Annotated in this window: 50 protein-coding genes and 2 pseudogenes (1 of these 52 only partly in view); 22 read left to right on the top strand and 30 right to left on the bottom strand. The window is 62.2% G+C overall.

Going from position 1 to position 57,267, the window contains the following annotated elements:
- A pseudogene (locus CO667_RS21955) lies at positions 1-312 on the bottom strand (hypothetical protein); the annotation flags it as partial.
- Positions 313-379: 67 nt separating this feature from the next.
- Entirely contained in the window at positions 380-754 is a 375-nt protein-coding gene (locus CO667_RS34935) for a hypothetical protein (protein WP_143540734.1), read from the bottom strand.
- Between the two features lie 226 nt (positions 755-980).
- On the opposite strand from CO667_RS34935, the gene CO667_RS21965 reads away from it, so the two are divergent.
- Positions 981-1,256, top strand: a complete 276-nt coding sequence (locus tag CO667_RS21965) for a DUF1153 domain-containing protein (protein WP_007533628.1) — start codon at positions 981-983, stop codon at positions 1,254-1,256.
- 23 nt (positions 1,257-1,279) lie between these two features.
- Here CO667_RS21965 and CO667_RS21970 read toward each other — a convergent pair.
- Positions 1,280-1,767: pseudogene (locus CO667_RS21970) on the bottom strand (paraquat-inducible protein A).
- 134 nt (positions 1,768-1,901) lie between these two features.
- Between CO667_RS21970 and CO667_RS21975 the strand changes: the two are divergent.
- Positions 1,902-2,180: a GNAT family N-acetyltransferase gene (locus CO667_RS21975; protein ID WP_097620374.1), complete on the top strand. Its 279-nt coding sequence runs from the start codon at positions 1,902-1,904 to the stop codon at positions 2,178-2,180.
- Between the two features lie 147 nt (positions 2,181-2,327).
- Here the strand turns inward: CO667_RS21975 and CO667_RS21980 are convergent, their stop codons facing one another.
- Complete coding sequence (locus tag CO667_RS21980; RefSeq protein WP_097620375.1) at positions 2,328-2,678, bottom strand: flagellar export protein FliJ; 351 nt, start codon at positions 2,676-2,678, stop codon at positions 2,328-2,330.
- Positions 2,679-3,115: 437 nt separating this feature from the next.
- Between CO667_RS21980 and ctrA the strand changes: the two genes are divergently transcribed.
- Positions 3,116-3,817, top strand: coding sequence for a cell cycle two-component system response regulator CtrA (ctrA, locus tag CO667_RS21985; protein WP_003542362.1), 702 nt, complete (start codon positions 3,116-3,118; stop codon positions 3,815-3,817).
- 313 nt (positions 3,818-4,130) lie between these two features.
- Here the strand turns inward: ctrA and CO667_RS21990 are convergent, their stop codons facing one another.
- Positions 4,131-4,493: a response regulator gene (locus CO667_RS21990; RefSeq protein ID WP_010069020.1), complete on the bottom strand. Its 363-nt coding sequence runs from the start codon at positions 4,491-4,493 to the stop codon at positions 4,131-4,133.
- Between the two features lie 121 nt (positions 4,494-4,614).
- Positions 4,615-5,262 (bottom strand): histidine phosphotransferase family protein, encoded by a 648-nt coding sequence (locus CO667_RS21995; RefSeq protein ID WP_097620508.1) that lies wholly within the window; start codon positions 5,260-5,262, stop codon positions 4,615-4,617.
- Positions 5,263-5,456: 194 nt separating this feature from the next.
- On the opposite strand from CO667_RS21995, the gene CO667_RS22000 reads away from it, so the two are divergent.
- Both CO667_RS22000 and CO667_RS22005 read left to right on the top strand, forming a co-directional pair.
- Positions 5,457-6,044, top strand: a complete 588-nt coding sequence (locus tag CO667_RS22000) for an EipA family protein (RefSeq protein ID WP_097620376.1) — start codon at positions 5,457-5,459, stop codon at positions 6,042-6,044.
- Positions 6,045-6,158: 114 nt separating this feature from the next.
- Positions 6,159-7,322, top strand: a complete 1,164-nt coding sequence (locus CO667_RS22005) for a hypothetical protein (protein WP_097620377.1) — start codon at positions 6,159-6,161, stop codon at positions 7,320-7,322.
- Between the two features lie 170 nt (positions 7,323-7,492).
- Here CO667_RS22005 and CO667_RS22010 read toward each other — a convergent pair whose 3' ends face one another.
- Together CO667_RS22010 and CO667_RS22015 are read right to left on the bottom strand one after the other, a co-directional pair.
- Positions 7,493-8,317, bottom strand: a complete 825-nt coding sequence (locus CO667_RS22010) for an RNA methyltransferase (protein WP_097620378.1) — start codon at positions 8,315-8,317, stop codon at positions 7,493-7,495.
- Positions 8,318-8,324: 7 nt separating this feature from the next.
- On the bottom strand, positions 8,325-8,711 hold the full coding sequence (locus CO667_RS22015) for a hypothetical protein (protein WP_097620379.1): 387 nt from the start codon (positions 8,709-8,711) through the stop codon (positions 8,325-8,327).
- Between the two features lie 42 nt (positions 8,712-8,753).
- Between CO667_RS22015 and CO667_RS22020 the strand changes: the two genes are divergently transcribed.
- Both CO667_RS22020 and rpoH read left to right on the top strand, forming a co-directional pair.
- Positions 8,754-9,779, top strand: coding sequence for an RluA family pseudouridine synthase (locus CO667_RS22020; RefSeq protein ID WP_097620380.1), 1,026 nt, complete (start codon positions 8,754-8,756; stop codon positions 9,777-9,779).
- Between the two features lie 262 nt (positions 9,780-10,041).
- Positions 10,042-10,950: an RNA polymerase sigma factor RpoH gene (gene rpoH / locus CO667_RS22025; protein WP_003566040.1), complete on the top strand. Its 909-nt coding sequence runs from the start codon at positions 10,042-10,044 to the stop codon at positions 10,948-10,950.
- Between the two features lie 337 nt (positions 10,951-11,287).
- On the opposite strand, the gene CO667_RS22030 is transcribed toward rpoH, so the two are convergent.
- Both CO667_RS22030 and CO667_RS22035 read right to left on the bottom strand, forming a co-directional pair.
- On the bottom strand, positions 11,288-13,795 hold the full coding sequence (locus tag CO667_RS22030; RefSeq protein WP_097620381.1) for a hypothetical protein: 2,508 nt from the start codon (positions 13,793-13,795) through the stop codon (positions 11,288-11,290).
- Between the two features lie 60 nt (positions 13,796-13,855).
- Complete coding sequence (locus CO667_RS22035; RefSeq protein WP_097613755.1) at positions 13,856-15,154, bottom strand: adenylosuccinate synthase; 1,299 nt, start codon at positions 15,152-15,154, stop codon at positions 13,856-13,858.
- Between the two features lie 191 nt (positions 15,155-15,345).
- Here CO667_RS22035 and CO667_RS22040 point away from each other — a divergent pair, with 191 nt between their 5' ends.
- Positions 15,346-16,263 carry a DMT family transporter gene (locus CO667_RS22040; RefSeq protein WP_097620382.1) on the top strand — a complete coding sequence of 306 codons (918 nt, stop codon included), beginning with the start codon at positions 15,346-15,348 and terminating at the stop codon, positions 16,261-16,263.
- A 72-nt stretch (positions 16,264-16,335) separates the two neighbouring features.
- On the opposite strand, the gene CO667_RS22045 is transcribed toward CO667_RS22040, so the two are convergent.
- The 7 genes from CO667_RS22045 to CO667_RS22075 form a co-directional block, all read right to left on the bottom strand.
- Positions 16,336-17,184: a GNAT family N-acetyltransferase gene (locus CO667_RS22045; protein WP_097620383.1), complete on the bottom strand. Its 849-nt coding sequence runs from the start codon at positions 17,182-17,184 to the stop codon at positions 16,336-16,338.
- Between the two features lie 369 nt (positions 17,185-17,553).
- Positions 17,554-19,353 carry a GGDEF domain-containing phosphodiesterase gene (locus CO667_RS22050; protein WP_097620384.1) on the bottom strand — a complete coding sequence of 600 codons (1,800 nt, stop codon included), beginning with the start codon at positions 19,351-19,353 and terminating at the stop codon, positions 17,554-17,556.
- Between the two features lie 157 nt (positions 19,354-19,510).
- On the bottom strand, positions 19,511-21,295 hold the full coding sequence (locus CO667_RS22055; protein ID WP_097620385.1) for an IlvD/Edd family dehydratase: 1,785 nt from the start codon (positions 21,293-21,295) through the stop codon (positions 19,511-19,513).
- Positions 21,292-22,200, bottom strand: a complete 909-nt coding sequence (locus CO667_RS22060) for an NAD(P)-dependent oxidoreductase (protein ID WP_097620386.1) — start codon at positions 22,198-22,200, stop codon at positions 21,292-21,294. Before CO667_RS22060 ends, CO667_RS22055 begins: the two co-directional genes overlap by 4 nt.
- A 216-nt stretch (positions 22,201-22,416) precedes the next feature.
- Complete coding sequence (locus CO667_RS22065; protein WP_097620387.1) at positions 22,417-25,617, bottom strand: multidrug efflux RND transporter permease subunit; 3,201 nt, start codon at positions 25,615-25,617, stop codon at positions 22,417-22,419.
- Between the two features lie 118 nt (positions 25,618-25,735).
- Complete coding sequence (locus CO667_RS22070) at positions 25,736-26,926, bottom strand: efflux RND transporter periplasmic adaptor subunit (RefSeq protein ID WP_097620388.1); 1,191 nt, start codon at positions 26,924-26,926, stop codon at positions 25,736-25,738.
- A 48-nt stretch (positions 26,927-26,974) separates the two neighbouring features.
- Positions 26,975-27,787, bottom strand: a complete 813-nt coding sequence (locus CO667_RS22075; RefSeq protein ID WP_097620509.1) for an alpha/beta hydrolase — start codon at positions 27,785-27,787, stop codon at positions 26,975-26,977.
- Between the two features lie 153 nt (positions 27,788-27,940).
- Here CO667_RS22075 and CO667_RS22080 point away from each other — a divergent pair, with 153 nt between their 5' ends.
- Complete coding sequence (locus tag CO667_RS22080) at positions 27,941-28,852, top strand: LysR family transcriptional regulator (RefSeq protein WP_097620389.1); 912 nt, start codon at positions 27,941-27,943, stop codon at positions 28,850-28,852.
- 253 nt (positions 28,853-29,105) lie between these two features.
- Here the strand turns inward: CO667_RS22080 and CO667_RS22085 are convergent, their stop codons facing one another.
- Complete coding sequence (locus CO667_RS22085) at positions 29,106-29,849, bottom strand: SDR family oxidoreductase (protein WP_097620390.1); 744 nt, start codon at positions 29,847-29,849, stop codon at positions 29,106-29,108.
- Positions 29,850-29,968: 119 nt separating this feature from the next.
- Between CO667_RS22085 and CO667_RS22090 the strand changes: the two genes are divergently transcribed.
- The 3 genes from CO667_RS22090 to CO667_RS22100 are packed head-to-tail and all read left to right on the top strand — an operon-like array spanning position 29,969 to position 31,899.
- A complete protein-coding gene (locus CO667_RS22090; RefSeq protein WP_097620511.1) occupies positions 29,969-30,892 on the top strand; it encodes a LysR family transcriptional regulator in 924 nt (307 codons plus the stop codon).
- Positions 30,893-30,914: 22 nt separating this feature from the next.
- Positions 30,915-31,229, top strand: a complete 315-nt coding sequence (locus tag CO667_RS22095; RefSeq protein ID WP_097620391.1) for a hypothetical protein — start codon at positions 30,915-30,917, stop codon at positions 31,227-31,229.
- 52 nt (positions 31,230-31,281) lie between these two features.
- Positions 31,282-31,899, top strand: a complete 618-nt coding sequence (locus tag CO667_RS22100) for a DNA-3-methyladenine glycosylase (RefSeq protein WP_097620512.1) — start codon at positions 31,282-31,284, stop codon at positions 31,897-31,899.
- Here the strand turns inward: CO667_RS22100 and CO667_RS22105 are convergent, their stop codons facing one another.
- The 3 genes from CO667_RS22105 to CO667_RS22115 are packed head-to-tail and all read right to left on the bottom strand — an operon-like array spanning position 31,900 to position 35,114.
- A complete protein-coding gene (locus CO667_RS22105) occupies positions 31,900-33,441 on the bottom strand; it encodes a DHA2 family efflux MFS transporter permease subunit (protein ID WP_097620392.1) in 1,542 nt (513 codons plus the stop codon).
- Positions 33,434-34,657 carry an HlyD family secretion protein gene (locus CO667_RS22110; protein WP_097620393.1) on the bottom strand — a complete coding sequence of 408 codons (1,224 nt, stop codon included), beginning with the start codon at positions 34,655-34,657 and terminating at the stop codon, positions 33,434-33,436. Before CO667_RS22110 ends, CO667_RS22105 begins: the two co-directional genes overlap by 8 nt.
- Positions 34,650-35,114: a MarR family transcriptional regulator gene (locus tag CO667_RS22115; protein ID WP_097620394.1), complete on the bottom strand. Its 465-nt coding sequence runs from the start codon at positions 35,112-35,114 to the stop codon at positions 34,650-34,652. Before CO667_RS22115 ends, CO667_RS22110 begins: the two co-directional genes overlap by 8 nt.
- 246 nt (positions 35,115-35,360) lie before the next feature.
- Here CO667_RS22115 and CO667_RS22120 point away from each other — a divergent pair, with 246 nt between their 5' ends.
- The 3 genes from CO667_RS22120 to CO667_RS22130 all read left to right on the top strand — a co-directional run bounded on the left by CO667_RS22120 (position 35,361) and on the right by CO667_RS22130 (position 41,525).
- Positions 35,361-36,905: a cation:proton antiporter gene (locus tag CO667_RS22120; protein WP_097620395.1), complete on the top strand. Its 1,545-nt coding sequence runs from the start codon at positions 35,361-35,363 to the stop codon at positions 36,903-36,905.
- Positions 36,906-37,164: 259 nt separating this feature from the next.
- On the top strand, positions 37,165-38,343 hold the full coding sequence (locus CO667_RS22125) for an efflux RND transporter periplasmic adaptor subunit (RefSeq protein WP_097620396.1): 1,179 nt from the start codon (positions 37,165-37,167) through the stop codon (positions 38,341-38,343).
- Positions 38,340-41,525 carry a multidrug efflux RND transporter permease subunit gene (locus CO667_RS22130; RefSeq protein ID WP_097620397.1) on the top strand — a complete coding sequence of 1,062 codons (3,186 nt, stop codon included), beginning with the start codon at positions 38,340-38,342 and terminating at the stop codon, positions 41,523-41,525. The genes CO667_RS22125 and CO667_RS22130 overlap by 4 nt, the downstream gene beginning before the upstream one ends.
- Positions 41,526-41,535: 10 nt before the next feature.
- Here CO667_RS22130 and CO667_RS22135 read toward each other — a convergent pair whose 3' ends face one another.
- Positions 41,536-42,273: a metallophosphoesterase gene (locus CO667_RS22135; protein WP_097620514.1), complete on the bottom strand. Its 738-nt coding sequence runs from the start codon at positions 42,271-42,273 to the stop codon at positions 41,536-41,538.
- A gap of 170 nt (positions 42,274-42,443) precedes the next feature.
- Here CO667_RS22135 and CO667_RS22140 point away from each other — a divergent pair, with 170 nt between their 5' ends.
- Positions 42,444-43,568: an acyl-CoA dehydrogenase family protein gene (locus CO667_RS22140; RefSeq protein ID WP_097620398.1), complete on the top strand. Its 1,125-nt coding sequence runs from the start codon at positions 42,444-42,446 to the stop codon at positions 43,566-43,568.
- Positions 43,569-43,672: 104 nt separating this feature from the next.
- On the opposite strand, the gene CO667_RS22145 is transcribed toward CO667_RS22140, so the two are convergent.
- Complete coding sequence (locus tag CO667_RS22145; protein WP_097620399.1) at positions 43,673-44,137, bottom strand: Rrf2 family transcriptional regulator; 465 nt, start codon at positions 44,135-44,137, stop codon at positions 43,673-43,675.
- Positions 44,138-44,310: 173 nt separating this feature from the next.
- Positions 44,311-45,099: an SDR family oxidoreductase gene (locus tag CO667_RS22150; RefSeq protein ID WP_097620400.1), complete on the bottom strand. Its 789-nt coding sequence runs from the start codon at positions 45,097-45,099 to the stop codon at positions 44,311-44,313.
- Between the two features lie 141 nt (positions 45,100-45,240).
- Here CO667_RS22150 and CO667_RS22155 point away from each other — a divergent pair, with 141 nt between their 5' ends.
- On the top strand, positions 45,241-46,011 hold the full coding sequence (locus tag CO667_RS22155) for a TIM barrel protein (RefSeq protein ID WP_097620401.1): 771 nt from the start codon (positions 45,241-45,243) through the stop codon (positions 46,009-46,011).
- Here CO667_RS22155 and CO667_RS22160 read toward each other — a convergent pair.
- Entirely contained in the window at positions 46,008-46,544 is a 537-nt protein-coding gene (locus tag CO667_RS22160; protein ID WP_097620402.1) for a hypothetical protein, read from the bottom strand. The two genes, CO667_RS22155 and CO667_RS22160, sit on opposite strands and share 4 nt — an antisense overlap.
- A 130-nt stretch (positions 46,545-46,674) precedes the next feature.
- On the opposite strand from CO667_RS22160, the gene CO667_RS22165 reads away from it, so the two are divergent.
- Positions 46,675-47,148, top strand: a complete 474-nt coding sequence (locus CO667_RS22165) for a cupin domain-containing protein (protein ID WP_097620403.1) — start codon at positions 46,675-46,677, stop codon at positions 47,146-47,148.
- Between the two features lie 39 nt (positions 47,149-47,187).
- Here CO667_RS22165 and CO667_RS22170 read toward each other — a convergent pair whose 3' ends face one another.
- From CO667_RS22170 to CO667_RS22190, 5 genes are all read right to left on the bottom strand, one after another.
- The gene (locus tag CO667_RS22170; protein WP_097620404.1) at positions 47,188-48,297 is read right to left on the bottom strand and encodes a sn-glycerol-3-phosphate import ATP-binding protein UgpC; all 1,110 of its coding nucleotides are present in this window, start codon (positions 48,295-48,297) and stop codon (positions 47,188-47,190) included.
- A gap of 12 nt (positions 48,298-48,309) precedes the next feature.
- Positions 48,310-49,224 carry an ABC transporter permease subunit gene (locus tag CO667_RS22175; protein WP_097620405.1) on the bottom strand — a complete coding sequence of 305 codons (915 nt, stop codon included), beginning with the start codon at positions 49,222-49,224 and terminating at the stop codon, positions 48,310-48,312.
- 10 nt (positions 49,225-49,234) lie between these two features.
- Positions 49,235-50,119 carry a sugar ABC transporter permease gene (locus CO667_RS22180; RefSeq protein ID WP_097620406.1) on the bottom strand — a complete coding sequence of 295 codons (885 nt, stop codon included), beginning with the start codon at positions 50,117-50,119 and terminating at the stop codon, positions 49,235-49,237.
- A gap of 125 nt (positions 50,120-50,244) precedes the next feature.
- Positions 50,245-51,600 carry an extracellular solute-binding protein gene (locus CO667_RS22185; RefSeq protein WP_097620407.1) on the bottom strand — a complete coding sequence of 452 codons (1,356 nt, stop codon included), beginning with the start codon at positions 51,598-51,600 and terminating at the stop codon, positions 50,245-50,247.
- Positions 51,601-51,963: 363 nt separating this feature from the next.
- A complete protein-coding gene (locus tag CO667_RS22190; protein WP_097620408.1) occupies positions 51,964-53,169 on the bottom strand; it encodes an ROK family transcriptional regulator in 1,206 nt (401 codons plus the stop codon).
- 222 nt (positions 53,170-53,391) lie between these two features.
- Between CO667_RS22190 and CO667_RS22195 the strand changes: the two genes are divergently transcribed.
- The 4 genes from CO667_RS22195 to CO667_RS22210 all read left to right on the top strand — a co-directional run.
- Positions 53,392-54,630, top strand: coding sequence for an extracellular solute-binding protein (locus CO667_RS22195; RefSeq protein ID WP_097620409.1), 1,239 nt, complete (start codon positions 53,392-53,394; stop codon positions 54,628-54,630).
- Positions 54,631-54,703: 73 nt separating this feature from the next.
- Positions 54,704-55,588, top strand: a complete 885-nt coding sequence (locus CO667_RS22200; protein WP_097620410.1) for a sugar ABC transporter permease — start codon at positions 54,704-54,706, stop codon at positions 55,586-55,588.
- Positions 55,588-56,433, top strand: a complete 846-nt coding sequence (locus tag CO667_RS22205) for a carbohydrate ABC transporter permease (RefSeq protein WP_097620411.1) — start codon at positions 55,588-55,590, stop codon at positions 56,431-56,433. Before CO667_RS22200 ends, CO667_RS22205 begins: the two co-directional genes overlap by 1 nt.
- Positions 56,430-57,267 carry the 5' portion of an SIS domain-containing protein gene (locus tag CO667_RS22210; RefSeq protein WP_097620412.1) on the top strand. The gene runs 185 nt beyond the window's last position, so 838 of the gene's 1,023 nt are visible here — the first part of the coding sequence; its start codon is at positions 56,430-56,432; its stop codon lies off the right edge, out of view. Before CO667_RS22205 ends, CO667_RS22210 begins: the two co-directional genes overlap by 4 nt.

The raw sequence follows: 57,267 nt of genomic DNA on the forward strand, positions 1-57,267 counted from the left end.
CTGGCAACAGTTCCAGGCCGCTAAGCGCGGCGTATCCCTCCTCCTCTCAGCTTTCGATGATGTGTGAATCTGATAGCTCCTCCGGCCGGTGCTGCGCGAGACCTCGTCCAAAAGCTCTACACAGCCATAGAGCAGCACCATCGCCTTTCCTTGCATGGGACAGTTGCCCGAGAAGGTGAAGATGTATCGTTTCAGGGCAGCGTCGTGCAACGCTAGGCGAAGCCATTCTTCAGCCCGGCGGCTTTCCTGATTGGTGACGCTGCCCGCAAATGGCTCCTCCTTCCAGAAGATCGGCACGATCGTCCGCTTCATCGCGATGACCAGGCTGCCGCAACAGAAGAGATCAGCGGCGGCGTACTCGACGAAATTCTGTGGCCAGTTACTGATCGACAGGTTTCGATGAAAGCCGCGCGGTCGCGCCCCGCAGGAAAGCCGAGAACAGATAGATATCGAAGCTCGCAAGCATCGCCATCTCGCCGAACCGCTCCATGGCATCGACAGAAATCCCGATGACCTCGGTCTGCGAAGGCAGAAATGCAGCATTCTCAGCGCAGTCATCGACTGCCCGCTCCCACCTTTTCATCCTTAACCTCATATCGTCGACTTCGGCTTGGCTGCGCTGGCGGCAACGAGAAGCTCGCGCCGAAACGGGAAAGACGGCTTTTGCCCGCATCCCAAGGACACGAAGCGTCAAAGGCACGAACTGGATTGGATCGATACAGTGGGAAGAACAGAGACGACGTTTTGCGCTCATTCTCATTTTGCGGCGCTTAGAAAATTGTCCCGGCAAACCGGGTCTTATTCACTCCGCATCGCTCCCATGCAGCCGCGACAAATTCACGTGGCGGCAGTCGCCTACCCCCAATCCGGGGCCGGACGGCGTCTAAATTTGTTATCAAAGTCTTACGATGGGTTTAGGCAAATTTTAAATGTGGCAGGCTAGAGTGACGTCCGTGGTCTTGCGTTGTGTAGAGAGTCCAATGACCGAAATGATACGTCCTCGAGTGAAATATGTCATCGGCCCCGATGGCAGCCCCCTGACGATCGCGGATCTGCCGCCGCCCAATACGCGGCGCTGGGTGATTCGCCGGAAGGCAGAGGTTGTCGCGGCGGTTCGCGGTGGCCTGTTGAGCTTGGAAGAGGCCTGCGAGCGTTACACGCTGACGGTCGAAGAGTTCCTCTCCTGGCAGTCGTCGATCAACAGCCATGGCCTTGCCGGCCTGCGCACCACGCGCATCCAGCAATATCGCCACTGATTGCACGCCAGCATCGATGAAATTTATTTCGGGCCGGACGCATCTCCCATCAGGGAATGAAGAAGGCCCGAAATCATTGACGAGGCCGCGTAGCACCAGAGGCCGGGCTGCGTGAAGGCATCCGCCAGCCCCGTCGTCTTTGCCGCCGCAATGACGATCGCGACCAGCAGCACGTCCATCATTGACCACTTGGACAGATGCGGCACGACGCGACGATAAAACAGGCTGCCGGCCCCGCCGCCGGCACCCGTCGCTTCCGCGGTAATCCCCATCGCCTCCACGGTGATGCCGATCATCTTCAGAAACGGGAGCACGACCGAAACCAGCGCGACGATCGCCGCCAGCAGTCCATCCCCGCCCTGCCAAAGCGAACGATGATTTCGATAAGCGATGGCGTCTTATCGAAAAAATACAGCGTCTCGAAACGAACCAGCGGCAAGACGAGGCCGAGCGCCAGAAAGAACGGCGCTGCCACGAGCAGAATCGGACGGATCAACAAAACCCTGCTCATCGCCCTGCACCTTGCATCGATCCGACATTTTGCATGAACACTGCGTCTCCTTCGCGCACCACCCCTGTGGCTTGGCATGACCGCCCCGTCATGTCACGGTCTGCGGCGACAATATCCGACCACGAGGAAAGACAATGGAGATTCGAAACGAGGAAGGCGCCTCCGGCGGCCGTTATACGGCCGAGGTCGAGGGACACGAGGCAGAGATGACCTATTCACGCACATCGCCAAAGCTGGTCATCATCGATCACACCGCCGTTCCCGATGCGCTGCGCGGCAAGGGCGTCGGCCAGGCATTGGCGTTCCACGCCGTGGAGGCGGCGCGCGGCGGCGGCTGGAAGATCATCCCGCTCTGCCCCTTCTTCAAGGCGCAGGCACAGCGTCATCCGGAATGGCAGGATGTCGTAAACTGATTGTCGCGGCATGCCGCCCGCAACCGTGCAGTTCCGGGATAACCACATGCAAACACCAAAAGCCATGTATGAAGGACAGCGCGCCCGTCATACATGGCTTCTCTGAGGCGATCCCCGGGGCGCCGAAGCCGGCGCCCGCCGTTTCTCTTACGCCCTAGCCCGGGCGCTGGTGTCACGCTCTTCCAGCGCCGTCGCCCTTGCATATTCCGCCTGCATTTCCTCGAGCGCCAATTCCAGCGTCTCTTCCTGCATCTTCAGTTCCTTGATCGAAACCTGCAGGTTGTCGGCCCGCTGACGCGCGGCCTTGGCGAAGGTCGGATAAGCAAAGTGATTCGGGTCTGATATACCGGACTTCTTTTCCTCGACGACGATCTGGCTCTCCAGATCCTTCGTCATCCGTTCAAATTCGGACATCATCATCTGCAACTGCTGCAATTGACGTCGTTTTTCGTTCACCTGAAATTCCTTCAGGCGAACGAGACTCTCTCGCGACTTCATACGCATTACTCCCGTGATGCGAGACCCCGGCTCAACTTGAAACCGCCCTGCGCGCCGCTTTGACACGGTTTGCTAAAAAATTTCCGGCGATATTAACAAATACCTACCGCTGGTAACCTTTCGTTTACGGGCATCGTTAATGATAGGCCCGATGATTTAAGGGTCGGTAAATGCCGCGGCATGAAATTCGAACCTTTTCATTGGCGAGTCGGATGAATCACTTAGCGTCTTTTCCTAATGTAAAAGTTGAGGAGAGCCTTTTTGAGATTCCTATTGGAAAACAGAGAAATGGAAAAATTATTTAATAAATTCGATACTCCTTGCCAGAGTGAATTAGAATTTGTTAACCATTTCGTGGCAGCTTCCAAATCACGTAGCGTGTTCGGTATCGTGAGTGGGGGCCAGACCACCTTTCGGCGGCGGTAAAGGGGATAATTATGCGGGTACTTCTCATCGAGGATGATAGCGCTACAGCGCAGAGCATCGAGTTGATGCTGAAATCAGAAAGTTTTAATGTTTATACCACCGATCTCGGTGAAGAAGGCGTCGATCTGGGCAAGCTGTATGATTATGATATCATCCTTCTCGATCTGAACCTGCCCGACATGTCCGGATATGAAGTGCTGCGCACGCTCCGGCTGTCCAAGGTCAAGACACCGATCCTCATTCTCTCGGGCATGGCCGGCATCGAAGACAAGGTTCGCGGCCTCGGCTTCGGCGCCGACGACTATATGACCAAGCCCTTCCACAAGGATGAGCTCGTCGCCCGTATCCACGCCATCGTCCGCCGCTCCAAGGGCCACGCCCAGTCGGTCATCATGACCGGCGAGCTGATCGTCAACCTCGACGCCAAGACTGTCGAAGTCGGCGGCCAGCGTGTCCACCTGACGGGCAAGGAATACCAGATGCTGGAGCTGCTTTCGCTCCGCAAGGGCACCACCCTCACCAAGGAAATGTTCCTCAACCACCTTTACGGCGGCATGGACGAGCCGGAACTGAAGATCATCGACGTCTTCATCTGCAAGCTCCGCAAGAAGCTCGCCAACGCCGCCGGCGGTGCCAACTACATCGAGACCGTCTGGGGCCGTGGCTACGTTCTGCGCGAGCCGGATGGTGCCGAATACGCCGAAACCGCCTGATTTTTCCGATCCCCCTTATCGGATGACGAAGATCCCGCCCTTCCGGCGGGATTTTTTTGGTTTCTGCCTGGCAATGAGACGCCGCCAGATACGGAGGATCTCAGGCCAAAGCACGTCGCATCAAATTTGATTGAGGCGACGCGCTTTCGCGCTTTGTTTTTATGCATGTCGTTATCCCAGAACCGCTGCACACTTCCGGGCGACATGCATTAGACCGGTTCAAAATCCTCAAGATCTCGATCAAGGAACCGAAATGTCGGCGGCCGAAAGCGCTTGCACTTTCGACATCATGGCGCATGGAAAAGATATGCCGTCAGGCAGCGATCGCGCGGTTTCCGAAGACGGCGGTCAGGATCTTGCGATCGAAGGGCTTCAGCAGGAAGTCGGTGGCACCGGCGCGTTTGCCCGCCATCAGCTTCTTCAGATCCGCCTCAACGACGCAGTAGTAGATCTTGACCTCTTTGCCACCGTCCATGGCGCGGATGGCGGCGATCAGGTCGAGCGCGCCTTCCATGCCGGAATCGACGATCAGATATTCCGGCAGCTCCGCCTGGCAGCGCTGCAGCGCCTCGCCGGCGTTGGAAGCCTCGCTGACGAGAAAGTCGAGTTCGGAGAGAATGCGCTTGCCGACCTTGCGGACGATGTCCGAATTATCGGTGATCATGAATCTCTGCATGGCGACTCCTTTACCCCTGCATCTGTCCTTGCAAGGGCCTCTAAACAACAGCCAAGCATAGGTCGATCAGGCTAAGGAATCGTTACCGCGCGAACACCGATACTCGTTTTACGCGCAGGAATCAGGTGGCCACAGCCACCGCGGTGAACACCAGTTCTTCGGCGCTGGCGCTGTGATCGAGCGTCATTCCGCACTCCTGCGCCAAAAGAACGGTATAATAGGGCTGGATCGAATGGGCGTCGATCGCCTCCTCGATCGCGCCGGTCGATATCTCGACGAATTTCGGCGGCAAGCGCATCAGTTTGCCTTTGGCCGTAAGCTTGAACCTGGCATCGAACTCGGGATTTTCCAGCGTCACCTCGAGCACGCCGCCGCGCGGAATCGCGGAATAGGCGACGAGGAAGAGGTTGAGCAGCAGCTTGACGCGGTTCTTGGCGACGATGGCGCGCGGGCCGTTCCAGATCACCTCGGTCTTCTTCTCGGCGACGGCGAAATCCTTGGCGGCACGCTCGGCCTCGCCGGTGTCGATCGAGGCGCCGACGGAACCCGAAGCGCCGAAGGCGAGGCGTGCGAATTTCAGGCGGACGGAAGCGTTGAGCGCGCTGGTGCGAATCAGATCCATCGCATCGGCATCGGCACCGCCCTCATCGAGGAGTTCCAGCCCATTATTGATCGCACCGACCGGTGAGATGACATCGTGGCAAACGCGGCTGCAAAGAAGCGCGGCCAGATCCGGGCCGGACAAGGTGAGATTGGGGTTCTTGGACATCATCGTCTCCTGAGGGGCGGCAATTTCATCGCGCCCGGGAATATGCTTCATCAAAATTGCGCGAAGTTTGCGGTCGTATTCGGTGCCATAATGACACCATATTTGGTAAACCGATTGTTAAGATCATCGGCGCAAAATGCACCAATCGCCGCGAGCGGTTGCCCGCTCCAGCCAAACGACGAACGGATGACACCATGCGCCCTCGATTTCCGCACCGATTGATCGGCTTCTGCAGGTTGCTTTCGGCCCTCGTTTTTTCCTCGCTGATGGTTGCCGGACCCGCCTCCGCCCAGGACAACGGCCAGTACACGATGCAGGAAATCGTCGATGCCGGCCATTCCTTCTTCGGCTCCGCCAGCGGCGGACTTGCCAAAGTCGTCGAGAGTGCCTTCCAGAAATACGGCCTCCCGAATGGCTATATCCTCGGACAGGAAGGCGGCGGCGCCTTCATCGCCGGTCTTACCTATGGCGAAGGCCAGTTGAACACCAAAAACGCCGGCGAACATAATCTTTACTGGCAAGGCCCCTCGCTTGGCCTCGACTACGGCGGCCAGGGCTCGCGGGTGATGATGCTGGTCTACGACCTGCCCTCCGTCAACGGCATCTATGCCCGCTTCGGCGGCGTCAGCGGCTCGGCCTATGTGATCGCCGGCTTCGGCATGACACTGCTCAAGAACAATGACGTACTGGTGGTGCCGATCCGCACCGGCGTCGGCGCTCGCCTGGGTGTCAATGTCGGCTATCTCAAGATTACCCAGGCGCCGACCTGGAACCCCTTCTGAGGCCGCAAACCGCTGGAATCCGCCACCGCCCGCATCGGTGGCCTTGCCATGCGTGTCCTGCGTGCTTAATCATCGCGGCCAACCCGTATCAACCTTCTTACCGATGGCCGCGCCGTGATCGAATATGCTCTCTTGTTCGGATTGGGCTTCCTGACCGCGGCCTTCCTCGTCTTTCTGGTCTCGCCGGCCGTGCACCGCCGCATCGTCTGGTATACCGAGAACCGCTTGAAGGCGACGATGCCGCTGAGCCCGCAGGAGGTTCGCGCCCAGAAGGATATGGTGCGCGCGCTCTATGCCGCTGAAAATGCCCGGACCACCCAGGACCTTCTGCGTGAACGCGAAAAATCCCTGTCGCTCCAGCTCCGCCACGACGCGCTCGCCGTCGATGCCGGCAGGCTTGCCGCCGAAATCAGCGACTTGCAGGCCCAGATCGGCGAGATGCATGTCGAGGCCGCCGAGCAGCGCTCGCACCTGCGCAAGGACGAGAATTATATCAGCCAGTTGAAGACCAATCTGCATATTGCCGAACAGTCCGCTGCCAACAAGGAGAGTGAACTGGCGACGATGAGGACGCGGCTGAGCAAACTCGGCGAACAGACCGATGGGCTGAGGATCGACCTGGCCGCACGCGAAACCGAGGCGGAAAGCCTGAAATTCCGCGCCAACGCGCTGCGTGATGAACGCGATACGTTACGCCAGGACGTCACCCTTTTGCAGAAGCGCGCAAGGGATGCCGAACAGAAACTGACGCAGCAGCAGCATATGGTGATCCGCCTCGAGGATAAGGCAGCGCGCGAGAGCGCTTCCGCCGCCGAAAAGGAGGCCCTGGTCGCCCGCCGCCTGCAGGAGGTCGCCAGGTTGAAGGAACAGTTGAAGGCCGCCAATGCCGAGATCCGCAAGGTCAATCGGGTGTTGCGCGACGCCGGCCTTGCCGGGATGGTCGCGGAGCTGCCGGCGGAATTGACGGCCGAAGACACGACACCATCGACGCTCGACACCGCCGCCGTCACGGCGGAGATCGGCGAGGATGTCCGCAAGCGCAGCGCCGCCCTTGCCGAACGCCTGCAAAAGGCGAAGGCCGTCAGCGGCCGCGACGGCGCGATCCGCGAGGAGATCGCCTCGATCGCCGCCAACATGGTGGCGCTGACCGCACTCAACGAGGGTCCCTCCTCGCCGATCCGAACGCTTCTCCCGGAAGGTGCGGAAAAGAACCCGAACGATCGCGTCAGCCTTGCCGACAGGGCAGCCGCGATCATCGCCAATCCCCCGCACATCTGAAAGATGCGCAGCGCGCGCTCATTCTGATTTGGCGCATAACCCGGGAAAATCAGTCCCGATTGTCGCGGTTAGAGCGGTTCAGCTTTTCATGGAATTGGAGAACCGCTCTAAGTTTTTGTTTTTACGCAATTCCGGACGGAAAACCGCTGCGCACTTTTCCTGGAATTGCTCTAGATCCGCCCCATCGCGGAAGCCATGGAAAACAGCGCGATCCCCGTCGCCGTCGCGGCATTGAGGCTGTCGAGTTCCTCCGACTGCGGAATGCGCGCGCTCTGAAAGCGCGCAAGCAGCGCCTCCGGCAACCCCTCGCCCTCGGTGCCGACGACGAGCGCCATGCGTGTCGAGGCCGGAATGGCGCGGATATCGGTCTTGCCATGCGGCGAAAGCGTCCAGATGGCAAAACCCCGTTCGGCAAGCGCCAGCAGCACATCCAGCGCCTTGCCGCCGCGCCGGTGCGGAACGCTCAGCACCGAACCGACCGAGACACGCAGCGCCTTGCGGTAGAGCGGATCACAAGAGGTTTCGTCGAGCAGCACCGCATCCGCCCGGAAGGCCGCCGCATTGCGGAACATCGAACCGGCATTGTCGTGATTGGAAATGCCGCAGCCGACGAGCACCAGCGCCTGCTCCGGCAGTGCGTCGAGAAGGGCCGCCTCCCCGCGATCCTCCCGCCGGCCGAGCGCGAGGACACCGCGATGCAGATGGAAACCGACGACGCCGGTGAGAACATCGGCCTCGGCGACATAGACCGGTACATCGGCCGGCAGCCGCTTCAGGATCGGCAAAACGCCGTCGACGCGGTTGCGCAGCAGCAGGATCTTCTCGGCGGAAAAGCCGCGGCCTGCCGCATGTGCCTCGGCCAGCATGCGCAGCACGACGGTGCCTTCGGCGATGAAGCGGTTCTCCCGGCCCGTCAGGTCGCGCTCTCTTATATCGCGGAATTCCGCGACGCGCGGATCGTCGGCACTGTCGATGTCGATCGGGACGGCGGCCATGCCGGCCTCAATTGCCCGTAACAGTGACGTCCGCGACGGTGCGACCGGTCCTGAGATCGTAAACCAGTGCCTTGTTCTTGCCCTCGGCCGTTTCGCCGTAGAACAGGAGCTGTCCAGCCGAAAGCGATGTGGACTGCACCTTGAAGCCGAGCGGCAGGGAAACGGTCGCCGCAAGCGGCGCATCCGAGGGCACGCCGGAGGCGGCAACAGCGGACGCCGTCTCCTTCGGTTCGCTGTGCATCACCTTGTAGACAACCGCGCCGAAGACCGCCATAAGGCTCACGAACATGATGGCGCCGGAAACGATCTGCAGGCGGACCATCTTGCGCCGGACACTTTCCATCGCCGGATCAAGGGGCTTCTCTTCCTGGTCGTCTGGCTCGATTGCTGTCATCTGTGCGTCCCGTTCTAAAAAATACGTCGGAGAAGAAGCGTCTTGAGCGACCCCTTTAAACAAGCAGCCGGCAATAGAAAAGTCCTGACCGCCGATGAAAGCGCCGAAGGCCGGCTCGACGCCTGGCTGACGGCCCAGGTCGGCGAGGAATTTTCGCGCAGCCGCATCAAGGCGCTGATCAAGGACGGCCAGGTTTTTCTGCGCGGCGAACCCATCACCGACCCGCAGCGCAAGGTGCGCACCGGCGATAGTTTCGAACTCACGCTGCCCGAGCCGGAAGATCCGACGCCGCAGGGCGAGGACATCCCGCTCGATATCCTCCATGAGGATGACGACGTCATCGTCATCTCCAAGCCTTCCGGTCTCGTCGTCCATCCCGGCGCCGGCAACTGGACAGGGACGCTTGTTAACGCGCTGATTCACCATTGCGGCGATACGCTCTCCGGCATCGGCGGCGTGCGCCGTCCCGGCATCGTCCACCGTCTCGACAAGGACACGACAGGGGTCATGGTCGTCGCCAAGAACGACATTGCCCATCGCCACCTCTCGCTCCAATTTGCCGACCATGGCCGCACCATGCCGCTGGAGCGGGCCTATCAGGCCGTCGTCTGGGGCCGGCCTCGCGCGCTGACGGGCACGGTCGACGCGCCGCTCGGCCGCGCCACCGGCGATCGCACGCGCCGCGCCGTCAAGCGCCCCGACAGTCATGACGCCGACGAGGCGATCACGCATTTCGAGGTGATCGAGCGCTTCCAGGAAAAGCCGGATGCGACGGCGCTTGCCTCGCTGGTCGAGTGCCACCTGGAAACCGGCCGCACCCACCAGATCCGTGTCCATATGGCCCATATCGGCCATCCGCTGCTCGGCGATACGGTTTACGGCGCCGGCTTCAAGACCAAGGTCAATCTCCTGCCCGAAGACATCCGCAAGATCGTCAACGGTTTCGGCCGCCAGGCGCTGCATGCCTTCATGCTGCAGTTCGAGCATCCCCGCACCGGCGAAATCATGCATTTCGAAGTGCCTCTGCCGGATGATATGGTGGAACTGATCGAAGCATTGCGCGGTTGATGCCTGTCACCGGGATAACGACATGCAGAAAAACAAAGAGCTAAAGCGAGTCGCCTGAATCAAAGGTGATGCGATGCACTTGAGAGGCGTCTCCGCCCCTCTCACACTCGCGTGAGCGGCACCTTGAACCGCCGTTTTGCCACACTTATCTGTATATTGACTTAGTGCGGGCTCGCAGTAGAGCCGCATGTCCCGGTTTGCCTTTTTTAACGCGAGGACGCGTTTCCAACGGGAATCGGAATCCACTTTAGGAGGGTGCACTATGGCCCGAAATACCTTGCCGTCCATTACCGCCGGCGAAGCCGGTCTCAATCGTTACCTCGACGAAATCCGCAAGTTCCCGATGCTCGAGCCGCAGCAGGAATACATGCTCGCCAAGCGTTATGCTGAGCACGGAGATCGCGACGCCGCCCACAAGCTGGTCACCAGCCATCTTCGTCTCGTCGCAAAAATCGCGATGGGTTATCGCGGCTACGGCCTGCCGATCGGCGAAGTCGTCTCCGAGGGCAATGTCGGCCTGATGCAAGCCGTCAAGAAGTTCGATGCCGAGCGCGGCTTCCGCCTTGCCACCTACGCCATGTGGTGGATCAAGGCCTCGATCCAGGAATATATCCTGCGGTCGTGGTCGCTGGTGAAGATGGGCACGACGGCCAACCAGAAGCGTCTGTTCTTCAACCTGCGCCGGCTGAAAGGCCGCATCCAGGCGATCGATGACGGCGACCTGAAGCCGGAGCACGTCTCCGAAATCGCCACCAAGCTGAAAGTCTCGGAGGAGGAGGTCATTTCGATGAACCGCCGTCTGTCCGGCGACGCCTCGCTGAACGCGCCGATCAAGGCGGCCGAAGGCGACAGCGGCCAGTGGCAGGATTGGCTGGTGGACGACCATGACAGCCAAGAAGACGTGCTGATCGAACAGGACGAACTCGACACCCGCCGGCGCATGCTGGCGAAAGCGATGAGCGTGCTGAACGAGCGCGAACGCCGCATCTTCGAGGCTCGCCGCCTCGCCGAGGATCCGGTGACCCTGGAAGACCTTTCGACAGAATTCGACATCAGCCGCGAACGCGTCCGCCAGATCGAGGTCCGCGCCTTCGAAAAGGTGCAGGACGCTGTCCGCAAGGAAGCCCAGGAACGCGCCAAGGCCGTCCGCGTCGTCGAAGCCACCGCCTGATCGCCTGAACTTACAATTGGAAACGCCACCTCCCCGACGCGGGAGGTGGCGTTTTTGTTTTGTCAGTTGGAGGACGTGCCTTCGGCCTGACCTGCTGCAGCCGCTCTTTAGGGACCGAGGCGCTGCCGGATATCCCTTCTCCCCAGCGGGGAGAAGATGCCGGCAGGCAGATGAGGGGGCGAGCGACGACAGGAGCGAGGCGCTGAGCGCAAGCGAAGGGCAATGAAGGGCGTGTCGTGTGTCCCCCTCATCCGACCCTGCGGGCCATCTTCTCCCCGCTGGGGAGAAGATGGAGCAAGACGCCGCCGCTCATACGAAGGGCAATGAGGCATACGCCTCACTGGCTCGTCGAAACATCCCCGAGTGCCGTCCATTCCTTGATCGCGGTATTGAAGGCTTCGGTTCCCGTGTCGCCCTTTTCCATGGTCAGCAGCGCGCGGCGGCCGTTGCGGTAGGTGACCGGGATATCGATCCAGCTGCGGGTCGACATCAGGTCCAGATTGGCCTTGCGTGCATCGGGATAGTCGTTGAGCGCGATCATGTGGAAATCGTCGGTGATCTTGGCCGGAACCGCGATCAGCGCGTCGCCGCGGTCCTGCTCGGTGCGCTTCATCGAGATGCGCTGGACGCTGTCGATGCTGCCGCCTTCGAAATTCGGCGGCACCGAGAACACGATCTCGACGAGATGGCTTGCCGGCAGCGACGGATCGGAGTTGCGCTTGAAGGTGACAAGAGCCGAGAGATTGCGCTCCGGCACGGTGACGTTGCCCTGCACCGTAGCCTCCTGCCTTCCGCCCTGGCCGGCCTCGTGCTGCACGCTCCAGACGACGGATCCCTCGATCGCCGTCGGCGAGCTTTGGCCGATGCGCTCCTCATAGAGGAACATCTTTTGCGCCGAACCGACGGGAGCGGTCTGCTGCGGCGATGCCGCCGGGCCGTTCGGCGTCAGCGTTTCGGCCGGTGCCGCATCGCCCTGCGCGCTGGCAGGCGGCGGCGTATCCGCGGCCGCGACATTCTGTTCGGCGACCGATTTTCCTTCCGCAGTCAGCGTTCCCGGCACTGTCGCCGGTCCGCTGTCGACCTCGGTCCCATCCGTCAGCAGCCGCTGGGTGAATTTCGAATTGGCCACGGCGCCGTCATTGTTCACTGACGCCACCTGCGGGTTCGGCTGCGCCGGCGCCGCGGGCGTATTCTGAGCTCCTGGTGTGGTCGGCTGGGCTGGAGTCACCGCACCAGGCTCGGCAGGCGTCGCGGAGCCGGCCGGCGGTGTCGCCGCCTCGTTCCTGGTCGCCTGCGACGGTGCCGAGCTCACGAGCCCGTCGACCATCGCCACCAGCGCCTCTCTGTTCATCCAGCCGGCATAGGCGCCGCCACCGATCAGGATGAGCGCGAAGATGAGGGTGATTACCGTGCCGATGCCGAAGCGACGGCGCTTCGGCTCCATCCGGAAACTCTTGCCTTGCAGCTTGGAAGCGACGATCTGATCGATATCCATTCCCGGATTGGCATCATCGTCGTCAGCGGCGACCGAACCGCGGCGGTCGTAGCCGCGCAGCGCCTTCGCCTCGCGCCAGTCCTCGCTCGGCGCGCCGCTTGCAGCCGCCGGCTTGCCGTTGTGCACTTCCGCAAAGATATCGACATCGTCGAAATGCGAGGCGACCGGCGTCTTCTTGGTGCTGCCGGCCTCGATCGGCGGCAGATCGTCGAAGGCTGCAGTCTCCCAGGAGAAACTTTCCTTGGCCGCCGGCATGACGGCCGCAGGTGCCGCCTTTTCGAGGCTCGAGATCACCTCCTCAAAGGCGCGCGCCGAGGTATCCGGGGTGATCGGCGCCGTCTGCGAATACTGCCGGAGTTCCTCTTCCGCCCATTCGGTCTCCGCTTCCTTTGGCGCCGGAGCCGGCGTTTCGGCGGCAGGCTCGGCCCAGACGGGATCGAAATGCGCCGCAGCGTCAGCCTGCAGCGGCTCCTCGCGGCTGTGCTCGACGAATTCCTGCGGACGATCGAAATTGGCGACCGGCTCCACCAGCCGGTTCGATGCATGATCTATGCCGCGCGTAACCGGCTGAAGCGGCTCGGCGGGCTCGTAAGCCTCCTCGGCCTCCGGCTCCTCATCTTCCACCGGCGCCGGTGCAGCCGCAACCTCATCTTTCGCCGCAACCTCTTCGGCTTCCACGGGATGCTGCTCTTCAGCATGATATTCGGCGGCTTGTTCGTCGTGATCCCCGACGGGCTGCTTCCAGCCGTCATGTTCGGCCGGCACATCCTCGGCAGCGACGTCGCGCGCCTCGCTGGCATGCCATTCCTCGGCCGGCGCTTCCTCCTCCTGCGAGGGATGCCAGTATGTCTCGGCGGAAACGGGAGTTTCCGCGGGAACAGGCGTTTCCGCGAGAACGGATGCTTCCGCGGAAAGGGGTTCTTCGGCGGCGATCTCTTCCTCAGCTTCCTCAGCCGGGGCGGCTTCCAGGTGATCGGGCTCGTCGGCGGCCTCGGCCGCCTGCGGCTCGGCATAGGCTTCGTCAGCCGGCTCCTCGACAGCAGTCTCCGGCGCAGGCGCCGGTTCGCTTTCGTCGTGAACCGCTTGTTCTTCTGCGGATTCCAGCGCCGCGGCGGCAACCGGCTCGTCGATCAGCAGCGCCTCGGAGTGTTCGCCTTCCACTTCGCGGATGGCGGCCTCGAGCTTTTCGAGCTGGCGTTGCAGCATGGCTTCCGGCGGACGCGGCTTCATGTTCTCGAGCTGCCGCTGCACTGCGCCGCGAGCACGTTCGTAGACCTTCACCCGCATTTCGGGGGTATTTTCAGCCAGGCCGTCGACGGCCCGCCGAATAACTGCAATAAAATCCGCCATCAGTACTTTCTCAAGAAGTCCGGTACCCTACCGAACCATCCTCCACAGTGACCCGTGAGCTTAATCCTCAAACGGATCGGTCACAAGTATCGTGTCATCCCGCTCCGGGCTGGTGGAAAGCAGCGCGACAGGCGCCCCGATCAGCTCTTCGACCTGGCGAACATATTTGATCGCCTGCGCCGGAAGATCCGCCCAACTGCGGGCGCCGACGGTCGATTCCTTCCACCCTTCCAGCGTGATGTAGATCGGTTCGACCCTAGCTTGCGCTCCCTGGCTTGCGGGAAGATGATCAATCTGTTCGCCGTCGAGCATGTAACCGACGCAGATCTTCAATTCTTCCAGGCCGTCGAGCACGTCGAGCTTGGTGAGCGCAATGCCGGTGATGCCGTTGGTGGCGATCGATTGGCGCACCAGTGCGGCATCGAACCAGCCGCAGCGCCGCTTACGCCCGGTCACCACGCCGAACTCATGACCTTTTTCGCCCAGGAACTCGCCGATCGCGTCCTTCAGCTCGGTCGGGAACGGGCCTTCGCCGACGCGCGTCGTATAGGCTTTGGTGATGCCGAGGATGTAACCGAGCGAGCCGGGGCCCATGCCGGAACCGGCCGCGGCCTGACCGGCCACGGTGTTCGACGAGGTCACGAAAGGATAGGTGCCGTGATCGATATCGAGCAGGCTGCCCTGCGCACCTTCGAAGAGGATGCGGGAGCCCTTGCGGCGCTCCTTGTCGAGGAAGAGCCAGACGGTATCACGGAACGGCAGCACCCGATCGGCGATCGAGGTCAGCTCTTCCATGATCGCCTCATGGCTGACTTCGGCAACGCCGAGGCCGCGGCGAAGCGCATTGTGGTGCGTCAGAATACGGTCGACCTTGCCGGAAAGGCTGTCGAGATCGGCAAGATCCATGACGCGGATGGCACGGCGGCCGACCTTGTCTTCATAGGCCGGGCCGATACCGCGGCGTGTCGTGCCTATCTTGGTGCCGCTGTTCGACGCAGCATCCTCGCGCATCGCGTCGAGCTCGCGATGCAGGGAAAGAATGAGCGTCGCATTGTCCGCGATGCGCAGATTGTCAGGCGTAACCGTCACGCCCTGCGCCTCCAGCCGGCCGATTTCGGCGATCAGCGCATGCGGATCGACGACGACGCCGTTGCCGATGACGGCCATCTTGCCCGGGCGCACGACGCCGGACGGCAGCAGCGAGAGCTTGTAGCTCGTGCCGTCGATGACGAGCGTATGGCCGGCATTGTGTCCGCCCTGATAGCGCACAACGATATCCGCACGCTCCGAAAGCCAGTCGACAATCTTGCCCTTGCCTTCGTCACCCCATTGCGAACCGACCACGACTACGTTCGTCATCCAACTCTTCCTGTTACCGGCGCAGAACCGCGCACCTGCTCAAACCCGCGCATCTATAAAGCTTTGTTTTTGGGAAAGCGACCCTGTTGTCACAGTAGATTGGGCTTTTTACGTGACAAATCAGCAGCCGGCAGGTTATTGCCCGTCACAAAACTCCGGACGGCGATCGCAGAAAGACGGGAAGAACGCTCTTGCAAGCCACGGCCTATATCTGCCTCGTCATCGCCACCCTCTGCTGGGGCGGCAATTCCGTCGCGGGAAAGCTGGCGATCGGGCATATCAGCCCGATGACGCTGACCTTCCTGCGTTGGTTCCTCGCCGTCGCGCTGATCGCCGTGATTTCCGTTCCCCAGCTGAAGAAGGACTGGCCGGTGGCGAGGAAGAACCTGCCGCTGCTCCTTTGCTACGGTGCCATCGGTTATACCCTCTTCAACGCCATGCTCTACTCGGCCGTGCAATATACGACGGCCATCAATGTCGCCATCGAGCAGGCCGGCATTCCGATGCTGATCTTCCTGCTGAATTTCGTATTTTTCCGCACCGGCGTCTCGCTGGCGCAATGCCTCGGTTTCGGCATGACGCTGGTCGGCGTGACGCTGACGGCAGCCCATGGTGACCTCGCCACGCTGTGGCAGCTGCAGCTCAATCGCGGCGACGGGCTGATGCTGATCGCCATCGCTGCCTATTCGCTCTACACGATCTTGCTGCGCTGGAAACCGCCGGTCGACTGGCGCACGCTGATGGCCTTCCCGGCCTTCGCCGCCATGCTGACGTCGGTGCCGCTGCTCCTCTGGGAGCTTGGCCGAGGTGCGGCGCAATGGCCGGACCGGGCCGGCTGGGGCATCACCCTTTACACGGCGATCTTCCCGTCGCTGCTGGCGCAGATCTTCTACATCAAGGGCGTCGAGGCAATCGGCGCCAACCGGGCCGGCCTCTTCATCAACCTGGTGCCGGTGTTCGGCACGCTGCTTTCCGTCGCCCTGATCGGCGAGACACTTCAGTCCTTTCATGCAATCGCGCTGGCGCTGACGCTCGGCGGCATCGCGATCGCCGAAAAGGGCCGGCCGAAAGCTTCCGCCTCGACCGTGCCGGCCTCACCGGTGGATTAGAGCAGTCGCGCAAAAATGTGCAGCCGTTTTGCGGCAACGACGAGCGAATCTGAAGATCGCGACGCGCTTGGACTAACCGAGCTCCAGCGTCGTCACGCCGAAGACGTGCTTCAGCGGGATGGCCGGCGCCGGCCCGCGATACATGCGCGTCGTCTCGAACACCGGTTGAAGGCCGAGGCCTTCGGCAAGCGCGACCGCCTCATGATTCTCGGCGGGGATATCGATGAAAACAGCAGCCCCCTTCGCCTCGGGGATCAATTCGGCAAGCAGCGCTGCGGCGCTGTCGGCATCGTTGGCAAAAAGCGGGCCGATCTTGTAGCCCTCATAGCAGCGGCGGATCGTACCGTAACCGCGAATTTTGTGGCTTTTGCGCACCACGGCCGTACGACGCCCCTTGCGGCCGGTGCACCAGGCGGCGAGGAAGGCATCGCGCGGCTGCGGAAAAATTGCCGAATCATAACGCTGCAGGCCTTCGAGGCGCGAATCCAACACCGGCTGCGCAGCAAGCGTCGAGACAGGCAAGGAGGCGGCAACGCCGCCGTAGCGAATGGTGGAATAGGCGGGTTCGAAGCCGGCCTTGCGGTAGTTGTCCTGTTGAGCGGCGACGCTGTCGAGGCCGATCGTGCGGTCTTGCACGCTGGCGATACCCACCTCCCAGATCGCCTTGCCGTAACCCTTGCCGCGGAAATCGGGATGGACGATGTAGAGACCGAGGAAGGCGAAGCAATCGCCATATTTGACCACCGAGATCGAACCGACCGGGACTTCACCGATGGCGCCGACGAAGAATCCGGACGAATCGGCCTCGAGGAATGCAAGCGAATCGTCGAGGCCCGGGTTCCAGCCCTCCTGACGCGCCCATTCGAGCACGAGCTCCAGTTCGCCGGGCCGCATCGAACGAACGGCAAATTCCGAATTCATGCGATCTTCCCAGATTGAATGTCCCGCAAGTCCATCCCGGCAACGGCAAAGCAATTGTCAGGCCCCAGCTCCCCGATTGCACCTGCGAATGATGGAGAACCGCGCTCATGGACTTGACGACGCGTATAATCATTTTTCGATGCAATGCAGAAAGCTTTGTTTCCGGATTACCATGAAACAATGCCGTTGCAAGCTCAAGAAGATTAGTTGCGCGCCAATTGTCTTCCTGCCGCTGCAATAAAACGCCGCGCCGAATAGATACGCCTGCCCGATCCGAAAAGCGGATAAAGCATTTCGGCCGAAATCACTTCCGCAAGCCGGCAAAAACGCTGTTGAAACCGGGGGCAGCGGCGGTCGCCCGCTGACGGATCATCGGGCCGTTCCGCCCATCGCGGTCTTCTGCTTTTCGAGCCCGCTCGCCATCGGTGAGAAAAGAACAGCGGTCTCCGCCGCCGGTGCGGGATAACCGAACGCGTAACCCTGCAGGCCATCGCAGCCAAGCTCGGCCAGCACGGCGGCATGCGCCTCGGTCTCGATGCCCTCGGCGATCACCTCAACGTCGAGCGCCTTGGCGATTTCTACGATCGAGCCCACCACGCGCCGCTGCTCGGCGGAGCTGACGACCTCGGCGATGAGCTGCCGGTCGATCTTCAGCCGCTTCGGCCGCAGCTTGACCAGACCGATGAGCGAGGCGTGGCCGGATCCGAAATCATCGATCTCGATGTCGATGCCCATCTGTTTGATATCGCCGATATGATCGAGCAGTTTGTCGTCGCTGTCGTCGAGGAAAATCGTCTCGACCAGTTCGAAGACGATCACGCCGGGCGGGATGTCGAGTTTCCTCAGCTTGCCGAGCAACGTCGGATCGGCAAGGCGGGACGCCGAGATATTGACGGCGATGCGCGGGACCGCAAGACCGCGCGACGACCAGAACAGCCGGTCTTCCAGAACGCCTTTGAGGATCGCCGCGTCGATCTCCGCCGCAAGCCCGTGCTCGTCGGCGATCTTCAGGAATATCCCCGGGGCGAGCACACCCTTCTCGGGATGTTTCCAGCGCGCCAGCGCCTCGAAGCCGATGACTTCCCGCGTCCGGGCGTCGAGCTGCACCTGATAATAGGGAACGATCTCGCCGCGCTCCAGCCCGAGCTTCAGCTCTTCGGCGAGGCGACGCTTGGCGCGCAGATCCTCCTGCAGCTGCCGAGTGAAGAATTCGACGCGGTTGCGCCCGAGCTTCTTGGCCTGGTAGAGCGCCAGATCGGATTCGGCCAGCAGGTTGCGCGCCCGCCGATCGCCGCTCCAGGAAACGCCGATCGAGGCGCCGGATTGCAGCATCTCCTGACCGAAGCGGATCTTCTTGCGCAGCCGGCGCTGGAGATCCTCGGTAATCAGCTTCAGCTCGGTGAGATCGCTGAAATTGACCAGCACGATGACGAACTCGTCGCCGCCGACGCGGGCGACCATGCCATCGGCAGGAATGGCGGCGGTGATGCGAAGCGCTGCGGCCCTGAGCACGGCGTCGCCTGCCGCATGACCGTGGCTGTCGTTGATCTGCTTGAACAGGTCGAGATCGAGATGCAGCACGCCAAGCGTCGTGATGCTCCTGTCAGAAGGCAGCTCGGTGAGCCGCTTGTCGAGAAGACGTCGGTTCGGCAAGCCGGTGAGATAATCGTGATCAGCGACATGCTCGATGCGTGCATTGCTTTCCTCGAGCGCCAGCGCCCTCGCCTCGGCCACCACCTTCTGCCGCGCCAGCTCCGCGTTGAGCAGAACGTCGGCGGTCACATCCCATTCGGCGCCGATGAAGGAGGGCAGCCCCTCCGCATCCACGTAGAAATGCGCGCGTGAGCGCAGATGGCGGATTTCGCCGCTCGGCAGCACGATCCGAAATTGCGAATTATAGGCGCCCCGTGTGGCAATCGCCTCATCGAAGTCACGTTCGGCCTGCTCGCGATCGTCGGGATGGATCGCGTTCGACCAAAGCAATGCCGGCACCAGACGGCAAGTCTCCCCAGTCTGGTAAAGACGATGCATCTGAGCATCCCACAAGATCCCGTCCTGCTCGATGCTGTGCTCCCAGACACCGATCTGGGATGCATCGAGAGCGAGTTCGAGCCGACGCAGAAGATCCTGAAACTCCCGTTCGGATCGTGTGGCTTTGTTCTCTGGCAACGCGGTCTCAGCCTTAGAAGCTTTGCATAACGGCAATATGGTCTCAAGCCGGCATTAATGAAGCCTTGTTCCGATGACCGAACTAGTGACTAGGTGAACCGTTCGTTACGGCTTCCTCTTTTGGATCAAGGGACTTGCAGTCTCCGGCACCTCAAGATCAGTGGTTATGCCGTGGCGGGTTTTTGGCGATCCGGCGGAATTCCGTCGCCCCCTCCAGCACCGCGCCGTCGGACAATTGCGTGACCGAGCGGCGGTAGATCTGCTGCCACGGCGTCGCATCCGCCGGCACCGGCGGAATACCCTCGCCCTTGCGCCGTTCGATCTCCGTCTCGTCGACCAGCATGTCGCAGCGCCCGTCGTTGAAGTCGATGCGGATGATATCTCCGGTGCGAAGCCAGGCAAGACCGCCGCCGGCCGCACTTTCCGGCGAAGCGTTGAGGATCGAGGGGCTGTCCGCCGTGCCCGATTGACGTCCGTCGCCGATCGTCGGCAGGCTGCTTATGCCGCGTTTCAAGAGATGATCCGGCGGCTGCATGTTGACGACCTCGGCCGAACCCGGCCAGCCGAGCGGCCCGGCGCCGCGGATGACGAGGATGGTATTTTCGTCGATGCCGAGTTCAGGATCGTTGATGCGCCGGTGATAATCCTCCGACCCGTCAAAGACCACCGCCCGGCCCTCGAAGATGCCTTCGCGCCCCGGCTCCTGCAGGTAACGTCGGCGGAAATCTTCCGAGACGACGCTCATCTTCATGATCGCGAAATCGAAGAGATTGCCCTTGAGAACAAGGAAGCCGGCCCGTTCCTTCAGCGGCGTCTGGAATGGCCGGATGACCTCTCGATCAGTGGCCTCGCGCCCTTCGAGGTTCTCGGCCATCGTCCTGCCCGTGATCGTGCGACAGCCGCCGTCGAGCTTTCCCACTTGCAGCAATTCCCACATGATCGCCGGCGTGCCGCCGGCGCGATGGAACCGCTCGCCGAGATAGGCGCCCGCCGGCTGAACATTGGCCAGCAGCGGAATATCGAAGCCGTGCACCTGCCAGTCGTCGGGATAGAGCTCGACGCCGGCGTGTTTTGCCATCGCCGCCAGATGCGGCTGGGCGTTGGTCGAGCCACCGATCGCCGAATTGGTGCGGATGGCGTTGAGGAACGCCGCGCGGGTCAGGATATCCGACGGCTTCAGATCCTCGAAGACGATCTCGACGGCGCGTCGCCCGGTGCGGTAGGCCATCTGGCCGCGTTCGCGGTAAGCGGCCGGAATGGCGCCACAGCCGGTCAACGAAAGGCCGAGCGCCTCGGCCAGCGCATTCATCGTCGAAGCAGTGCCCATCGTATTGCAGTGGCCGACGGAAGGCGCCGAATCGAGCGCAGCCTGCAGGAACTCTTCCCGATCGATCTCGCCTGCCGCATATTTCCGCCGCATCCGCCAGATCACCGTGCCGGAGCCGGCCAGCTCCCCCTCATGCCAGCCGTCGAGCATCGGGCCGCCGGAGAGCACGATCGCCGGGATATCGACCGTCGAAGCAGCCATGATCGCCGAAGGCGTGGTCTTATCGCAGCCGGTGGTCAGCACCACGCCGTCGAGCGGATAGCCGTAGAGGATTTCGACGAGGCCGAGATAGGCGAGATTGCGGTCGAGTGCCGCCGTCGGGCGCTTGCAATTCTCGAAGATCGGATGTGTCGGAAACTCGATCGGAATGCCGCCGGCATCGCGAATGCCGTCGCGCACGCGTTTGGCCAGCTCGATATGCACCCTGTTGCAAGGTGTCAGGTCGCTGCCGCTCTGGGCAATCCCGATGATCGGCTTGCCGGAACGCAGTTCCTCCGGCGTGATGCCGTAATTCATGAACCGCTCGAGATAGAGCGCTGCCATGTCGATATGATCGGGATTGTCGAACCAGTCCTGCGAACGTAGGCGCCGCTTCGGCGAATGGCTGTCCGTCACTGCTTTCCTCCCGGCCGGGCATTCTTCTCTTCGAGATGGAGGAGCAGGCCGCTGTGGTCCTTTTCGCCATTGCCATTGGCGACGAATTCGCTGAATTCGGCATGCACCGCCGCAGTCAGCGGCAGCCTCAGCGACAGGCTGTCGGCCGTCTCCATGGCGGCGTTCAGATCCTTCAGCTGGTTGCTGGACGAACCGCCCGGGGTGAACTGCCGCTCGACCATGCGCTTGCCGTGAAGTTCCAGGATGCGGCTCTCGGCAAAGCCGCCGCGAATGGCGTCGCGGAAGGCTGCCGGCGAGCCGCCGCCCGCTTCGATCAGCATCATCGCTTCGGCAACGGCGCCGATCGTCACCGCGACGATCTGCTGGTTGGCGAGCTTGGCAAGCTGGCCCGCCCCGCTCGGACCGACGCGGGTCACGCGCCCCATCGGCGCAAAGACATCAGCAAGCCCGTCGATCACCTCCTTGTCGCCGCCCGCCATGATCGCCAGCGTACCGGCTTCCGCCCCGACGACACCGCCGGATACCGGCGCATCGACATGAGCGATGCCGCGTTCGGCAAGTCTCACAGAATGGTCGCGGGCAAAATGCGGGGCGATCGAACTCATGTCGATGACGGTAGCGCCAGGCGCCATTGCACCGGCTGCGCCACGGTCGAACAGCACGTCCTTCACCGCCTCGGCATTGGTCAGCATGGTGATGACGACGTCGGCGCCTGAAACGGCATCGATGGGCGTTTCCGCAAGGACCGCGCCGTCTCCCGCCAGTGCTTCGGCCTTGCTCTGATCGCGATTCCAGACGGTAACGGCAAAGCCCGCACCCAGCAGCCGGCGGGCCATCGGCGCTCCCATCAGGCCGGTGCCGAGAAAGGCAATCCGCCTGCCGTCATGACCTCTACTCCCTGTCATTCAGTCCTCCCAACTGTTGTCCGTCTTTGATAGTCCCCTCGCCCCCGGTTGCAAACCGTTTTGACTGGCGCAAAGCACTTTTGTGGCGTGTCCTCAGACAGAGCATGATGTCGTCCGAAAACGGCGCACAGTTTTCGGCATCATGCTCTGAAAACGATACGGGCGAGAACCGAAGTTCCCGCCCGATTTACTCGACAAAGGAAGGTTGAATTCCGTTTATTCCGCCGCGAGCCGGATGACCTCCGCCTCTTCTTCCTTGTGTTCGTCCGGCTTGTGCTGGACGAGCGGACGGTTGCCCGCCAGCCGTCGCAAGAGCACGTAGAAGACGGGCGTCATGAAGATGCCGAAGAAAGTCACCCCGATCATGCCCGAGAAGACCGCGACACCCATGGCCGCGCGCATCTCAGCGCCGGCGCCGGTGGAGACGACGAGCGGCACGACACCCATGATGAAGGCGAGCGAGGTCATCAGGATCGGGCGAAGACGAAGGCGGCTGGCTTCGATCGCGGCCTCCCGCGGCGTCCTGCCCTCGAACTCCAGTTCGCGGGCGAATTCCACGATCAGGATCGCGTTCTTCGCGGATAGGCCGACCAGCACCACCAGACCGATCTGAGTGAAGATATTGTTGTCTCCACCGGTGAGCCAGACGCCGGTCAGTGCGGCCAGCACGCCCATCGGCACGATCATGATGATCGCAAGCGGCAGCGTCAGGCTTTCATACTGGGCGGCCAGCACCAGGAAGACGAGCAGCAAGGCCAGCGGGAAGACGACGATGCTCGAATTGCCGGCAAGGATCTGCTGATAGGTCAGATCCGTCCATTCGAAGTCGATGCCCGCCGGCAGGGTCTCGTGAAGGATCTTCTCGATTGCCGCCTGCGCCTGGCCGGACGAGAAGCCCGGTGCAGGACCGCCGTTGATATCGGCAGCGAGGAAGCCGTTGTAGCGGTTCGCACGCTCCGGACCGGTGCTCGGCTCCACCTTCAAGAGCGCCGACAGCGGGATCATCTCACCCGATGCCGAACGGACCTTCAACTGGCCGATATCTTCCGGCTGGGCGCGGAATTTCGCATCGGCCTGCACACGGACGCTGTAGGTGCGGCCGAAGGCGTTGAAGTCGTTCACATAGAGCGAACCGAGATAGATCTGCAGCGTCTGGAAGACGTCGGTGACGGAAACCCCGAGCTGCTCGGCCTTGGCGCGGTCGAGATCGGCATAGAGCTGCGGCACGTTGATCTGGAAGCTGGAGAACAGCCCGGCAAGCTCCGGCGTCTGGTAGGCCTTGGCAAGAACGGCCTTGGTCGCCTCGTCGAGCGCCTGGTTGCCGAGGCCGGCACGATCCTCGATCTGCAGCTTGAAGCCGCCCGTCGTGCCGAGACCATTGACCGGCGGCGGCGGGAACATGGCGATGAAGGCATCCTGGATGACGCCAAACTTCTGGTTCAGCGCCATGGCGATCGCCCCGCCCGAAAGGTCAGGCGTCTTGCGCTCCTCGAAGTCCTTCAGCGTCACGAAGACGATGCCGGCATTGGAGGAGTTGGTGAAGCCGTTGATCGATAGGCCCGGGAAGGCGATAGCATTGGCAACGCCCGGCTGCGCCAGCGCGATGTCGGTCATGCGCTTGATGACGTCTTCCGTGCGGTCGAGACTTGCGGCATCCGGCAACTGGGCGAAGCCGATCAGATACTGCTTGTCCTGCGACGGCACGAAGCCGCCGGGGACCGTCGTGAACAGGCTGTAGGTCGCGCCGACCAGCGCCAGATAGATCACCATGACGATACTTTTGCGCGACAACAGCCCACCCACGCCCTTGCCGTAGGCATTCGAGCCCGCGCCGAAGACACGGTTGAAGCCGCGGAAGAACCAGCCGAAGATGGCGTCCATGAACCGCGTCAGCCAATCCTTCGGCTGATCATGGCCCTTCAGCAGAAGGGCTGCCAGCGCCGGAGACAGCGTGAGTGAGTTGAAGGCCGAGATGACGGTCGAAATTGCGATCGTCAGCGCGAACTGGCGATAGAACTGACCCGACAGGCCGGAGATGAAAGCGAGCGGCACGAAGACCGCGACGAGGACCAGCGCGATCGCGACGATCGGACCGGAGACTTCCTTCATCGCCTGGTAGGTGGCAGCCCGCGGCGACAGGCCATGTTCGATATTACGCTCGACGTTTTCGACCACCACGATCGCGTCGTCGACGACGATACCGATCGCAAGCACCAGTCCGAACAGACTGAGCGCGTTGATCGAGAAGCCGAAGACATACATGACCGCGAAGGTGCCGATGATCGATACCGGAACAGCGATCAGCGGGATGATCGAGGCGCGCCACGTCTGCAGGAACAGGATGACGACGAGGACGACGAGCGCAATGGCCTCGAGCAGCGTGTCGATGACCTTCTCGATCGAGGCCCGCACGAATTTCGTCGTATCGTAGACGATCTCGTATTTGACGCCCTCAGGCATGGCGAGCTGCAACTGATCCATGGTCGCGTTCACATTGTCCGCGATCTCGATCGCGTTCGAACCCGGCGCCTGAAGAACGGCGACGGCGACGGCCGGCTTGCCGTCGAGCAGCGAACGCAGCGTATAATCGGCAGCACCGAGCTCGATGCGGGCGACATCGCGAAGGCGGGTGATCTCGCCATTGGCGCCCGTCTTGACGATGATGTTGCCGAACTCCTCGGGCGTGCGCAGGCGGCCCTGGGCATTGACGTTGAGCTGCAGGTCCACACCGGGCTGGCTCGGCGATGCGCCGATGATACCGGCGGCGGCCTGGATGTTCTGGGAACTGATCGCGCTGCTGATGTCGCTAGCGGCAAGATTGTGCTCAGCGGCCTTTTGCGGGTCGATCCAGACACGCATGGAATAGTCGCCGGCGCCGAACACCTGCACCTGACCGACGCCTGCGATGCGGGCGAGCCGATCCTTGACGTTCAGGGTCGCGTAATTGCGAAGATAGGTGATGTCGTGACTGTTCCCGTCGGAGACGAGGTTGACGACCATGATGAAGTTGGGTGAGCTCTTGACCGTCGTGATGCCGAGCGAACGGACTTCCGCCGGCAGGCGCGGTTCGGCCTGGGAAACGCGGTTCTGCACGAGCTGCTGCGCCTTGTCGGGGTCGGTGCCGAGCTTGAAGGTGACGGTGACGTTGAGCACGCCGTCCGATGTCGCTTGGCTGGCCATATAGAGCATGCCTTCGACGCCGTTGATCTGCTCTTCAAGCGGCGTCGCCACCGTTTCGGCGATGACGCTTGGGTTGGCGCCGGGATAGGTGGCGCGCACGACGATCGACGGCGGCACGACCTCCGGATATTCGGAAATCGGTAGCGCGCGCAGGCCGATCAGGCCGGCAACCAGGATGAGGACCGAAAGAACGCCGGCAAAGACCGGGCGGTCGACAAAGAATCTGGAGATGTTCATATCAAAGCCCTCTCCGGGGTGAACATGGATGCAACGTCCCTCTCCGGCGGTTTGGCAGCCGCCGGCGGGTCATGTCATTTCGGATATCGGCCCTCCCCGAGAGGGGAAGGCGAAGTCTTTACTGCGCGGTCGCGACCTTCTCTTCCATCTGAGGCGCGACGACTGCGCCTGGACGGATGCGCTGCAGACCGTTGACGACGATCTTCTCGCCGACGTTGAGGCCGCCTTCGACCACCCGCTGACCGTCAGCCACTGTGCCGAGCTGGACCTGCCGATAGGCGACCTTGTTCTCGCCATCGACGACGAAGACGAACTTCTTGTCCTGGTCGGTGCCGACGGCGCGGTCGCTGATGACGATCTTGTTCTCGGCCTTCGGCTGGCCCATGCGCACCCGCACGAACTGGCCGGGGATGAGACGCCCGCCCGGATTGTCGAAGACGGCGCGAACGCCGATCGTGCCACTAGCGGCATCGACCTCGTTGTCGATCAATTGCAGCTTGCCCTTGATCGGCGTGCCGCTGTCGGTCAGCGTGCCGACCTCGACCGGGATCTCTTCGACGGGAGGCAGGGCGCTGTCCGTCTGCGGAAGCTGGGCGAGCGCCCGCGTCACCATCTCTTCGCTGGCATTGAAGCTCGCATAGATCGGATCGACCGAAACGAGCGTCGTCAGCGCCGGCGAGGCCGACCCGGCCGCCACAAGGTTACCGGCGGTCACCTCGATCTTGCCGATACGGCCGGACACTGGAGCCCGCACCTCAGTGTAATCGAGATCGAGCTGGGCCGACTGCAGTGCGGCCTGCGCCGAACGCAGCCCCGCCTGGGCCTCGGCCAGAGTGCTCTGCCGCTGATCGAGATCGCTCTGGGAGATGGTGCGGTTGTCGGAAAGCCTGCGGCCGCGATCGAGTTCGGTCTGCGCCAGGCTGACCTTGGCTTCGGCCGAAGCGACCTGGCCTTGCGCCTGCGCTACGCTCGCCTGGTAGGGAGCCGGATCGATGGTGAAGAGCAGATCGCCCTGCTTCACCAGCGCCCCTTCGCGGAAAGCCACCGCCAGGATGGCGCCCGCGACGCGCGAACGCACCTGCACGCGGTCGACCGCTTCGAGACGGCCGGAGAAATTTTCCCAGGCCGTCACGTCGCGCGCCGCGACGACGGCAACCGTCACCGGCACAGCGGGAGCCTGTGCGGGGACCGAAGCGGCCGTGGCGGTCGTGCTCATCGGCAATTCGAAAAACAATGCGGCCCCGGAAACGGACGCAATAAGGCCTAAGCCGGCGCCCACTAGGGCCCAGCGCTTACTTCTGGACGTCATCAGTGCTCTCCTTGCGGCCCCCAAGGCCGCCGAAATATCAGGTCTTCTTCAATGCAATTGCGGTTGGACGCTTACGTCTCGAAGGAAGCTTCCGAAATGGCGGGTGACGTTTTCCTGCCAGTCGGGCACTCCGTCGGATTTCCCACCATAAATCGAGGGCCAGCCCGTCCCGGCGGGAAGAACATGCTGGCGCACACCGACACCGGCCTTTTTCAGGCGGGCACCGTAACCAATCGTTTCGTCGTGCAGCGGATCGTCCTCCGCTGTGAATATCAGCGCCGGCGCGACGCCTGAAATACGCGAACAGAGGCAAGGCGCGGCATAGGGGTGGCAGCCGCCGCCGCTCAGATAGTGGCTCCAGCCCTCCGTCCAGCGCCGGCGCATGCCGATGGCTTCCGCCTTGCGGATCGAGGACGTGCCCATGAACGGATCGAGCAGCGGCGAAATCAGGACCTGGCCGTCGAGCGCATCCGGCATCTGGTCGCGCGCCTTCAGCGCCACGCCGGCGGCAACATTGCCGCCTGCCTCTTCGCCGGCGACGAAGAGCAGCGACTTGCGGTCACCGAGACCGGCGCGTTTGTTGGCGAGATAGCTGAAAACCGAGAAGGCGACTTCCAGCGCCTGCGGAAACAGATTGCCGGAAAGGCTGCTGTAATCGGCGGCGACGACGATGGCCCCGGCCTTGGCGAGGCTGATTGCCACCGGCCGGTCGACGTGTCTGTCGCTGTCGAGAAAGGCGCCGCCATGCAGGTAAAGCACGATGGGCGGACCCTTGCCGTAATCGGCGCCCTGGTAGATGCGTGCGGAAACGGGGCCGATGGCCACCTTATCCAGCATCATATCTTTCCATTCCACCGTCATGCTTCCGGTCTCTTCTGAGCAGATAACGTCTGCCGCTTGCATTTTGCATAAAAAAGATATTGTTATTCCAACCAAGGAATAAGAAGCTATATCGCGATAACACTGTTCCAGATCTCGAACAATGTTGCAACGCAAACTGCGGATTTCAAACCGATGGATCAGCTCTCGGCAATGCGCGTCTTCATTCGCGTCGTGGAGACGGGCAATTTCACCCGCGCCGCCGACATGCTCGCCATGCCCAAGGCGACGGTGACCAATCTCATCCAGGGGCTGGAGGCGCATCTGCGCACCAAGCTTTTGAATCGGACCACGCGCCGGGTGATGGTGACCACCGACGGCGCGCTGTATTACGAACGCGCGGCCCAGATCATTTCGGAACTGGAGGAACTTGACGGCAGCCTCTCCAATTCGCAGAGCCTGCCGAGCGGGCGGCTGCGCGTCGAGATGGCCGGCGCTTTCGCCGATTGGATCGTCGTTCCCGCACTCTGCGATTTCTATCAGCGTTATCCCGATATCCGTATCGACCTCGGTGTCGGCGACCGCACGGTCGATTATCTCGCGGAAAATGTCGATTGCGCGCTGCGGGCCGGCACGCCAGCCGACCAATCGCTGATTGCCCGACGCGTCTCCGAAGTCGAGATGATCACCTGCGCCTCGCCGAGCTACATCCAGAAATTCGGCATGCCCGAGCGACCGGAGGATCTGGAGACCGATCATTACTCCGTCAACTATTTTCGCGCCCAGAACAACCGAACGCTGCCCTTCGAATTTCGCCGGCACGACGAGGTGATCGAGAGCAGTCCGCGTTACATCGCCTCGGTTAACGACAGCCGCACTTATCTCACAGCGGCGCTGACGGGTCTCGGCATCGCGCAGGTGCCGATCTTCATGGCGCGTGAGCCGATGGCAAGGGGTGAACTCGTCCGCGTGCTGCCGGAGTGGCGCCGCGATCCGCTGCCGCTCTACGTCGTCTACCCCCCGAACCGCCACCTCAGCAACAAGGTCCGCGTCTTCGTCGACTGGCTGGTGAAGCTTCTGGCAGAGGCAAGACTGAACGACGGCTGAGCGCTAAAACAAATACGGCCCGGAAGGCAGGGGAAACCTTCGACGGGCCGCAATTTACAACTTTGAACATCAAGCCTGTCGCACCGCAGATGGGCGCGGCAGGCTCTGGAGGTTCGGAAGAGAGCGGCAGGGAATTCCACTCTCTCGCGATAAGACAGATATACGCACTCCCCGCAGGATTGTAAGAGAAAACTCCACAATCATGTTCACATAATCGCGATGGCGCCGGCCTGGAAACCGCCGCCGGTCTTCGTCAGATCATCCCGCCATTGGCGCGCAGCGTCTGGCCGTTGATCCAGCCGCCGTCCGGGCCGGCGAGAAAGGCAACCGCAGATGCAATGTCGTCGGGCGTGCCGAGGCGTTCCAGCGGGTTCATCTTCGCCATGCGGGCGATGAGTTCGTCCGATTTGCCGTTGAGGAAAAGATCGGTGGCCACAGGGCCGGGCGCGATGGCGTTGACGGTGATGTTGCGGCCGCGCATCTCCTTGGCCATGATCGCCGTCAGCGTTTCCACCGCAGCCTTGGTGGCAGCGTAGACGCCGTAGGTTTCGAGCTTCAGACCGACGACCGAGGTCGAGAAATTGATGACCCGGCCGCCGTCGCGCAGGCGCTTGGCCGCTTCCCTCAGCGTATTGAAGGTGCCCTTGAGATTGACGTCGATCTGGCGGTCGAAATTGGCATCGTCGGCCTCGGCAAGCGATGACAGCATCATGATGCCGGCATTGTTGACGAGCACGTCGACACCGCCGAAAGCGGTTTCCGCAGCATCGAACATGTGGCGGACGGCTTGCGCCTCGCTGACGTCGGCCTTGGCCGTCAGCGCCTTGCCGCCGGCCTGCTCGATCTCCCCGGCCAACTCCTCGGCCAGAGCCGCATTGCCGGAGTAGTTGATGACGACGATGAAACCGTCCCCGGCGAGGCGTTGAGCGACTGCCGCGCCGATGCCGCGGGAAGCGCCGGTGATGAGTGCCACCTTGCCATTTGCGTGGGAAGCCATTGTCTTTCTCCTTCATCCTGCGCCGCAGCGCGTTTTCGATGAGGAGAAGATGCGCCTTTTCCAAAGGCGGATAATCAGGCATTCTTTGGCATCACTATCCGGGAATGGCGAACAAAAAGATGGACAGATTTGATGCCATGCGGGTGTTTTGCCGTGTCGTGGAACGCCGCAGCTTCACCCTGGCTGCCGAGGATACCGGCCTGCCGCGCTCGACCGTCACCGATGCGGTCAAGCAGCTCGAAGCCCGCCTCGGCGTGCGCCTGCTCCAGCGCACGACACGCCATGTCAGCCCGACGCTGGACGGCGAAGCCTATTACCAGCGCTGCCTGTCGATCCTTGGAGATATCGAGGATGCCGAAGGCGCTTTTGCCGGCGCCAGGCCGAAGGGCCTGCTGCGCGTCGATGTGCACGGCACGCTTGCCCGCCATTTCGTTCTGCCGAGCCTGCCATCCTTCCTGGAGACTTATCCCGAGATCGAATTCTACATAAGCGAAGGCGACCGGCTGGTCGATCTGGTGCGCGAAGGCATCGATTGCGTGCTGCGCGTCGGCACGCCCGGGGATAGCGACATGGTCATCAGGCGCGTCGCCATGCTCGACGAAATCACGCTGGCCTCTCCCGCCTATATCGCCACCCATGGCCTTCCGCAGCATCCGGATCGGCTTGCCGGCCATCGCATGGTCGGCTTCCGCTCCAGCAGCACCGGCGGCCTGCTGCCGCTCGAATTCATCGTCGACGGCACGGTGCGTGAGATCACCATTCCCGCTACCGTCGCCGTCAACGCCGCCGAAAGCTATATTTCAGCGGCGAGGATGGGCCTCGGCATCATCCAGATCCCGCGCTATCACGCCGAAAAGGACCTTGCCGAAGGGACACTGATCCATGTGCTTAAGGATTTTCCGCTGACCCCGACACCGGTTTCCCTGCTCTACCCCCGCAACCGCCAGCTGTCGCCGCGCGTGCGCGTCTTCATCGATTGGCTGGTGAAGGTCTTCGCTCGACAAAATTCCGAAAACGCGCTTCATTACAACGCGCTTTCCTAATATGCGCTTAGGGGGAACGGCCGTGGCACTCAGCGATATCACCGTCTACCAGACGGAAGACGGCTTCGTCGTCGAATTCGGCGGCGAAGGCGAAGACAGCATTGCCGTGACGCTGCGGAGCACGCCTGAGCTGACGGCGGAAAACGCCGTCTTGCGGGCCAAGGCGCTGCTTGTAGCGGCAATCGAACCGGTCCATAGCAACGGCGCGCGCAGCAAGGATCCCGCTTTGCTCGAAGAAGAGCTGGAGGAGGGCCTGGAAGACTCCTTCCCGGCAAGCGACCCGGTCTCGGTCACATCACCCTCGATCCCGATGCGCGATCCGCATGCCGGCCGCTGACGCCCGTCGCCAAAAGCGTCAAGCGGTTTTGGGATGACGGCGGATGCATCGGATGTTATCTGCCTCGGTCATGACCGATGGTGGAACGACAACGGGTGCGATCGGCGCCGGCACGCTCACCGGCGAAAGCCTCAGGGCGTTTTTCGACCGCGATGCGATCACCGTCTCTCGCGACCTGCTCGGCTGCCATCTCACCGTCGATGGTGTCGGCGGCCGCATCACCGAGACCGAAGCCTATTTCCCCGACGACGAGGCCTCGCACAGCTTTCGCGGCCCGACCAAGCGCAACGGCGCCATGTACGGCAAGCCCGGCAACGTCTACATCTACCGCATCTACGGCATGTACTGGTGTCTGAATTTCGTCTGCCATCCGGGCTCGGCTGCCCTCATCCGCGCCCTGGAGCCGGAAACGGGAATCCCTCTCATGATGGCGCGGCGCGGCACCGATACACTGACCTCGCTCTGCAGCGGTCCGGGCAAACTCTGCCAGGCGCTCGGCATCGATATCGCCATCAACGACAGGCTGCTCGATCGCCCGCCCTATGCGATCGCGCCGTCGGCGCCGGTGCCTGTCGTCTCGGGAAAACGCATCGGCATCACCAAAAATGTCGAAGCTCCATGGCGCTTCGGCATTCAGGGATCGCGTTATCTCAGCAAGCCGTTCCGCTGATTATTCCATGACAGCACTATGGTCGACAGCGGGCGCCGCTTTCGGCTTGCGCAGCAAGAGCACCAGCGGGATGACAGCAAGCGACATCAGCATCAGCAGCTTGAAATCGTCCATATAGGCGATGATCGTCGATTGTAGGGTGATGATCTCGTTGAGCGAGGCGCGCCCCGCCGCCGTTACCGGGCTGAGGCCCTGCGCCGCCACCGCGTTGAAGGCGTGGTTGAACGGCGTCACATAGGCCGCGATCGATTCATGATTACTCTGTGTGTTCTCGACGATCAGTGCCGAGACGATCGAGATGCCGACCGCCGAACCGATGTTGCGCGACAGGTTGTAGAGGCCGGTGCCGTCGCCGCGCATATGGGCGGGCAACGTGGCGAAAGCGATCGTCGTCAGCGGCACGAAGAGAAAGCCGAGGCCGGCGCCCTGGATGAAGCCGACCGAGATGATCGTCCATTGCGAAACATCGGGCGTCCAGCCGGTCATGTCGTACATCGCCCAGGCGGTCAGGCCGAGGCCGAGCACCAGCAGCAAGCGCGTATCGACCTTGCCGATCAGCCGCCCGACAATGAACATGCAGAGCATCGTGCCGAGGCCGCGCGGTCCCATGACGATGCCGGCGGTGATGACGGGATAACCCATCAGCGTCTGCAGATAGGGGGTCATCAGCGCCAGCGAGGCGAGGTAGGTGACGCCAACCACGAAGATGAAGATCATGCTGACCGTGAAGTTCTGGTCGAGGAACAGCTTCGGATTGACGAAGGATTTCTCCGCCGTCAGCGTGTGCACCAGAAGCAGATAGAATGCGGCGGCTGAGATAATCGCTTCGAGCATGATCTCGCCCGAGGAGAACCAGTCGAGCTGCTCACCACGGTCGAGGAAGAGCTGCAGCGTGGCGATGAACAGGCTCATCATCCCGAAGCCGAACCAGTCGAGTTTGGCGAGCGCATCCCTCTTCGTTTCCGAAACGGAGATGACGATACCGGCGAAAGCCAGCGCGCCGATCGGCACGTTGATGTAGAACACCCAGCGCCAGCTGATATTGTCGGTCAGCCAACCGCCGATGACCGGACCGAGGACCGGCCCGACCATGACCGAGACGCCGAAGAGCGCCATGGCCGAACCGCGCTCCTCCACGCTATAAATATCGAGAAGAATGCCCTGGGAAAGCGGCACCAGCGATGCGCCGAACAGGCCCTGCAGCAGGCGGAAGGCGACGATCTGGTTCAGCGACTGCGCCAGGCCGCAGAGCACGGAGGCCACCACGAAACCGGATATGGCGACGAGCAGCACGCGCTTGCGGCCGAACTTGGCGGCGAGAAAGCCGGACGGCGGCGTCATGATCGCCGCCGCGACGATATAGGAGGTCAGGACCCAGTTGATCTGGTCGGCCGAAGCCGACACGCTGCCCTGGATATAGGGCAGCGCCACGTTGGCGATCGTCGTGTCCAGCGCCTGCATGATGACGGCGAGAATGACGCAGGCCGTGATCGCCCCGCGATTGGCGACGGGGGTCGCCGGAGATGCGGGAGCGTTACTCATGGTCCTTGCCCTGAGGCCGCCCCAGAAGCTTGTTGATGAAATCGGGCAGGCCTCTGATATGACCGGTCTCGACATCGACCACAGTGCTCATGCCGACACGAAGCGGCGGCTTGCCTGCGGCATCCTCGATGCTGACGCGCATCGGAATGCGCTGGACGACCTTCACCCAGTTGCCCGTGGTGTTCTGCGCCGGCAGCAGCGAGAAGCTGGAGCCGGAGGCGGGGCTGATGCTCTCGACCTTGCCCTTCCATGTCACGCCCGGATAGGTGTCGACATAGATCTCGGCTGTCTGGCCGGGTTTGACGTAGGTGAGCTCGGTTTCCTTCGGGCTGGCGGCGATCCACAGATGATCGGTGGCAACAAGCGAGAAGGCCTGCTGCGACGCCTGCAGGTAGGAGCCGACCTGCAGCGCATTGACATTGGTGACGATGCCGTCGAACGGCGCCTTGACGATGCTGTGGTCGAGTTCGCGCTGGGCATTGTCGACCTGCGATTTGGCCTGCAGGTAGAGCGGGTTCTCCTCGGCCGGCTGGTCGGCGGAGCCGCCGAGCTGGGCAAGCGTCGTTGCGGCTTCCGCCTTGGCAACGGTCACCTTCTGCTGAGCGGCCTCCAGATTGTGCTTGGCTTCATCATAGGCAGACTGCGTCGCACTGCCATTGTTGACGAGGTTCTGCTGCCGGTCGAACTGGTCCTGGTAATAGGGAATGTCGGCTTGCGCCTGCGTGATTTCGGCGAGCGACTGCTGATAGCTCGCCTTGAGATTCATGATCTGATTGTGCTGCGCGCCGAGCTGCGCCTTGGCGCCATCGAGCGCGATCTTGAAGGAATCCGACCGCAGGCTGAAGAGCACCTGCCCCGCCTTGACCGCCTCGTTCTCATGCACATCGATCCGTTCGACGATACCCGAGACATCGGTGGTGAGCCCGACCATGTCGGCCTGGATATAGGCGTTGTCGGTCGACATCACCTGGCCGCCATTGACGTAATAATAACCGCCGACGACGAGCGCCACCGGCAGCAGGGCAAACAGGATCGGCCGCGTGAGACTGCGCCGGCGGCGGACCTTGTTGCCGCCAGGCGCAGCCACGGCGGCAGCCGGCGCTGAATTGGATGAAGGCGCTTCGGCTACCGTTTCCTGCTGTTTGGCTTGGTTTTCTTCGACAGATGTCTTGGCATTGGCGTCGGCAACGACGCGGAGGGAGGGTTGATCAGCCATCGTTCGTCTCATTCTCTTCGACCGGTGTTCGGCAAGCCTGCACCAGGTTCGTCTTCATTACCGAGAGGATTTGGTAAAGCTGTTCGCGCTGCTCGACGGAGACGCCTTCCAGCGCCTCGCCGCGGGTTACATCCCCGAGTTCGCGCATTTCGGCGAGCAGCGGATGCGCCTCCTCGCGCATGTAGAGCAGCCAGATGCGCCGGTCGGTCGGGTGCTGGCGGCGCTCGATCAGCCCGCGTTCGGCGAGTTTGTCGAGAATGCGCACCAGCGTGATCGGCTCGACTTCGAGGATTTCGGCAAGGCCGCTTTGATGGATGCCTTCGTTGTTCGAGAGATAGGCCAGCGTCTGCCATTGCGACCGGGTCAGCCCCAGGCACTTCGCACGCTGCTCGAACCGCTTGCGCAGCAGCCGTGCGACGTCGTGGAGAAGGAAACCAAGGGTCGGAGTGGCGCTCATGAAAACCTGCGATCGTTATTTATAAGCATACTTATAATATCGGTAGATATATTGAGCTTGTGCAATGCACAAGGGCATGAGTGGCAGATTCGGCCGCCGCGACGAAAATGCCGCAGGCCGGTCGAGCCCATCCACCCTTCCCTCCTGCAGCCCTTTCGAGACCCCGGACAGTAGCCGTGGCCAGGCTCCGCCCTAACTCTGCCTGTAGTCGTCGCCTCCGCCGGAGGTGCCGCATTGGGGAGCTCGATGGCGTTCTTCGAAAGCATGCTGACGCTGCTGTTGGTGGCGATCGTCTTTCTGCAATTTTCCCGGAAGTTCCGGATCCCTTATCCGACAATGCTGGCGATCGCCGGCGTCATCGTCGCCGCCGTGCCCTGGGCGCCCGAGGTGGCGATCGATCCCGAGCTTGCGCTGGCGCTGCTGATCGCGCCCGCGCTCTTCGACGCCGCCTATGATCTGCCGCCGAGGACGTTGCGGCGCAACTGGCTGCCACTGTTCTCGCTCGCCGCCATCGCCGTCATCCTGACGGCCGCAGCCGTTGCCACCGTCGGCGTGACGATGGCCGGCCTGCCGATTGCCGCAGCTGTGGCGCTCGGCGCGATCGTCGCGCCGCCGGATGCCGCGGCCGCAACCGCCATGCTCGACCGCTTCACCCTGCCGCGCCAGACCTATGTGATCCTGAAGGGCGAAAGCCTGCTCAACGATGCCGTGGCACTCCTGATCTTCAGCGCCGCGGTAACAGCCGCCGCAAGCCCCGCCTTCTTCGCCGGCGCCCTGGCGGAACTGGCGCTCGCCGTGCCCGGCGGCCTCATCCTCGGTTATCTCATGGGCCGCCTCTATATGGTCGTCGGCCTCAGGCTCGCCGGCACGCTCGGCGGCACCCTGCTCGAATTCGTCGCCACCTTCGGCACGTGGGTCATCGCCGAACACCTGCACCTTTCGGCCATTCTGGCGATCGTCGTCTATGCCATGGTCATCGCCCGCTACATGCCCGAGCGGCAGACCGCCCGCCACCGCATTCATTCCTATTCGGTCTGGGAAGCCGTGGTCTTCCTGCTCAACGTGCTCGCCTTCCTGCTGATGGGCCTGCAGGCCCGGCAGATCGTCCTCGCCCTCGATCCCGGCCGGCTGAATTTCGCAATCACTTTGGCGGCCGCGGTCTTCATCACCGTCATCGTCACCCGCTTGGCCTGGGTGCTCCTGTACAACCGCATTATCACCTTCCTTGCCGAGCGCGGCCATACCAAGCAAGCCGTTCCCACCTTCGCCACCAGCTTGCTTGCCGGCTGGTGCGGCATGCGCGGCCTCGTCACGCTGGCGACCGCGCTCGCTCTGCCGATCGACTTCCCCGATCGTGACATCATCCTGCTCAGCGCGCTTGCCGTCGTTCTCGGCACGCTCATTGTCCAGGGCCTGACGCTCGGGCCGCTGATCCGTTTCCTGAAATTCGACCCGGACACCTCCCTGGATCGCGATCTCACCAGAGCTCGTGTCACGTTGATCGATGCAGCCCTGGCCGAACTCGCCGGCGGCGAGGACAAATCCACCCGCATCCTGCGTGACGTCTATACCTCCGAGCGCGAGATCGCCGCCGACGGGAAACACCCGCGCGAAGTCAGCAGGCTCGACAAGCAGCGCCGCGGCGTCATTGCCGCGAAACGCCGCAGGCTGGCAGCGATGCGCCGCGCCGACGAGATCGACGACGATGCCTTCCACATGCTGGAACAGGAGCTCGATTGGGCCGAACTCGCCGTCCTGCCACCCGGCCGCGACGAGATCGTCGAGAGTTGACGCCGTCCCATGAAGTTTGATGGATTCCGGAACCGCCGCCAATTGGCATTTGCTATTTTTCGCCGCTGCCGTTTATATCCAGTTTCATAGCGTCACGATTTTTCCGATGTGCATTGCGTGCCGGCCTTCCTTTCCAAGGATTGGACGCCGGGAGAAATCACGGGGGCCGAGGCCTTCGTTCAAAGCAAAAGACCTGAATAGCATCACTTCATCTTAGGTTCGTCGGCAGTCGATCGGCCGTCGAGATTGGAGGACAGGTATGACTTACGTGCTTCGACAGCTGTTGGTGCTTGGCTGCATCGCCACGTTCATGCCTCTGGCCGCGATGGCGCAGGGCGCCCCGGCTGCTCCTCCTCCCGTCACCGTCGCAAAACCGGTGGTGCGCGATGTGGTCGACAATGACGAGTTCATCGGCCGTTTCGAGCCGGTCGACGAAGTCTCCGTCCGCTCGCGCGTCGGCGGCTACCTGCAAGAAATCCATTTCGAGGACGGCGCCCTGGTGAAGAAGGGCGACCTTCTCTTCGTCATCGACCAGCGGCCGTTCATCACCGCGCTCAATCAGGCAAAGGCGACGCTCGAAGCGTCACAATCCGCCCTGGTCTTTGCCGATGCGCAGTATAAGCGTGCCCAGTCGCTCGCATCGAGCGGCAGCCAGTCGGCACAGACGCTGGACGATCGCCGCCGCGAATTCGATTCGGCCGAGGCCAATGTCCGCGGCGCGCAGGCCGCAGCCGATCGCGCGTCCCTCGACATGGAGTATACCGAGATTAAGGCCCCGCTCAGCGGCCGCATCGACCGCCGCCTGATCTCGGCCGGCAACCTCGTGCAGACCGACCAGACGGTGCTGACGACGATCGTTTCGCTCGACCCGATCGATTTTTATTTTGACGTCGATGAACGCCGCCTGCTGAATTTCGCCGACACGGCGCGCAAACAGGGCCAGGTCCTGCAGCAGGGCGGCGGCGGCGTCGATGTATCCGTCACCATCTCGGATGCCACCGCCAAGCCCTTCAAGGGAAAGCTCGATTTCGCCGAGAACCGGATCGACAATGAGAGCGGCACCATCCGCATCCGTGCCCGCTTCCCCAATCCTGATTTCGTCCTTCAACCCGGCCTCTTCGGTCGCATACAAGTTGCAGCCTCCAACACCTATCAGGCCATTCTCGTGCCCGACGAGGCGATCGGCTCGGACCAGAATGAACGCGTCGTTTATGTCGTCGACACCGACGGCAAGGTGACGACCAAACCCGTGAGGCCCGGACCGCGGCTCTACGGCTATCGCGTCATACGCGAAGGTCTCGACGGCACCGAGACGATCATCGTCAACGGCGTGATACGCGCCCGGCCCGGCTCGAAGATCACGCCGCAGATGACCGAGTTGCCGCAGGAACGGCAGGACGCTCCGCCCGAGACCGCCGGCGCGGAGAACGGACAATGAGATTTGCTCATTTCTTCGTGGATCGGCCGATCTTTGCGGCGGTCATCTCGATCCTCTTCCTCGTCGTCGGCGGCATTGCCTATACGCAATTGCCGGTCTCCCAGTATCCGGAGATCGCCCCGCCGACCATCGTCGTGCGCACCTCCTATCCCGGCGCCGACCCGCAAACGATCGCCGACACTGTTTCGACCCCGCTCGAACAGCAGATCAACGGTGTCGAAGACATGCTCTACATGTCCTCCTATTCCAGCGCCGACGGCGCCATGTCGCTGACGATCACCTTCAAGCTCGGCACCGATCTCGACAAGGTCCAGGTGCTGGTCCAGAACCGCGTTTCGATCGCGCTCCCGCGCCTTCCCGAGGAAGTCCAGCGGCTCGGCGTGACCACCGACAAGAGTTCGCCCGATCTGATGATGGTGGTGCACCTGCTGTCGCCGTCGCACCGCTACGACCAGCTTTACGTCTCGAATTATGCCCGCAACCGGATCCGCGACGTTCTCGTGCGCCTCGACGGTGTCGGCGACGTGCAGCTCTTCGGCGAACGCCAGTATTCGATGCGAATCTGGTTGGATCCGGAAAAGCTCTCCGCCTACGGCATGACATCCGATGACGTCGTTGCCGCCTTGAGAGACCAGAACGTTCAAGTGTCGGGCGGCAAGATCGGCGCGCCGCCGGTGACCGGCAAAAACGCCTTCGAATATACGGTGCGAACGGACGGACGCTTCTCCGACGTGCGCGAGTTCCGATACGTCATCGTCAAATCGACGACGTCGGGCCGGCTGGTGCAGTTGCAGGATGTCGCCCGCATCGAACTCGGCGCACAGGACTACGTCACCAACAGCTATCTCAACAATGACCCCGCCGTTGCGCTCGGCATCTTCGCCCGGCCGGGAAGCAACGCCCTGGACACCGCCCATCAGATCCAGTCGATCATGAAGGACCTGTCGCAGAATTTCCCGCAGGGGCTGGAATATCGCATCGTCTACGACACCACCGAATTCATCTCGGATTCGATCTCGGAAGTCTATAGAACCATCGCCGAAGCGGCCATACTGGTGGCGATCGTCGTTCTCGTTTTCCTGCAGTCCTGGCGAACGGCGATCATCCCGATCGTTGCCATACCAGTATCGCTGATCGGCACCTTCGCCGTCCTGCTGGCCTTCGGCTTCTCGCTCAACATGCTCACTTTGTTCGGCCTGGTGCTGGCGATCGGCATCGTCGTCGACGACGCGATCGTCGTGGTGGAAAACGTCGAGCGCAATCTGGCGCGCGGCATGTCGCCGAAGCAGGCCTCGCATGTCACGATGGACGAAGTCGGGACCGCGGTCGTCGCCATCTCGCTGGTGCTGATTGCGGTATTCGTGCCGACGGCCTTCATCCCCGGCATATCGGGCCAGTTCTACAGGCAGTTCGCGGTGACGATCTCCGTCACGACAGCGATCTCGGCATTGAATTCGCTGACGCTGTCACCCGCACTTGCCGGTATATTGCTGAAAACCCATGACCACGAAACCAGGCGCAAGAATATCGCCTCGCGCCTGGGAAGCGGCCTTGCAAACGGCTTCAATCGCGGTTTCGATCGGCTGAGCTCCGGCTATTCGTGGATCGTCCGGCATCTCGTCAGCAGCTGGGTCGGATTGACAGCCGCGATGGTCGCCTTCATCTGCCTGCTCGGGGCAACCTGGTTCATCGGTACTAGAGTGCCCGCGGGTTTCATCCCGACCATGGACCAGGGTTACGCGATCATCGTCATCCAGCTTCCGGACGGCGCCTCGCTTGCCCGTACCGACGCCGTCGTCAAGCAGGTGGGCGATATCGCCCGCACCGTGCCCGGTGTCGGCAACGCCGTACAATTCGCGGGCTTCAGCGGGGCGACATTCACCAATGCCTCGAATTCCGGCGTCGTCTTCGTCCCGTTCAAATCCTTTGCCGAACGTGAGGAAGGCGGAGAGAACGCCAACAAGATCATCGGCGAGCTTTACGGCAAGCTGCAAAGCATCCAGGAGGCCTTCATTATCGCCATTCCGCCGCCCTCGGTGCGCGGCGTCGGCAATTCCGGCGGCTTCAAGATGCAGATATCCGATCTTGAAAACGCCGACATGACGCGCGTGCTCGGCCTCGCCCGCCAGATGATGGGTGCGGCCGCCACGACCGAGGGGCTGACCGGCGTCTTCACCACCTTCTCCGATGCCAGCCCGCAATACTTCCTGGAGATCGACCGTGACAAGGCACGCTTCCTGAACGTGCCGATCCCCAATATCTTCAATGCGCTTTCGATCAATCTCGGCGTCGCCTATGTGAACGATTTCAATGCGTTCGGCCGAGTCTACCAGGTTCGCGCCCAGGCCGACCGGCAATACCGCATGGACCGGGACGACATCCTCGCCCTGAAGGTCCGATCGGCGACGGGCGCACTGGTTCCGCTTGGAACCCTGATGGACATCCAGGATTCCAGCGGGCCGGCGCTTGTCCAACGCTACAACATGTATGTCTCGGTACCGCTCCAGGGCAATCCGACGCCAGGCACGTCGACAGGCGATGCCATCAAGAAGATGGAAGCCTTGGCGGCGAAGATCCTGCCGCAAGGAACGACCTTCGAATGGACGGAACTCGCCTATCAGGAAACGCATACCGGCAACACGGCGATCTACATCTTCGCCCTGTCCGTCATCTTCGTCTTCCTGGCACTGGCTGCACAATATGAAAGCTGGGTTCTGCCCTTGGCGATCATTCTCATCGTCCCCCTTGCTGTGCTCGCCGCGCTGATCGGGGTCTCGTTGAGGGGAATGGACAACAACGTCCTGACGCAGATCGGTCTGATCGTCCTGATCGGCCTTGCGGCCAAGAACGCCATTCTGATCGTCGAGTTCGCCAGGCAGGCCGAAGACGAGGGCAAGTCGGCGGTGGACGCGGCCATCGAAGCTAGCCATCTTCGCTTGCGCCCCATCCTGATGACGGCATTCGCCTTCATCTTCGGCGTTCTGCCGCTTGCCATCGCCACCGGCCCCGGCGCCGAAATGCGCCAATCGCTCGGCACCGCCGTCTTTTCGGGCATGCTCGGCGTGACGATCTTCGGCCTGTTCCTGACGCCGGTCTTCTACGTCGTGCTGCGCGGATGGCGCCGCAAGCAGCCGGTTGAAAAGACGGTGGAGGTCACTCCGACCGAGAGAGAAACGGTCTGAGGCCGGAAGGTCAGGTGGAAAACAGATGCACCTGACCCTGCCACAAGCGGGCGACGGTGAGCTTGCCGCTGCGAAAGGCGCGCGTATCGAGATTGAGCCGCCTCGGCCGTATGTCGGGCTCGTCGTTCGGCGTATGACCGTGAACGACGAGTTTCGGCAACGGTATCCGGCTTTCGAGAAACCGCTGGCGGATGAGGACCAGATCCTCGTCCGTCTGCTCGCCGAGCGGCAGCTTCGGATTGATGCCGGCATGCACGAAGATCACGCTCGGAGTCTCCAGCATGACCGGCATTGCCCGCATGAAGTCGATATGCGTGTGCGGCAGCGACTGGCGGATGAAGGCATCGAGTTTCGCGCCGGTGGGAAAGACCAGCGGCAGGTGATCCGGATCGAGTCCATAGGATCTGAGCAATTCCGCCGAACCCATCCCCATCCAGTCGTCATAGGAGATCCAGCCATCGATATAGTCGAGCATGGCGATTTCGTGATTGCCGACAAGGCAGATGCGATCGAATCCCTCAGGCAGCGGTTCCATGAGATGGGTAATGACCCGCGCCGATTCCGGGCCACGGTCGATATAGTCGCCGAGCGTGACGATCAGCTTACGCCCAGGCAGGCGCGCGCCATCACGCAAGACCGCCTCCTCGGCTTTCATAAGCAGGTCGTATCTACCGTGAATGTCGCCGATCGCATAGGTTGGGATAGCGGCAATATCCAGCGTCAGACGCGGTCTCGGCTGGCGTGCCATTTTCATCATGTTTCTCGATCAAGGAGGCCCAATTTCACCGTAAGTAGCGTTGAGAACAAGGCAATCAAGCTGGTAGAAAAATTCAAACCATTCGGGTTTTGTAGAAAAACCGGCCTTATCATTCGAGGGGCAATCCCTCACTCCTGTATCCGTCGAGAAGAGAGTGACCGATGGGAACGGTATCGCAGTTTCATGAGAACTTGAGGCCTCCCGCGCATCGCATCGAAAGCGAAGAGGAGGCGATATCCACGGCCCGCGACCTCGCCGCCGCATTCCGGCACCAGGCGAGCGAACGCGATATCAACCGCATCCTGCCCTTTGCCGAGCTCGACGCGCTGTCGGTATCGGGACTGACGGCAATCACTGTTCCGCCCGACCATCAGGGGCTCGACGTGTCGAACGCCCTGCTCGCCGAAATCGTTGCGATCATTGCCGAGGCCGACGCCTCGATCGGCGAGGGGCTGGAAAATCATTTTTGCGCGCTGGAAACCCTCCGCACCCAGGCTACCGAGGATCTGAAGGCATCGCTGTTTGCCCGTGTGCTGCTCGGAGACCGTTTTGCCGCCGCTACCCTCGCCGACGGGGCCGAACTGACGGCAGAAGGCCCGGGCTATCGCCTGAGCGGACGCACGCGCCAGGCGCGCGGTATTCTCTTCGCCGACTGGATCGCCGCTGCCGCCACCGTGCCGCCCAGCCGCCCAGTAACGCTCTACCTCGCAAACGACGAAAGCGTGCAGGTGGTCGACGATTGGGACGGCTTCGGCCAGCGCACCAACGGATCGGCGACGGCGATCGTCGGCATGCTCCACGTCAACGCCGATGTGATTGCGGCTGCCCCCTCCTCCCAATATTCGACCGGCATCTCGCTCGGCCTGCTGCTCAAAGCCGGCGTCAGCCTTGGCATTGCGCGGGCCGCGTGGACCGACCTGATGACCGCGGTCGGCGATCGCAGCCCGGCCGTCTTTGCTCGGCTCGGCGAACGCGCCCTCCGCATCGAAACGACGGCGGCAGCCTTGGAACGGGCCGGCCGCAAACTCGACATTGCCCAGGTCAATCCTGTGGAGGCCGCGATGGCGGACGCGCAGTTTTCCGCCTCGGCGGCCGCGATCCTTGCCGGGGAAACGGCGCTCGACACCGCAAACGCGCTGTTCGAACTTGCCGGGGAAACATCGACCGGCATCGGTCTCAATCTCGACCGCCATTGGCGCAATGCCCGCATTCACGTGCTTTCGCTGCCGCGGGATAGATTGGTGCACACCGCAGGCGAATATATGTCGAAGGTCGGCGGCGCCTAGAGCGCCGTGCATCCTTTCGGACGCACAAAGGACGCTCTAGCATTTTGAATCTACGCATCGTGCTTTCCGAAAATCGATTCCGATTTTCGGGCCGATGCGCTAGTTCAGCTGGCGGCGGAGATCGGAAATTCCTCTTTGTCGCCGTCGATGCGGCCGCCGTCGGAAACGAATTGCTCGAGGCTCATATTGTCGAGAATGGCGGCGATCGCGTCACGAACATCGGTCATCGAGCGCCGCACCTGACAGGTCTCAGGATCGGCACAATCGTCGCAGGCTTCGTAAGCCGTACGGCTGGCGCAACGGATCGGCGCCAGGGGGCCGTCGAGCGTGCGGATGACATGGCCGATGCGAATTTCCGAGGCCGGCCGCGACAGCGAATACCCGCCGCCCGGCCCCTTCTTCGAGCGCAGGATGCCGACATTACGCAGTTCGAGCAGGATCGTATCGAGGAACTTCTTCGGGATATTGTTGCGGGCCGCGATGTCGTTGATGAAGGCCGTTTCGCCCGGCGCCAGCCGCGCCAGATCAACCAGCGCCTTCAGCCCGTATTTTCCCTTTTTCGTCAGCATCGTCGTCGCCTTGTAGAATCGCAGTATTCATCCTGCCAATAGCAGGCAAATAGCGTCAAAAGCGTGAACATACAACAAAATAGCTATTATTTATAGCTTGTATCGGCAACGTCCACAGGCCGGCCCGGCAGTCTTGAGGAAGATCGACTTGCCGAGCCCTGCCGGCAGCTCGGTCAGATCGTCTTCAGCATGCCGCCGTCGACGAAATAGGTCGAGCCGACGCAATAGCTCGCGCGCTCCGAACTCAGGAAGACGAAGACATTCGCCAACTCCTCCGGCGTGCCGAAGCGTTTGGAGGCGGCGTGCTCGTTGGCGACACTCTGCAGGTAGCCTTCCCAGTTGCCGCCGGTCTCAGTCGTCAGCTGCTTGGCGGTCTTGATCCAGTCGGGCGTCAGGATCAGGCCGGCATTGACGCAGTTGACGCGGATATTGTCCTTGATGAGCTCGGTCGAGAGCGTCTTCGAAAACATCATCAGCGCCGATTTGCTGACATTGTAAATCGGCTCGTACCAGAGCGGCTGCACGGCGCAGATCGAGGCATTGTGCAGGATCACCCCGCCGCCGCGTTCCTTCATCTGCGGCGCGATGCCGCGCGCCAGCCGCACGGCGGCCATCACATGCAGGTCCCAATAGGACTGCCACTTCTCGTCGGGCGCCTCCATGACAGTCTCGTTGGAGCCGGTGCCGGCATTGTTGATGAGAATATCGGCGCCGCCCTTTTCGGCAGCCGCCGCAATGATCGCCTCGGTTCCCCCAGCCGTCGCCACATCGGCTGCAACAGCGGTGGCGCTGACGCCGTACTTCTCGGCGATACGGGCGGCTTCCGCCTCGAGCCGATCGCCGCCGCGGGCCGCCAGCACGAGGTTGGCGCCCTCGGCCGCCAGCCCCTCGGCGATCGCCAGTCCGATGCCGACCGACGCGCCTGTTATGACGGCAGTCTTTCCCTTCAATCCGAGATCCATGTGTTCCTCCGCAGCAGCCGGCGGTCCCGGCCTGATATGCTGAGTGTTCCGCCAATGAACCCGGGCGTCAAGCGCCCGAACGCCTCTTGCGAGAGGCTCCGATCTGTCGCATGCCTGCATCCAGAGATGGGAGGAGTTTTCATGCAACGTTATTCAGCCTGCATAGAGTGGCTGTTTGCCGAAGAGGGCGACAGTTTTCCCGATCGCATCCGCCGCGCCCATACGGCCGGCCTGACGGCAATCGAATTCTGGCGCTGGAGCGACAAGGATCTCGACGCGATCGAGGCGGCGCTGAAGGAAACCGGCCTTGCCGTCTCCAGCCTCGTCGCCGAACCGATGATCGCGCTGACCGACGCCGCCAACCGGCGGGCCTGGCTGAAAGGCCTTGCCGAATCCGTCACCGTCGCGAAACGTCTCGGCGCGCCGGTGCTGATTGCCCAGGCGGGCGACGATCTCCCAGGCCGGAGCCGGCAAGAACAGCGCCGGACGCTGACCGAAACGCTGAAGGCCGGCGCCGATATTCTTGCAGGCAGCGGCGTGCGCCTCGGCGTCGAGCCGCTCAACATCCGCATTGATCATATCGGCTATTTTCTCGATTCGACCCGCGAAGGCCTCGACATCATCGATGACATCGCCCGCCCCGAGATCGGCATCGTCTACGACATCTACCATTCCGCCGTGATGGACGAGCGCACCGAGGAGGTGCTGAACGGCCGTCTCGACCGCATCATCCACGTCCATGTCGCCGATCACCCCGGCCGCAACGAACCGGGCTCCGGTGATATCGACCTTGCCCATCGCCTCGGCTGGATCTTCGCCAACGGTTACGACGGCGCCGTCGGTCTGGAATATCGGCCGACCGGGCCTAGCGCGGACGCCGTCAGGGCAGCGATCGCCTTGCTCGGCGGCTAGGCCGGATTTGCACCTTCGGCAAAGGCCTCAAGCTCGGGGTCGAATTCGACCTCGACGACATTGTTGAAAACGGCCGTGGCCAGCATGATGCCGGCGAAGGCGACAAGATCTACCAGCACCTTGGTCTCGTAGCGCTGTTTCAGCTTCACCCAGAGCTCAGTGGGAACGGCGTTGGAATCGGCGACAACAGCCTTGCCGAAGGCGGCAAGCAGCGCTTCCGCCTCGGAAAGCTCCAGCGCGTCCGGATCGAAACCCTTGTTGATCAGCGCCCGGCGAAAGAAGGTGACGGCGATCTTCGATTGCGCCGTCTTCGAGATCGCATGCGAGAAGATCCAGATCTCCCGGTCGCTGACAGCAGGATCGAGCTCGGCCCGCAGCGTGAACCATTCGGCATAGATGCGATGGGCAGCCGGCGAATGTAGGAGGGTGCGCTTCATGTTGGTCATGCGTCCGCGCAGCTTGATTTCCTCGTCATGCGCCGCCCGAATCTCTTGCGAAGCCGTGTCGTAGTCGATCTGCGGGAGGTGGCTCATCGGGTCTGCTCTTTCCTTTTGGTCAGGGGCATCGGGTCGCCGAGATGGTGTGCGGGTGCCTGACGGCAAATCCGCTTGGCCACCGTGCCGCTCCCGCCTAGACTGACCAAATCCGAGATGGAGGCAAGGCATGAGCGACGACCACGAGCATCATCACGTCGACTGGCGCGAACATGGCGTCAAGGTCATTCCCGGCAATTCGCTCGATCCGAACACCGCACAGACGCCGGGCATGAACCGCGCCACCGCGATCAACAATGCCCGCGCCGGCGCCGAAAGGATCTGGGCCGGCACGGTGACCATCCATGCCAACGCCAAGACCGGCGCCCATCATCACGGCGATCTCGAAAGCATCATCTACGTGGTCAAGGGCAAGCCCCGCATGCGCTGGGGCGAGCATCTGGAATATACCGCCGAGGCCGGCCCCGGCGATTTCATCTATGTCCCGCCCTTCGTGCCGCACCAGGAGATTAACGCCAGCCGCGACGAGACGCTGGAATGCGTGCTCGTCCGCTCAGGCCAGGAACCGGTCGTCGTCAATCTCGACATCGAGCCCGTGGAAAAGCCGGAAGACGTGCCCTGGATCGACCCGATCCATCGCTGATATCGGGCGCCCAGGCGGGATCGGAAACGGTTGCGGCGCTCAGGCGTGAACGACGCCGGCGCCGCTCGTGGCGGTGTTCTCGATGATCCGGCCGGTATCGGCGGCATAAAGATGGATCGCGTTATAGTCGATGGCGATGCCGATTGGATCGCCCGACTTCACCTTCACCGCCTCGGTCAGCGCCACGGCAAAGGGCAACCCGTCGAAATCGGCGTGGACGACGCGGCTTGCGCCGAGCTCTTCGATGAAATCGGCCGTTGCGGTGAGGGCGCCGGGCGCATCCGGGGCCACCAGCCGCGCGGCTTCGGCGCGCATGCCGAGCACGACGCGTTTGCCTTTCAGCGGTGCGGCGCGCTCGCGCGGCAGCGCGACCTTGCGGCTTTGATCGTAGACGAAGACGCCCTCGTCATTGATCGTGCCCTCGAGCAGGTTCATCGCCGGCGTGCCGACGAAGCCCGCGACGAAGCGCGAGACCGGATGATGATAGACCTCTTCCGGCGTGCCGACCTGCTCCACCCTGCCGCCGTTCATCACCACCAGCCGGTCGGCCAGCGTCATCGCCTCGGTCTGGTCATGCGTGACGAAGATCGAGGTTGCGCCGAGGCGGCGGTGCAGGCGGCGGATTTCGGCGCGCATGGCGATGCGCAGCTTGGCGTCGAGGTTCGACAGCGGCTCGTCGAAGAGAAACACCTTCGGTTCGCGGATCATCGCGCGGCCCATGGCGACGCGCTGGCGCTGGCCGCCGGAAAGAGCGGCGGGCCGACGGTCGAGGAAGGGTTCGAGGCTGAGCGCCTTGGCGACCTCGCCGATGCGCCGTTGACGCTCCGCCTTCGAAACGCCGGCCACCTTCAATGCGTAGCCGATATTCTCGGCAACGCTCATATGCGGATAGAGCGCATAGTTCTGGAACACCATGGCGCAACCGCGCTCGCGCGGCTCCAACTGGTTGACGACGCGGCCGTCAATAGCGATTTCACCGCCGCTGATTTCCTCGAGCCCGGCGATCATCCGCAGCAGCGTGGACTTGCCGCAGCCTGACGGACCGAGGATGACGATGAATTCGCCGGACTGAATCTCCAGGTCGACGCCGTGAACGACGGGATTCTTGCCGTAGCTCTTTTTCACATCACGGATTGAGATCGGTGCCACAGCACTATTCCTTCACTTCTCGGTGGAGATAAGGCCGCGCACGAACCAGCGCTGCATCAGGATGACGAGTACCAGCGGCGGCGACATGATGATAAGTGTGCCGGCCATGGCGACGTTCCAGTCGGGCAGGCCGAATTCGGACGGGATCAGGGTCTTGAGCTGCGTCACCGCGATGCCGAAATTCGGATCGGTGGTGATCAGCAGCGGCCAGAGATATTGGTTCCAGGCCCAGACGAACATGATCGTGAACAGTGCGATCATGTTCGGCCGCGACAGCGGCAGCAGAATATCCCAGAAGAACCGAACCGGACCCGATCCGTCCATCTTCGAGGCCTCGGCCAGCTCGTCCGGAACCGTCAGGTAGAACTGCCGGTAGAGGAAGGTGCCGGTCGCGGTTGCGACCAGCGGCAGAACGAGACCGGGATAGGAATTCAACAGGCCCCATTCGAGCTTGATCTGGATGCCGGTGATCTGCGCAACGAGCCAGCTTATTCCGGTGAAGTCGAGGATCGTCTGGAATGGCTGCAGCGCGTTGGCCGCAATCGAATAGGTCGGCACGATGCGAACCTCAAGCGGCAGCATCAGCGTGATGAAGATGATCCAGAAAATCACATACCGGCCGCGGAAGCGGAAGTAGACGATCGAGAAGGCCGCCATGGCGGAAAGGATGACCTTGCCGGCGGCGACCGACGTGGCGAAGATGATGCTGTGGACCAGCTTGTTGCCGAGATCGGCGCGAACCCAGGCGGTCTGGACGTTTTCCCAGAAATGCGAACTCGGAGTGAGCGGCAGCGGCACGCGATTGACCGTTTCCAGATCGAGCGTCGATGCAACGATGACGATGAAGAAAGGCAGAAGCGCGATCAGCATGCCGAGCGCCAGGAGCGTATAGCAGATGAAGTTGAATATCGGCGTGCGTTCGATCATGTCCGAGACCTCACTTGTAATGCACGCGCCGCTCGATGAAGCGGAACTGGAAGATGGTGAGCAGGACGACGAGCAGCATCAGGATGATGGACTGCGCCGCAGCCCCGGAATAATCGAGCCCCCTGAAGCCGTCGAAATAGATCTTGTAGACCATGAGCTCGGTCGCGCGCGCCGGACCGCCCTGCGTCATGACGTCGACGATACCGAAGGAATCCTGGAAGCTTTCGGTGATATTGATGACGAGCAGGAAAAACAGCGTCGGCGTCAGCAAGGGGAGTTGAATATCCCAGATACGGCGCATCGGGCCCGAACCGTCCATGGCGGCGGCCTCGATCAGCGAGCGCGGAATGCCTTGCAGCGCCGAGAGGAAGAAAATGAAATTATAGCCGATATATTTCCACGAAAAGGCAATGATGACGGCGATCATCGCGTCCTTGCCGTCGAGCGCCGGGTTCCAGAGGCCGGGCCAGACATGATTGATGACCGAGAGAAGGCCGGCCTCCGGCGCCAGGATGAAGCGGAAGGCAAGGCCGAGAGCGGGAGCTGCAATCGCGTAAGGCCAGATGAAGACCGACCGGTAGATTTTATGGCCGCGCAGCTCACGATCCGTCAACAGCGCCAGGATGAGCGCCAGCCCCATGGCAATGGCCGTCGAGCTGAAGCCGAAGATCATGCTGCGGGTGATCGACTCCCAATAGATGGGATCGCTGAGCAATTGCTTGAAATTGTCGAAACCGACCCAGGCATTGCCGCCGCCCCACGGCTGCTCGAGCGTGAACGCCCAATAGAGCGCCTGCGCACTCGGCCAGTAGAAGAAGACGAAGATCAGCAGCAGCATCGGAAACGCGAAGAGCAGTCCGATCGTCGTCGAGGAGAAAGTGACGCGCTTTTCCATGGGGAGTCGTTTTCGCCCTGGTTTGGTTTAGGCGGGTGGCGCGTTTCGCCTCCGCAGCCGGTATGAATGTACAAGGACACACCCGGCACGCAAAGCGCGGGCCGGGTGCGGCTCATATCGGTCGATCAGGGAAGCTGAACGTTCTTGTAGGTCTGCTGGAAACGGCGCAGCAGCTGGTTGCCGCGTTCGGCAGCGCTATCGAGCGAAGCCTGGACATCGGCATTGTTGACGAAGATTGCCTGCAAGCCATTGGCGATCTCGGTGCGGACCTGCAGCAGGCCGCCGAGGCGGATGCCATGCGGGGCTGCGTCGCCAGCCGGGGAAACGGTCAGGCTCTGAATGGCGAGCTCGCGGCCGGCATAAGGAGCCTTGTCGTAGAAGCCCTGCTTCTTCAGATATTCGAAGCCGGAGTTGCGAACCGGGATGTAGCCGGTCACGGTCGACCAGGTCAGCGCTTCTTCCGGCTTGGCAATGAAGTTGAAGAAGGCAGCGGCAGCCTTGTATTCAGCGTCCGAATGACCCTTCAGAACCCAGAGCGAAGCGCCGCCGACATAGGAGCTGTGACGGGTGGCATCGCCGTAGGTCGGGAGCATGGCAACGCCCCAGTTCATGCCCTGCTTGGCGGTGCGGCCGATGTTGCCGTGGTCGCCGACCGAGGTCAGGATGACTTGGCAATCGCCGGCAGCGAAAGCTTCGACGAAGGTCTGGCCGACAGCCTTGTTCTTGATGACGGCGAGCTTGTTGTCGTACCAGGACTTGAGGTCCTTGATATAGCTGACGAGCAGCGGGTTCTTGTTGAACACCAGCTCGGCATCGAGACCTTCAAAGCCGTTCTTCTTCGTGGCGATGGCTTCGCCGTTGATGGCTTCGAACTGCTCGACATACTGCCAGATCTCGTTGTTGGAGATATCGAAGGCGAGCGGGCAAGCATAGCCCGCGTCCTTCAGCGCCTTGAAGTCTTCGCCGGCTTCCTTCCAGGTCGCCGGAGCGTGATCCTTGCCGATCTTGGCGAAGGCGTCCTTGTTCCAATAGAGCAGTGCGGTCGAAGAATTGAAGGGGAAGGAGTACATCTCACCCTTCGAGGTCGCGTAGTAGCCTGAAATACCGGAGAAATAGTCCTTCCAGTCGACGGTATAGCCCGTGTCGGCCATCAGCTTGTTTGCCGGGTAGTAGGCGCCGGAAAGCATGATGTCGAGGGTGCCGGCGTCGGAAACCTGGGCGATGGTCGGCTGCTTGCCGGCGCGGAATGCGGCAATGGTGTTCTGCAGGGAAGCGTCGTAGCTGCCCTGGCTGGTGCAGACGACTTCGTAATCGGCCTGCGACTGGTTGAAGCGATCGCACTGTTCCTGGACACGCTTTGCGATGTCACCGGAATTGCCGAACCAGAAGTCGATCTTGGTCTTATCGGCGGCGGCGGCGGGACCAGCAAGAAACGCTGTAGCGAGAAGGGCACCAACGGCGCCGAGAAGCTTGGCTTGCATGAGAACCTCGAACGTAAAAGGGACGCGCACTTTCAGCGCACGCCCTATTAGCTGGTTCAAATTGCCGCGGCCAATGAATATTACATGACATGAAACGATCGAAATCGTGCCGTCACAAAACCTTCATGCGGATGTTATTTGCCGCGGCCGAGGCTATATTTAGAGAAACCTCGCCGGCCACTCCAGCGCACTGCCGAACAGATATATTTATATTCGAATAAATATAATTTTCAAGGGTTTTCAATATTTGCCTATATTGCAGCAGCGCGTCTTTATTCGCCGATATCGTCGCGTGAAACTTGCAAAAATGGCCATCTTTTCTGCTGTTGCACTGCTGTGCAACGCCCGGTTTCAGCCTCTGAATCAGAGGGAATCCTTCAAAATTGCAGCAAAATGCGGATCGAATGCACGGCTGATCGGTCCGGCGGCAGCCCCGAGCGCCACCGACCAGGGATCGGCCATGCCCGGCTGCAGGCGCGGCAGCGTCCGGCCGCGTCGTTCGGCGATCGAGGGCAGCAGCGGCCCGATGGCGGCGATCAACCTGTTCACCAGTGCGTCCGGGGCGCTGCCGCAAAGGATCACCGTCTGCGGATCGAAGATCGTTTCGATGAGATGGACGCTCCAGCGCAGGTCCGCTGCCGCCGCTTCGATCCAGCTCTCGATGCCTGGATCGCCCGCCAGGACGAGGTCGTTGATCTGTGCATGCAGATCGGCATCGGCCGGATCGATCGACAGGTGATGGTAGAGCGAGGCAAGCGAGGCGCGATGTTCGAGCGGCGTCGATTTGCCGTCGGCAAACAGCAGCGCCATGCCGATCTCGCCGGCGTTGCCGTTGGTGCCGCGGTAGAGTTCGCCGTTCAGAATGAGACCGGCGCCGATGCCGTAGCCGACGAAGAGGCAGACGGCATGGTCGAGACCATGGGCGGCTCCCACCATGCGCTCGGCGGTCGCTGCCGCCGCCGCATCGTTCTGCAGGCCGACATCGAGCCCGGTGCCGGCGGTCAGCGTTTCCAACAGCGGAAACTTCTGCCAGGCCTCCATCATCCAGGGGTCGTCGCCATTGCCGGCGACGCCGAAGGGCCCGGGCATGGCCGCGCCGAGGCCGACCAGCCGCTTTTCCGACTGCTGAACGATCCCGGCAAGCTTTGCACGCACGCCGGCAACGAGATCGAGGATGACCTTCGCCCCTTCCGACGGACCTCCTGTGGGAAGGCCGGCCTCATCGCGCACGAGAACGCTGCCGACGAGATCGACCGCGACTGCCCGCGTCACATGCCGGTCGATCTGCAGACCGATCGCAAAGGCGCCCTCGGGAACGAGCCGATAAGGCGTCGAGGGCTGACCTCGGCCCTTCCTCACCGCCTCCTGCGAACGGACGAGGCCGTCGCGCTCGAGTTCTTCGATGATATTCGACACGGTCTGCTTGGTCAGCCATGTCGCCCGCGCCAGATCGGCGCGTGAAAGCGCTCCATTCATCCGCAAGGCATCGATCATCACGCGCCGGTTATGGGCGCTGGTGCCTTCATGGTTGGTGCCGCTCTTGGCCCGGATCGGCCTGCTGTCATTCATGTGCAATTGCCTCTTGACTCCAATAGAATGTTGAAGAAGTAATAAGTCAAGACAATTGACTTAATAAGGGACCGGAGAGTCCCAGGGAACGCAGGAGGCCGGACAAGGCCCCGACGACGCTCCGAGACGAAAACCGGCACGTGTCCGCGCGTGCCTTCTCGAACACCGATGGCGGAAAGACCGCCCTCGGCCATGCGTAAATGTCACAAACTGGAGGCTGCAATGCTGAAATCCCTTACCAAGACGCTTCTGGGTGCGGCCTTGATCGGCGCATCCTTTGCACCGCACGCTTTCGCCGAAACGACGCTGAACGCGCTCTTCATGGCGCAGGCCGCCTACAGCGAGGCCGATGTGCGCGCCATGACCGACGCCTTCGCCAAGGCGAACCCCGACATCAAGGTCAATCTCGAATTCGTTCCCTATGAAGGCCTGCACGACAAGACGGTGCTGGCGCAGGGTTCCGGCGGCGGTTACGACGTCGTGCTCTTCGACGTCATCTGGCCGGCCGAATACGCCACCAACAAGGTGCTGGTCGACGTCACCTCGCGCATCACCGACGAGATGAAGAAGGGCGTGCTGCCGGGCGCATGGACCACCGTGCAATATGACGGCAAATATTACGGCATGCCGTGGATCCTCGACACCAAATACCTGTTTTACAACAAGGAGATCCTTGAAAAGGCCGGCATCAAGGCGCCGCCGAAGACCTGGGACGAGCTGACCGAGCAGGCAAAGACGATCAAGGACAAGGGCCTGCTCGCTACGCCGATCGCCTGGAGCTGGTCGCAGGCCGAGGCCGCGATCTGCGACTACACCACGCTCGTCAGCGCCTATGGCGGCGACTTCCTCAAGGACGGCAAGCCGGCCTTCCAGACCGGCGGTGGTCTCGATGCGTTGAAATACATGGTTTCCAGCTATGCATCCGGCCTGACCAATCCGAATTCCAAGGAATTCCTGGAAGAGGACGTCCGCAAGGTCTTCGAAAACGGCGATGCCGCCTTCGCTTTGAACTGGACCTACATGTACAACATGGCCAACGACCCGAAGGACAGCAAGGTCGCGGGCAAGGTCGGCGTCGTGCCGGCGCCGGGTGTGGCCGGCAAGAGCGAGGCTTCGGCCGTCAACGGCTCGATGGGCCTCGGCATCACCTCGGCCAGCCAGCATCCCGACGAGGCCTGGAAATACATCACCTTCATGACCTCGCAGGCGACCCAGAATGCCTATGCCAAGCTCAGCCTGCCGATCTGGGCCTCCTCCTACGAGGATCCTGGCGTCACCAAGGGCCAGGAGGAGCTGATCTCCGCCGCCAAGGTCGGCCTTGCCGCCATGTATCCGCGCCCGACGACGCCGAAATATCAGGAGCTTTCGACCGCGCTGCAGCAGGCGATCCAGGAATCGCTGCTCGGCCAGTCCTCTCCCGAGGACGCGCTGAAGTCCGCCGCCGACAATAGCGGCCTCTGATCAAGCATGAAGACCCGGGCGGCGCCTGCCGTCGCCCGGTCTCCAAAACCTATAATGAAGAAGGGTCGCCTTGATGTCGGGCACTTGGCTGACAACCCGCGCGTGGCTTTTGATGCTGCCGCTTCTCGTGGTCATGATCTCAGTCATTGGCTGGCCTCTGATCGATACCGTCGGCCTCTCCTTCACCGACGCCAAGCTTGTCGGCACGCAAGGAAACTTCGTCGGCATCGACAATTACGCCAAGATGCTTACCGGCTCGAATTTCCAGCGCACGCTGATCACCACCGCGTGGTTCGCGATCGTCTCGGTCGCCGCCGAAATGGTGATCGGCGTGCTGGCAGCCCTGCTGCTGAACCAGCAGTTTCGCGGCCGCACCGCGCTTCGCGCCCTGATGATCCTGCCCTGGGCGCTGCCGACCGTCGTCAACGCCACACTCTGGCGGCTGATCTACAATCCGGAATACGGCGCACTGAACGCCGCGCTGACCCAACTCGGCCTGCTGGAGGCCTACCGCTCCTGGCTCGGCGAACCGGGCACGGCGCTGGCGGCCCTCATCGTCGCCGATTGCTGGAAGAATTTCCCGCTTGTTGCGCTGATCGCGCTGGCCGCACTCCAGGCCGTGCCGCGCGACATCACCGCCGCCTCGCTGGTCGACGGCGCCGGCGCTTTCGCCCGCTTCCGCTTCGTCATCCTGCCCTATCTCGCCGGTCCATTGATGGTCGCCCTGGTGCTACGCACGATCGAGGCCTTCAAGGTGTTCGACATCATCTGGGTGATGACCCGCGGCGGCCCGGCCAACAGCACGCGAACGCTGTCGATCCTGGTCTATCAGGAAGCCTTCTCCTTTCAGCGGGCGGGCTCGGGCGCATCGCTGGCCTTGATCGTCACGCTGCTGGTGACGCTGCTTGCCGCCGGCTATGCCGCCCTGGTGCGCAAGACCGCCGGGAGTGCGGCCTGATGGAACGCCAAAGCCCGCTTTTTTCGGTCTTCATATATGTCTGCGCGCTGCTGCTTGCCGCCGTCATCCTGGCGCCGATCCTGTGGCTGTTCATCATGAGCATCTCGCCGGCCGCCGATCTTGCGGCAAAGCCGCTGCGCTGGTGGCCGCAGGCGGCGGATTTTTCACGATACCAGATCCTGCTCTCGACACTCGAAAACAGCGCCGGCGCCGCCTTCACCTCGTCGCTGCGCAACAGTATCGAGGTTGCGGGCATGGCGACGATCGCCGCCATCGCACTCGCCATTCCGGCCGGCTGGGCGGTGTCGCGCACGCCCTCTGTGGGATGGTCGCTGTCGATGGTGATCGCCACCTACATGCTGCCGCCGGTGGCTCTCGCCGTGCCGCTCTATATGGGCCTTTCCTATCTCGGCATGCTGAACAACGTCTTCGGCCTTGCCCTGGTCTATTTGACGATCCTCGCCCCCTTCACCACCTGGCTGATGAAGTCGGGCTTCGATTCCATCCCGCGCGAGATCGAATCCGCCGCGATGATCGACGGCGCCGGCCTATTCCAGACGCTCAGGATCGTCACGCTGCCGCTCGCCGCCCCCGTGGTCGCGACGTCGAGCCTGTTTGCCTTCCTGCTGGCCTGGGATGAATTCTTCTATGCGCTGCTCTTCACTTCGGACCAACGCGCCAAGACGCTGACCGTCGCCATTGCCGATCTCGCCGGCGGCCGCGTTTCCGATTACGGACTGATCGCCACGGCAGGCGTGCTCGCCGCCCTGCCCCCGGTGCTGATCGGTCTCGTCATGCAACGCGCCCTGATTTCCGGGCTCACCAGCGGCGGCGTCAAGGGATGAAGATGACAGAAGAAACAATCCGGCCGGCCGGACTTGCCGCGATCGACCGCGAAATGGCGCGCCAGCATGCCGATGCGATCGCCTCCTATGAAGCGGCCCAGCCAATGGCAGCCAAGGCCGCCGCTTCGCTGAAAAAGACCGGCAGGTTGCTGCTCATCGGCATGGGCGGCTCGCATGCCGTCAACCGCGCCGTCGAGCCGCTCTACAGGACGCTCGGCATCGATGCCGTCGCTTTGCCGTTGTCCGAACAGCTCGGCCAGCCGCTGCCGATCGCCGGCAGGACGATCTTCGTCACCTCGCAATCCGGCGAAAGCGCCGAGGTCGTGCGTTGGTTCAACGAGACCGGCGGCACGCAGGAGACCTTCGGCCTGACGCTCGAAGGCAGCTCTTTCCTCGCAAGAACAGCCCCGTCGCTGGTCGGCGCCGGCGGCACCGAGCTGGCTTTCGCCGCAACCCGCAGCCTGACGGTGACCTTCGCCCTGCATCTCGCGATCCTCGCCGCCCTCGGTGAAGATCCGGATGCAGCGCTCGCCATCCTCAAGACGCCCGAAGACCACGATATCGCCGATGCCCTCGCGGCACTCGAAAACGTCGGGACGGTCGTTACGTCGGGACGCCGTCTGCAAGGCGTTGCCGAGGCGTTGGCGCTCGGATTGACGGAGCTGTCGCGCCGCCCCTGCTTTTCGCTTGAAGGCGGCCAGTTGCGCCATGGACCGATGGAGATGCTGGGGCCGGAGGTCGGCGTCGTGCTGTTCCGCGGTATGGACCAAACCGCCGACCTGGTGACGGCGATGGCGGTGTCCGCGGTCGAGACCAGCGCTCCGGTCATCCTGT

It is taken from the genome of Rhizobium sp. L43 (assembly GCF_002531725.1).
Classification (GTDB): domain Bacteria; phylum Pseudomonadota; class Alphaproteobacteria; order Rhizobiales; family Rhizobiaceae; genus Rhizobium.

Coding starts and splice junctions, on each gene's coding strand:
- CO667_RS34935 (WP_143540734.1), bottom strand. CDS start 754: ATGAGCGCAAAACGTCGTCTCTGTTCTTCCCACTGTATCGATCCAATC.
- CO667_RS21965 (WP_007533628.1), top strand. CDS start 981: ATGACCGAAATGATACGTCCTCGAGTGAAATATGTCATCGGCCCCGAT.
- CO667_RS21975 (WP_097620374.1), top strand. CDS start 1,902: ATGGAGATTCGAAACGAGGAAGGCGCCTCCGGCGGCCGTTATACGGCC.
- CO667_RS21980 (WP_097620375.1), bottom strand. CDS start 2,678: ATGAAGTCGCGAGAGAGTCTCGTTCGCCTGAAGGAATTTCAGGTGAAC.
- ctrA (WP_003542362.1), top strand. CDS start 3,116: ATGCGGGTACTTCTCATCGAGGATGATAGCGCTACAGCGCAGAGCATC.
- CO667_RS21990 (WP_010069020.1), bottom strand. CDS start 4,493: ATGCAGAGATTCATGATCACCGATAATTCGGACATCGTCCGCAAGGTC.
- CO667_RS21995 (WP_097620508.1), bottom strand. CDS start 5,262: ATGTCCAAGAACCCCAATCTCACCTTGTCCGGCCCGGATCTGGCCGCG.
- CO667_RS22000 (WP_097620376.1), top strand. CDS start 5,457: ATGCGCCCTCGATTTCCGCACCGATTGATCGGCTTCTGCAGGTTGCTT.
- CO667_RS22010 (WP_097620378.1), bottom strand. CDS start 8,317: ATGGCCGCCGTCCCGATCGACATCGACAGTGCCGACGATCCGCGCGTC.
- CO667_RS22015 (WP_097620379.1), bottom strand. CDS start 8,711: ATGACAGCAATCGAGCCAGACGACCAGGAAGAGAAGCCCCTTGATCCG.
- rpoH (WP_003566040.1), top strand. CDS start 10,042: ATGGCCCGAAATACCTTGCCGTCCATTACCGCCGGCGAAGCCGGTCTC.
- CO667_RS22030 (WP_097620381.1), bottom strand. CDS start 13,795: ATGGCGGATTTTATTGCAGTTATTCGGCGGGCCGTCGACGGCCTGGCT.
- CO667_RS22035 (WP_097613755.1), bottom strand. CDS start 15,154: ATGACGAACGTAGTCGTGGTCGGTTCGCAATGGGGTGACGAAGGCAAG.
- CO667_RS22045 (WP_097620383.1), bottom strand. CDS start 17,184: ATGAATTCGGAATTTGCCGTTCGTTCGATGCGGCCCGGCGAACTGGAG.
- CO667_RS22060 (WP_097620386.1), bottom strand. CDS start 22,200: ATGACAGGGAGTAGAGGTCATGACGGCAGGCGGATTGCCTTTCTCGGC.
- CO667_RS22065 (WP_097620387.1), bottom strand. CDS start 25,617: ATGAACATCTCCAGATTCTTTGTCGACCGCCCGGTCTTTGCCGGCGTT.
- CO667_RS22070 (WP_097620388.1), bottom strand. CDS start 26,926: ATGACGTCCAGAAGTAAGCGCTGGGCCCTAGTGGGCGCCGGCTTAGGC.
- CO667_RS22075 (WP_097620509.1), bottom strand. CDS start 27,787: ATGACGGTGGAATGGAAAGATATGATGCTGGATAAGGTGGCCATCGGC.
- CO667_RS22080 (WP_097620389.1), top strand. CDS start 27,941: ATGGATCAGCTCTCGGCAATGCGCGTCTTCATTCGCGTCGTGGAGACG.
- CO667_RS22085 (WP_097620390.1), bottom strand. CDS start 29,849: ATGGCTTCCCACGCAAATGGCAAGGTGGCACTCATCACCGGCGCTTCC.
- CO667_RS22090 (WP_097620511.1), top strand. CDS start 29,969: ATGGACAGATTTGATGCCATGCGGGTGTTTTGCCGTGTCGTGGAACGC.
- CO667_RS22100 (WP_097620512.1), top strand. CDS start 31,282: ATGTTATCTGCCTCGGTCATGACCGATGGTGGAACGACAACGGGTGCG.
- CO667_RS22105 (WP_097620392.1), bottom strand. CDS start 33,441: ATGAGTAACGCTCCCGCATCTCCGGCGACCCCCGTCGCCAATCGCGGG.
- CO667_RS22110 (WP_097620393.1), bottom strand. CDS start 34,657: ATGGCTGATCAACCCTCCCTCCGCGTCGTTGCCGACGCCAATGCCAAG.
- CO667_RS22115 (WP_097620394.1), bottom strand. CDS start 35,114: ATGAGCGCCACTCCGACCCTTGGTTTCCTTCTCCACGACGTCGCACGG.
- CO667_RS22120 (WP_097620395.1), top strand. CDS start 35,361: ATGGCGTTCTTCGAAAGCATGCTGACGCTGCTGTTGGTGGCGATCGTC.
- CO667_RS22125 (WP_097620396.1), top strand. CDS start 37,165: ATGACTTACGTGCTTCGACAGCTGTTGGTGCTTGGCTGCATCGCCACG.
- CO667_RS22130 (WP_097620397.1), top strand. CDS start 38,340: ATGAGATTTGCTCATTTCTTCGTGGATCGGCCGATCTTTGCGGCGGTC.
- CO667_RS22135 (WP_097620514.1), bottom strand. CDS start 42,273: ATGGCACGCCAGCCGAGACCGCGTCTGACGCTGGATATTGCCGCTATC.
- CO667_RS22140 (WP_097620398.1), top strand. CDS start 42,444: ATGGGAACGGTATCGCAGTTTCATGAGAACTTGAGGCCTCCCGCGCAT.
- CO667_RS22145 (WP_097620399.1), bottom strand. CDS start 44,137: ATGCTGACGAAAAAGGGAAAATACGGGCTGAAGGCGCTGGTTGATCTG.
- CO667_RS22150 (WP_097620400.1), bottom strand. CDS start 45,099: ATGGATCTCGGATTGAAGGGAAAGACTGCCGTCATAACAGGCGCGTCG.
- CO667_RS22155 (WP_097620401.1), top strand. CDS start 45,241: ATGCAACGTTATTCAGCCTGCATAGAGTGGCTGTTTGCCGAAGAGGGC.
- CO667_RS22160 (WP_097620402.1), bottom strand. CDS start 46,544: ATGAGCCACCTCCCGCAGATCGACTACGACACGGCTTCGCAAGAGATT.
- CO667_RS22165 (WP_097620403.1), top strand. CDS start 46,675: ATGAGCGACGACCACGAGCATCATCACGTCGACTGGCGCGAACATGGC.
- CO667_RS22175 (WP_097620405.1), bottom strand. CDS start 49,224: ATGATCGAACGCACGCCGATATTCAACTTCATCTGCTATACGCTCCTG.
- CO667_RS22180 (WP_097620406.1), bottom strand. CDS start 50,119: ATGGAAAAGCGCGTCACTTTCTCCTCGACGACGATCGGACTGCTCTTC.
- CO667_RS22185 (WP_097620407.1), bottom strand. CDS start 51,600: ATGCAAGCCAAGCTTCTCGGCGCCGTTGGTGCCCTTCTCGCTACAGCG.
- CO667_RS22190 (WP_097620408.1), bottom strand. CDS start 53,169: ATGAATGACAGCAGGCCGATCCGGGCCAAGAGCGGCACCAACCATGAA.
- CO667_RS22195 (WP_097620409.1), top strand. CDS start 53,392: ATGCTGAAATCCCTTACCAAGACGCTTCTGGGTGCGGCCTTGATCGGC.
- CO667_RS22200 (WP_097620410.1), top strand. CDS start 54,704: ATGTCGGGCACTTGGCTGACAACCCGCGCGTGGCTTTTGATGCTGCCG.
- CO667_RS22205 (WP_097620411.1), top strand. CDS start 55,588: ATGGAACGCCAAAGCCCGCTTTTTTCGGTCTTCATATATGTCTGCGCG.